This is a genomic window from Pontibacter ummariensis, from assembly GCF_900188175.1.
Taxonomy (GTDB): domain Bacteria; phylum Bacteroidota; class Bacteroidia; order Cytophagales; family Hymenobacteraceae; genus Pontibacter; species Pontibacter ummariensis.
In genome coordinates, this window is the sequence record NZ_FZOQ01000002.1 from 1 (window position 1) to 57,671 (window position 57,671).

53 protein-coding genes, 3 tRNA genes and 1 pseudogene (1 of these 57 running past the window's edge) are annotated in these 57,671 nt (G+C 41.4%); 50 read left to right on the forward strand and 7 right to left on the reverse strand.

Annotation, left to right across the window (positions count from 1 at the left end; all coding sequences use genetic code 11):
* Positions 1-670 precede the first annotated feature (670 nt).
* The 42 genes and pseudogenes from CHB92_RS02005 (at position 671) to CHB92_RS02195 (ending at position 44,098) form a co-directional block, all read left to right on the forward strand.
* Positions 671-1,504, forward strand: coding sequence for a DUF481 domain-containing protein (locus CHB92_RS02005; RefSeq protein ID WP_089317504.1), 834 nt, complete (start codon positions 671-673; stop codon positions 1,502-1,504).
* Positions 1,505-1,561: 57 nt separating this feature from the next.
* Complete coding sequence (locus tag CHB92_RS26280) at positions 1,562-1,684, forward strand: hypothetical protein (RefSeq protein ID WP_262502911.1); 123 nt, start codon at positions 1,562-1,564, stop codon at positions 1,682-1,684.
* Positions 1,685-1,939: 255 nt separating this feature from the next.
* Positions 1,940-2,728: a polysaccharide biosynthesis/export family protein gene (locus tag CHB92_RS02010; protein WP_089317505.1), complete on the forward strand. Its 789-nt coding sequence runs from the start codon at positions 1,940-1,942 to the stop codon at positions 2,726-2,728.
* Positions 2,729-2,750: 22 nt separating this feature from the next.
* On the forward strand, positions 2,751-5,129 hold the full coding sequence (locus tag CHB92_RS02015; RefSeq protein ID WP_089317506.1) for a GumC family protein: 2,379 nt from the start codon (positions 2,751-2,753) through the stop codon (positions 5,127-5,129).
* 241 nt (positions 5,130-5,370) lie between these two features.
* Positions 5,371-6,483, forward strand: coding sequence for a GDP-mannose 4,6-dehydratase (gene gmd / locus CHB92_RS02020; protein ID WP_089317507.1), 1,113 nt, complete (start codon positions 5,371-5,373; stop codon positions 6,481-6,483).
* A gap of 16 nt (positions 6,484-6,499) precedes the next feature.
* Complete coding sequence (locus CHB92_RS02025) at positions 6,500-7,402, forward strand: ABC transporter permease (RefSeq protein WP_089317508.1); 903 nt, start codon at positions 6,500-6,502, stop codon at positions 7,400-7,402.
* A 53-nt stretch (positions 7,403-7,455) separates the two neighbouring features.
* A complete protein-coding gene (locus CHB92_RS02030; protein ID WP_089317509.1) occupies positions 7,456-8,748 on the forward strand; it encodes an ABC transporter ATP-binding protein in 1,293 nt (430 codons plus the stop codon).
* On the forward strand, positions 8,727-9,506 hold the full coding sequence (locus CHB92_RS02035; protein WP_089317510.1) for an FkbM family methyltransferase: 780 nt from the start codon (positions 8,727-8,729) through the stop codon (positions 9,504-9,506). The genes CHB92_RS02030 and CHB92_RS02035 overlap by 22 nt, the downstream gene beginning before the upstream one ends.
* Positions 9,507-9,579: 73 nt before the next feature.
* A complete protein-coding gene (locus tag CHB92_RS02040) occupies positions 9,580-10,560 on the forward strand; it encodes a hypothetical protein (RefSeq protein ID WP_089317511.1) in 981 nt (326 codons plus the stop codon).
* Positions 10,514-11,422: a class I SAM-dependent methyltransferase gene (locus CHB92_RS02045; protein WP_089317512.1), complete on the forward strand. Its 909-nt coding sequence runs from the start codon at positions 10,514-10,516 to the stop codon at positions 11,420-11,422. Before CHB92_RS02040 ends, CHB92_RS02045 begins: the two co-directional genes overlap by 47 nt.
* Complete coding sequence (locus CHB92_RS02050) at positions 11,419-12,681, forward strand: glycosyltransferase (RefSeq protein WP_089317513.1); 1,263 nt, start codon at positions 11,419-11,421, stop codon at positions 12,679-12,681. Before CHB92_RS02045 ends, CHB92_RS02050 begins: the two co-directional genes overlap by 4 nt.
* Positions 12,678-13,466: a glycosyltransferase family 2 protein gene (locus CHB92_RS02055; protein WP_089317514.1), complete on the forward strand. Its 789-nt coding sequence runs from the start codon at positions 12,678-12,680 to the stop codon at positions 13,464-13,466. The genes CHB92_RS02050 and CHB92_RS02055 overlap by 4 nt, the downstream gene beginning before the upstream one ends.
* A 13-nt stretch (positions 13,467-13,479) precedes the next feature.
* The gene (locus CHB92_RS02060; RefSeq protein ID WP_089317515.1) at positions 13,480-14,313 is read left to right on the forward strand and encodes a glycosyltransferase family 2 protein; all 834 of its coding nucleotides are present in this window, start codon (positions 13,480-13,482) and stop codon (positions 14,311-14,313) included.
* Between the two features lie 206 nt (positions 14,314-14,519).
* Positions 14,520-15,656: an acyltransferase family protein gene (locus tag CHB92_RS02065; protein WP_089317516.1), complete on the forward strand. Its 1,137-nt coding sequence runs from the start codon at positions 14,520-14,522 to the stop codon at positions 15,654-15,656.
* A gap of 52 nt (positions 15,657-15,708) precedes the next feature.
* Entirely contained in the window at positions 15,709-16,716 is a 1,008-nt protein-coding gene (locus CHB92_RS02070) for a glycosyltransferase (RefSeq protein ID WP_179222932.1), read from the forward strand.
* A gap of 20 nt (positions 16,717-16,736) precedes the next feature.
* On the forward strand, positions 16,737-17,672 hold the full coding sequence (locus CHB92_RS02075; protein ID WP_089317518.1) for a hypothetical protein: 936 nt from the start codon (positions 16,737-16,739) through the stop codon (positions 17,670-17,672).
* Between the two features lie 93 nt (positions 17,673-17,765).
* Positions 17,766-18,992, forward strand: coding sequence for a glycosyltransferase (locus tag CHB92_RS02080; protein ID WP_089317519.1), 1,227 nt, complete (start codon positions 17,766-17,768; stop codon positions 18,990-18,992).
* A 258-nt stretch (positions 18,993-19,250) separates the two neighbouring features.
* On the forward strand, positions 19,251-20,213 hold the full coding sequence (locus tag CHB92_RS02085; protein ID WP_144266253.1) for a glycosyltransferase family 47 protein: 963 nt from the start codon (positions 19,251-19,253) through the stop codon (positions 20,211-20,213).
* Positions 20,214-20,639: 426 nt separating this feature from the next.
* The gene (locus CHB92_RS02090; protein ID WP_089317521.1) at positions 20,640-21,761 is read left to right on the forward strand and encodes a glycosyltransferase family 61 protein; all 1,122 of its coding nucleotides are present in this window, start codon (positions 20,640-20,642) and stop codon (positions 21,759-21,761) included.
* Positions 21,762-21,851: 90 nt separating this feature from the next.
* Complete coding sequence (locus tag CHB92_RS25445) at positions 21,852-21,983, forward strand: transposase (RefSeq protein WP_144266254.1); 132 nt, start codon at positions 21,852-21,854, stop codon at positions 21,981-21,983.
* A 12-nt stretch (positions 21,984-21,995) separates the two neighbouring features.
* Entirely contained in the window at positions 21,996-22,169 is a 174-nt protein-coding gene (locus CHB92_RS25700) for a hypothetical protein (RefSeq protein WP_179222933.1), read from the forward strand.
* Entirely contained in the window at positions 22,153-22,932 is a 780-nt protein-coding gene (locus CHB92_RS02095; RefSeq protein WP_179222934.1) for an IS3 family transposase, read from the forward strand. Before CHB92_RS25700 ends, CHB92_RS02095 begins: the two co-directional genes overlap by 17 nt.
* A 277-nt stretch (positions 22,933-23,209) precedes the next feature.
* Positions 23,210-24,262 (forward strand): glycosyltransferase family 2 protein, encoded by a 1,053-nt coding sequence (locus CHB92_RS02100; RefSeq protein WP_089317523.1) that lies wholly within the window; start codon positions 23,210-23,212, stop codon positions 24,260-24,262.
* Between the two features lie 65 nt (positions 24,263-24,327).
* On the forward strand, positions 24,328-25,689 hold the full coding sequence (locus CHB92_RS02105; protein ID WP_144266255.1) for a glycosyltransferase family 4 protein: 1,362 nt from the start codon (positions 24,328-24,330) through the stop codon (positions 25,687-25,689).
* 73 nt (positions 25,690-25,762) lie between these two features.
* A complete protein-coding gene (locus CHB92_RS02110) occupies positions 25,763-26,665 on the forward strand; it encodes an FkbM family methyltransferase (RefSeq protein WP_089317525.1) in 903 nt (300 codons plus the stop codon).
* A 110-nt stretch (positions 26,666-26,775) separates the two neighbouring features.
* Complete coding sequence (locus CHB92_RS02115) at positions 26,776-27,609, forward strand: glycosyltransferase family 2 protein (protein WP_089317526.1); 834 nt, start codon at positions 26,776-26,778, stop codon at positions 27,607-27,609.
* 113 nt (positions 27,610-27,722) lie between these two features.
* Positions 27,723-28,568, forward strand: a complete 846-nt coding sequence (locus tag CHB92_RS02120; protein WP_089317527.1) for a glycosyltransferase — start codon at positions 27,723-27,725, stop codon at positions 28,566-28,568.
* A 73-nt stretch (positions 28,569-28,641) separates the two neighbouring features.
* Positions 28,642-29,589, forward strand: coding sequence for a glycosyltransferase family 2 protein (locus tag CHB92_RS02125; protein ID WP_089317528.1), 948 nt, complete (start codon positions 28,642-28,644; stop codon positions 29,587-29,589).
* A gap of 42 nt (positions 29,590-29,631) precedes the next feature.
* Positions 29,632-30,861 (forward strand): glycosyltransferase family 4 protein, encoded by a 1,230-nt coding sequence (locus CHB92_RS02130; protein WP_179222935.1) that lies wholly within the window; start codon positions 29,632-29,634, stop codon positions 30,859-30,861.
* Between the two features lie 115 nt (positions 30,862-30,976).
* Positions 30,977-31,804, forward strand: coding sequence for a glycosyltransferase family 2 protein (locus CHB92_RS02135; protein WP_179222936.1), 828 nt, complete (start codon positions 30,977-30,979; stop codon positions 31,802-31,804).
* Positions 31,805-31,818: 14 nt separating this feature from the next.
* The gene (locus tag CHB92_RS02140) at positions 31,819-32,799 is read left to right on the forward strand and encodes a glycosyltransferase family 2 protein (protein ID WP_089317531.1); all 981 of its coding nucleotides are present in this window, start codon (positions 31,819-31,821) and stop codon (positions 32,797-32,799) included.
* Positions 32,796-34,010 (forward strand): glycosyltransferase family protein, encoded by a 1,215-nt coding sequence (locus CHB92_RS02145; RefSeq protein WP_089317532.1) that lies wholly within the window; start codon positions 32,796-32,798, stop codon positions 34,008-34,010. The genes CHB92_RS02140 and CHB92_RS02145 overlap by 4 nt, the downstream gene beginning before the upstream one ends.
* Positions 34,011-34,072: 62 nt before the next feature.
* Complete coding sequence (locus CHB92_RS02150) at positions 34,073-34,954, forward strand: class I SAM-dependent methyltransferase (protein ID WP_089317533.1); 882 nt, start codon at positions 34,073-34,075, stop codon at positions 34,952-34,954.
* 393 nt (positions 34,955-35,347) lie between these two features.
* Positions 35,348-35,513: pseudogene (locus tag CHB92_RS02155) on the forward strand (integrase core domain-containing protein); the annotation flags it as partial.
* A gap of 288 nt (positions 35,514-35,801) precedes the next feature.
* Positions 35,802-36,602, forward strand: coding sequence for a hypothetical protein (locus CHB92_RS02160; RefSeq protein WP_106219056.1), 801 nt, complete (start codon positions 35,802-35,804; stop codon positions 36,600-36,602).
* 10 nt (positions 36,603-36,612) lie between these two features.
* Positions 36,613-37,857, forward strand: coding sequence for a glycosyltransferase family protein (locus CHB92_RS02165; protein ID WP_089317536.1), 1,245 nt, complete (start codon positions 36,613-36,615; stop codon positions 37,855-37,857).
* Positions 37,854-39,017 (forward strand): glycosyltransferase family 4 protein, encoded by a 1,164-nt coding sequence (locus CHB92_RS02170; RefSeq protein ID WP_089317537.1) that lies wholly within the window; start codon positions 37,854-37,856, stop codon positions 39,015-39,017. The genes CHB92_RS02165 and CHB92_RS02170 overlap by 4 nt, the downstream gene beginning before the upstream one ends.
* Positions 39,018-39,399: 382 nt before the next feature.
* Positions 39,400-40,422, forward strand: a complete 1,023-nt coding sequence (locus CHB92_RS02175; protein ID WP_179222937.1) for a hypothetical protein — start codon at positions 39,400-39,402, stop codon at positions 40,420-40,422.
* Between the two features lie 114 nt (positions 40,423-40,536).
* Positions 40,537-41,520: a glycosyltransferase family 4 protein gene (locus tag CHB92_RS02180; protein ID WP_179222938.1), complete on the forward strand. Its 984-nt coding sequence runs from the start codon at positions 40,537-40,539 to the stop codon at positions 41,518-41,520.
* On the forward strand, positions 41,517-42,671 hold the full coding sequence (locus CHB92_RS02185; RefSeq protein WP_089317540.1) for a glycosyltransferase family 4 protein: 1,155 nt from the start codon (positions 41,517-41,519) through the stop codon (positions 42,669-42,671). The genes CHB92_RS02180 and CHB92_RS02185 overlap by 4 nt, the downstream gene beginning before the upstream one ends.
* 66 nt (positions 42,672-42,737) lie before the next feature.
* Positions 42,738-43,310 carry a WcaF family extracellular polysaccharide biosynthesis acetyltransferase gene (locus tag CHB92_RS02190; protein WP_089317869.1) on the forward strand — a complete coding sequence of 191 codons (573 nt, stop codon included), beginning with the start codon at positions 42,738-42,740 and terminating at the stop codon, positions 43,308-43,310.
* 44 nt (positions 43,311-43,354) lie between these two features.
* The gene (locus CHB92_RS02195; protein WP_089317541.1) at positions 43,355-44,098 is read left to right on the forward strand and encodes a glycosyltransferase family 2 protein; all 744 of its coding nucleotides are present in this window, start codon (positions 43,355-43,357) and stop codon (positions 44,096-44,098) included.
* 21 nt (positions 44,099-44,119) lie between these two features.
* Here the strand turns inward: CHB92_RS02195 and CHB92_RS02200 are convergent, their stop codons facing one another.
* A complete protein-coding gene (locus CHB92_RS02200; RefSeq protein ID WP_089317542.1) occupies positions 44,120-45,208 on the reverse strand; it encodes an acyltransferase family protein in 1,089 nt (362 codons plus the stop codon).
* 496 nt (positions 45,209-45,704) lie between these two features.
* Between CHB92_RS02200 and CHB92_RS02205 the strand changes: the two genes are divergently transcribed.
* On the forward strand, positions 45,705-46,217 hold the full coding sequence (locus tag CHB92_RS02205) for an IS3 family transposase (protein ID WP_144266258.1): 513 nt from the start codon (positions 45,705-45,707) through the stop codon (positions 46,215-46,217).
* Positions 46,218-46,409: 192 nt separating this feature from the next.
* The gene (locus tag CHB92_RS25705) at positions 46,410-46,562 is read left to right on the forward strand and encodes a hypothetical protein (RefSeq protein ID WP_179222939.1); all 153 of its coding nucleotides are present in this window, start codon (positions 46,410-46,412) and stop codon (positions 46,560-46,562) included.
* Positions 46,563-46,765: 203 nt separating this feature from the next.
* Here CHB92_RS25705 and CHB92_RS02210 read toward each other — a convergent pair.
* The 3 genes from CHB92_RS02210 to CHB92_RS02220 form a co-directional block, all read right to left on the reverse strand.
* A tRNA-Asp gene (locus CHB92_RS02210) sits at positions 46,766-46,839 on the reverse strand.
* Between the two features lie 55 nt (positions 46,840-46,894).
* Positions 46,895-46,968, reverse strand: a tRNA-Asp gene (locus CHB92_RS02215).
* 55 nt (positions 46,969-47,023) lie between these two features.
* A tRNA-Asp gene (locus CHB92_RS02220) sits at positions 47,024-47,097 on the reverse strand.
* 223 nt (positions 47,098-47,320) lie between these two features.
* On the opposite strand from CHB92_RS02220, the gene CHB92_RS02225 reads away from it, so the two are divergent.
* From CHB92_RS02225 to CHB92_RS02245, 5 genes are all read left to right on the forward strand, one after another.
* Positions 47,321-48,271 (forward strand): acetyl-CoA carboxylase carboxyltransferase subunit alpha, encoded by a 951-nt coding sequence (locus CHB92_RS02225; RefSeq protein WP_089317544.1) that lies wholly within the window; start codon positions 47,321-47,323, stop codon positions 48,269-48,271.
* Positions 48,272-48,673: 402 nt separating this feature from the next.
* Complete coding sequence (locus CHB92_RS02230) at positions 48,674-49,516, forward strand: MBL fold metallo-hydrolase (protein WP_089317545.1); 843 nt, start codon at positions 48,674-48,676, stop codon at positions 49,514-49,516.
* A 12-nt stretch (positions 49,517-49,528) separates the two neighbouring features.
* Positions 49,529-50,287 (forward strand): patatin-like phospholipase family protein, encoded by a 759-nt coding sequence (locus CHB92_RS02235; protein ID WP_245842250.1) that lies wholly within the window; start codon positions 49,529-49,531, stop codon positions 50,285-50,287.
* A gap of 244 nt (positions 50,288-50,531) precedes the next feature.
* Positions 50,532-51,161 (forward strand): hypothetical protein, encoded by a 630-nt coding sequence (locus CHB92_RS02240; RefSeq protein ID WP_089317547.1) that lies wholly within the window; start codon positions 50,532-50,534, stop codon positions 51,159-51,161.
* A 68-nt stretch (positions 51,162-51,229) separates the two neighbouring features.
* Positions 51,230-51,784, forward strand: a complete 555-nt coding sequence (locus tag CHB92_RS02245; RefSeq protein ID WP_089317548.1) for a 1-acyl-sn-glycerol-3-phosphate acyltransferase — start codon at positions 51,230-51,232, stop codon at positions 51,782-51,784.
* Between the two features lie 327 nt (positions 51,785-52,111).
* Here CHB92_RS02245 and smc read toward each other — a convergent pair whose 3' ends face one another.
* A complete protein-coding gene (gene smc, locus CHB92_RS02250; protein ID WP_089317549.1) occupies positions 52,112-55,648 on the reverse strand; it encodes a chromosome segregation protein SMC in 3,537 nt (1,178 codons plus the stop codon).
* Positions 55,649-55,788: 140 nt separating this feature from the next.
* Between smc and CHB92_RS02255 the strand changes: the two genes are divergently transcribed.
* Positions 55,789-56,313 (forward strand): hypothetical protein, encoded by a 525-nt coding sequence (locus tag CHB92_RS02255; RefSeq protein ID WP_089317550.1) that lies wholly within the window; start codon positions 55,789-55,791, stop codon positions 56,311-56,313.
* Positions 56,314-56,908: 595 nt separating this feature from the next.
* Here CHB92_RS02255 and CHB92_RS02260 read toward each other — a convergent pair.
* Positions 56,909-57,577: a DUF4159 domain-containing protein gene (locus CHB92_RS02260; protein WP_089317551.1), complete on the reverse strand. Its 669-nt coding sequence runs from the start codon at positions 57,575-57,577 to the stop codon at positions 56,909-56,911.
* A gap of 24 nt (positions 57,578-57,601) precedes the next feature.
* Positions 57,602-57,671, reverse strand: partial view of a 16S rRNA (uracil(1498)-N(3))-methyltransferase gene (locus CHB92_RS02265; protein ID WP_089317552.1) — the final stretch only. The gene runs 647 nt beyond the window's last position; the window shows 70 of its 717 coding nt (coding positions 648-717); the start codon falls outside the window, past its right edge; the stop codon is at positions 57,602-57,604.

Here is a 57,671-nt window from a genome sequence, read left to right on the forward strand (position 1 = left end):
TGAACGCAGCACTAAATCAGCCGAGACCATGATTCAGATTACCATGATACATATCATGCTTAAGAAATTAGATAAATGAAATCAAAACAGCCTCTAAGAGCGGGTGCCTTTTTTCTCTCAGCGTTTTGTGTCTCAAGTTGCCAGGGGGTAAGGGGTCTTATCAGCTCTGCTGTTAGATGCTTTACTTCGTTTGGCACCTCAGCATAAAAAAATAAGAGCTGTTAACAAGACGCCTCAAGGGAAAACTGAACAAGGCTTTTCCTTCGGTCAGCAGAACCTTGACCTTCTCTAGCATCACTATCTACTGTGTTATTTCGAGATTTGCGAGAAATCCATCTGGAATTCTGTTTAGATATCTCCTTAAGACCAAGATAATAGAAGGCAGGTAGTGGGGCCTCAGAAACATAATAGTGTCATTTGGTCATTCGTAAATCAACAACCTTAGCAAATCCTTTAAAATCATACCACCTGTATATGGCACAGGATTTCAAGATGAACTTGTCCGCTAAAGCCTGTAATCCTAGCCCTTGCATGGCCTATCCTGTCTATCCCACTAATCCTGTAAATCCTGATTCTGACGAAGGAGAAAGGCCCTATTCAAAAGAAAGGCTTATTTTTGCCTCTGGGCATCATGGCATGTCGGACGAAACCTGAATAAGAACCTTTCTTGATGCAACACGCTTTACGTCGTTTTCTTCTCCTAACGCTGCTAACACTTTCCATAGGCCTTTTTCAGCCCCTACAGGCGCAGATCCTGAACATCGAGCGCTTTCGGCCGCCTAAGGACTCCATCAATTACCTGACGGGCAAGGCCGGACTAAGCTTCTCGATGTTTAACCGGAACGCCGGGAAGGACAACCCCAACAACTACCTGCAGCTTACCTTTAATGGAGACCTGGCCTACATCTCAGCCAGACACAGTTACCTGCTGTTGAACTATTATAACTACCTGCTCATAAATTATGATTCGGATGAACTGCGCAATGTGGTGGCCAGTACCGGGTATTCGCACTTCCGGGTAAACTTCTTCCGCAACCGCCGTTTGTCTTATGAGGCCTTCGTGCAGGCGCAAACCGATAAGGCACGGGGCCTGGAGCTGCGAACCTTAGTAGGGGGCGGACTGCGCTATGCCTTGCGGAAAGGGAAGGAGTCTACGATCTATGTGGGCACTGGCCTGATGCACGAGCACGAGGAGTGGGAACTGCCGGATAGGGAGGAAGTGATCGTCGTTTCGGACCTGCTCAAGTCCACGAACTACTTCAGCATGAAAACGAAGTTTAACGAGCACGTCAGTACCGAGGGCATTGTATATTACCAGGTAGGCTACGACCAGGACCTGGAGGAACTGCGCAACCGGGTAAGTGGCGACATCAGCCTGGTCGTGAAGCTAACAAACAAGTTCAGCCTTGTTACCAGTTTCAGCTGCATTTACGAAGATGAGCCCATCGTGCCTGTCACCAACTTCGTGTACACGATCTCCAATGGAGTGCAGGTGTCATTTTAATGTACAGCGGGAACCGAAGGATTGACACTAAGCTGAACAATCAGTTAGATTAGCGTGATGGCATCAGCGCGCAAAGGGGTGATCCTCTATAGAAGAGTCAAAGAAGGGGTGGAGCGCATTAAAAGCTACCATCCCAGCGACACAACGAAAACAGAAGCCTGGTTCCAACAGATGAATTAGCTACTACAGGAAAATCCCCTCCTGCGAGGGGTAGGGGTGGGTAGCATTTGCCCCAGCGCTTAAACCTTAAAGTGCTTTTAGCTGCTATAAGTTGTTAGTACCTAGTATTCTATTATCCTATGAAAGGAGTGTAAATGAAATATCTCATAAATTTTTGTTTGAATCGAAGGGAGGCTTGAAAATAATTTTAGTATATTCCCAACTTAGAATAAATGGATAGCTCTGATAGAGCTGAGTGTTAGGTTAGATTTATACATGCGAAACATAATGCGCCACACCCTTTCCGCATTGTGGGTTATGCTGGGAGTCCTGTTTTTCTCCTCCTGTGTGTCCCAAAAGAAAATCGTGCTCTTGCAGCAAGAACCGGCTTTGGGAAAGCATGCCAGTGCAGACGAGTTACTAAAGACCTATGAACTCAAGCAGCCTGTGTACCTCTTAAAGCCAGGCGATGTGCTTTCTTTAAAAGTGCAAAGCACGACCCCCTCCGAGTATGACTTCCTGAGCAAGGGAGGAGCTGGTAGTTCAGGCCCCATGCTGGATGGTTACACCCTGGACAGCGAGGGAAACATGCTGCTCCCTGTGGTGGGTAAAATTAGCCTGCATGGCCTTAGCCTGCCACAGGCCCGGTCTAAAGTAACCACCGCCTTACAGCCCTATTTAACGGAACCAACTGTAAATCTGCGCCTGCTCACCTTTCGCTTTACCATTTTAGGTGAAGTAGGCGGGCAGGGGCAATACACCACTTACCAGGATAACTTAAATGTACTGGAAGCCATCGCTATGGCGGGGGGCTTTAGTCCTTACTCAGATCGCGGACGCATCCGGCTTATCCGTTCTGAGAACGGGCAGGCCAAACTGTACACCATCAGTTTGTTGGAAGACAAGACGATGGCCACCCAGAACTTTTACCTGCAACCAAATGACATGCTGGTAGTGGATCCCCTGCCGGCTAAATTTGTGCGGGAGAACGTGATCGGGAATGTGGGCCTCACTGTAGGGCTAGTGTCCTCGGTCTTTTTCCTGATCAGCAGACTTACACAGTAACAACGAATTTACGCTTTCCCCTTTGGAGACACAGAAGAACATACAACAGGAGAATGGGCTGGACGTGCTGAAGCTGGCCAGGAAAGTTTTAAGCTACTGGTACCTGCTGGCTCTTTCTGTAGTTATTGCCCTTGCCCTTGCCTTCCTGGTTAACCGCTATACGGTGCCTTTGTATACCATGCAGTCTGCCGTAATGATCACCGAACCGGTCGAAGAGGGTGCTTCTGCCGCTGCTATCTTGTATGGGGCGGAGGTGTTCCAGGGAGCGAAAGGTCTGACCAATGAGACCATTGTCCTGAAAATGCCAGCCCTGGCGTTACAGACCTTGCAAAAGTTGGACTTCGGGGTGTCTTATTTCCAGGAGGGGAATATCAAACTGACCGAAGTGTACGGTGGTTTGTCTCCCTTTGTAGTAGAAGTAGATTCTGCGTCTGCGCATATCCCGTATGGGGTTCTGTTCAAGGTGAAATTCTCGGATCCGTTACACTACACCCTGGCATCTGAAAACCAGGGCTGGCAGCCCTTATTGACCAAGCGGCGCTTTAAAGCAGGGGAAGTGGCTGAGGTCAATGGTTTTGTCTTTACACTTCGCACGACTTCTTCAGAGCCCCAGGATGTGCCGAACGAACTGCTCTTCCAGGTGAACGACCTGAAGGCCTTAGCAAACCATTACGCTTGGGCTTTAGAAGTATCTCCTTATGGGGCCGGTGCCTCGGCCCTGACCTTAAAGCTAACCGGGCCTACCCCGCAAAAGGAGATGGACTTTCTCAATGCCCATATGGAGACTTACCGGCATAACAACCTGGCCATCAAAAATACGAATGCCGTTAACACGCTACGCTTTATTGACGAGCAGTTACAGCAGATCAGCGATTCCCTCTATTTTATTGAATCCCGGCTGGAGGAATTCAAAGAGCGGAATGCCTCCCTGGACCTCAGTGGAGAAGGAGGCAAAATCGCCGGGGAGATACAGGGCCTGGAACAGCAGAAGGCAGGTTTACTGGTGAATGAGAAGTACTACCAGTACCTGCGGAATTATTTAAAAAGGGGGAAAGAGGAAGAAGAGATCGTGGCGCCGGCCCATTTAGGCATCTCAGATCCAATCCTGAACGGGTTAACAGGCCAATTAGTGGAGTTGCAGGCAGCCATTTCCAAGTTGTCTAAAAGTCCAAACAAAGCCAACCCTTTGGTAAGGGAGGAACTTGCTGCAAAAAAACAACAGCTGAGCGAGTTAAAGGCCGTCATGCTGGAAAATTTAGCCAGTATCGAAAGCGCCAATAACATTGCCCTCCGCGACTTAAATGACCGCATTAACAGGGCATCTGTCTCCCTACGGAAGCTTCCGGCTGCTGAACGACAATTGATCAACATCCAGCGGCTTTATGGCCTGAGCGAGGGGCTGTATGTTTTTTTAATGGAGAAGCGTGCGGAAGCGGGTATTGCGAAGGCGGCGAACACATCTGACGTCACCATTTTGCATGAAGCTTATGTAGGAGGGCAGATCGCCCCGACCTCTTCTAAAAATTATTTCGTAGCCCTGCTCTTAGGCTTAGGTATCCCGGTAGGAGTCATTTTGCTCAGAGACCTTTTGAACAACAGGGTCAGCACCGCAGAGGATCTCAAAAAGTCTACGACCTTACCTTTACTGGGATTGGTCGGCCACAATTCCCGCAGCAACTCTTACCTGGGTGATCTAAGTCCTCGCTCTGCCCTGGCCGAAGCTTTCCGGACGGTGCGTTCTAATCTGCGCTTTATGACCAGTACAGGCACCGGAAGAGGGAAGATCTTTGTGATCACTTCTTCTATCAGTGGCGAAGGCAAAACCTTTTGTGCCAAAAACCTGGCCTACATCTTTGCCATCTCCGGGGAACGAACCCTGCTGGTTAATGCCGACATGCGCAAGCCCAACAACAATACCTCCTTTGGGATAAACAGCAATATTGGGCTAAGCAACTATTTAGCCGGGCATGCTGCCATGGAAGAAATTATTCACCCTTCCATACAGGAGCACTTGCACATTCTCCCAGCCGGCGAAATCCCCCCCAATCCTTCTGAGTTGCTATTGAGCAAACGACTGGATTACCTTATCGGGGAACTGAAACAGCGTTACGATTACGTCATTCTGGATACGCCCCCTATTGGTATTCTATCCGACGGATTGGAACTCATGCAGTTAGCAGACGCCAATATCTTTATGGTACGGGAGAATTATTCTTTAAAAAACTTCCTTGACAACATACAGCAGCAATACGTGGCCGGTAAGATCAAGAATATTGCGATCCTGTTCAATGATGTGAATCCGAAAGAATTGAACAAAGGCTATGGCTACGGCTATGGCTACGGCTACTATGCCGACGACCTCGAGCCCAAGCCCTGGTGGCGCAAGCTAACAGAGGTCTAAACGCTGCGCGCGATCAAGGACTTCTGGATAGTTAGACAAAGGATAAAAGAAGAAAGACAAAGGACAAAAAACATAGAGAGGGGCTAGGGAGGAGCTTACTCTCCTCCTTGGACTTAAAGAGGGCCCCTACCCCCAGGAGGGGTTAGGGGTGGTTTGATACATAAAGCTTCTGAAGTTTAAAAGAACAGGTTGTTTGAAAACCATTCAAAACTCATAATTAGAAGCACACATTAAACAATATATGAAGACAGCGCTGATAACAGGTATCACGGGCCAGGACGGGGCCTACCTGGCCGAGCTTTTGTTGGGCAAAGGCTACAAGGTGCACGGGGTGAAGCGGAGGAGCTCGATGTTCAACACCGACAGGGTGGACCACTTGTACCAAGACCCCCACGAGCAGAACGTCAACTTCAAGATGCACTTCGGGGATTTAACAGATTCTACTAACCTGATCCGTATCATCCAGGAGACCCAGCCCGACGAGATTTACAACCTGGCGGCCATGAGCCACGTGAAGGTGAGCTTCGACACGCCCGAGTACACGGCTAACGCCGATGGTCTTGGCACGCTTCGTATTCTGGAGGCGATCCGGATACTGGGCCTGACCGAGAAGACAAGGGTCTACCAGGCCTCTACCTCTGAGTTGTACGGCTTAGTACAGGCAGTGCCTCAGTCAGAGACCACTCCTTTCTACCCCCGCTCCCCTTACGCGGTGGCCAAGCTCTACGCTTACTGGATCACGGTCAACTACCGGGAGGCCTACGGCATGTTCGCCTGCAACGGCATCCTCTTCAACCACGAGTCCCCGCTCAGGGGCGAGACCTTCGTGACCAGGAAGATCACCAGGGCCGCTGCCCGTATCGCCATGGGCCTGCAGGAGTGCCTGTACTTGGGTAACCTGGAGGCAAGAAGGGATTGGGGGCACGCCAAGGACTACGTGGAGGCCATGTGGCGGATCCTGCAGCAGGACGAGCCGGAGGACTTCGTCATCGCCACTGGCGTTACCACTACTGTCCGAGACTTTGTGAAGATGTCTTTTGCTGAGGTGGGCATCGAGATAGAGTTCTGGGGAGAGGGCGTGGACGAGAAGGGCTATGTGGCTGCCTGCAACAACCCCGAATACCAGGTAGAGATAGGAAAAGGAGTGGTGTGCGTGGACCCGAGCTACTTCCGCCCGACAGAAGTGGAACTGCTGATAGGAGATGCCACCAAGTCCAAAACCAAGCTGGGATGGGAGCCTAAGTACGACCTGCCGGCACTGGTGAAAGACATGATGCAGGCAGACGTGAAGCTTTTCAAGCGCGACACTTACCTGCTCGATGGAGGGCACAGAATCCTTAACTACCACGAGTAAAACATAAAATTTAGTGATGCAATCTGTTTTATTAGAAGAGGAAAAGAAGGTTGAACTGATCGTTGAGCCCGAAGCAGAAGAAAAGTGGGATCTGGTAATTGAGCCCAAAAGCGGCCTTTTTGATCTTAGGCTTAAGGAGGTTTGGAATTATCGGGACCTATTGGTTCTTTTTGTGAAGCGGGACTTTAAGGCGCAGTATAAGCAAACAATCTTAGGCCCCCTTTGGCATTTTATTCAGCCTATTTTTACTACTGTTGTTTTCTTGGTTGTATTCAGTAATATTGCCAATATCCCGACAGATGGTATACCGCCCATACTTTTTTATTTAAGTGGTATAACTATCTGGAACTACTTTGCCAGCTGCCTGAACGGTACTTCGAATACTTTCGTAGCGAATGCTGGTATATTCGGGAAGGTTTACTTCCCCAGAATGATTTTACCCTTAGCCACTGTGCTTTCAAACCTGGTAAAGTTTAGTATCCAGTTTCTATTGTTATTAAGCCTTCTCATTTACTTCTCAATTCAGGGAGTTTCGATTAATATTGGTTGGAGTCTACTAGTATTACCTCTTCTTCTGGTAGTGTTGGCTGGTCTGGGGCTTGGGCTTGGCATTATTATTTCCTCCCTCACTACAAAATACAGGGATTTTAGTGTATTGATTGGCTTTGGAGTGCAGCTTTTAATGTATGCCACACCTGTGGTTTATCCGCTATCTTTTTTAGTCGAGAAAAGTTATCGTTGGTTTATAGTATGGAACCCTCTTACCCCACTTGTAGAAGCTTTCCGCTATGCTTTGTTCGGGCAGGGAACTGTTTCGGCTTCCTCTATCTTGTATAGTTTTGGATTTATGTTGGTAATTCTTCTAGTTGGGCTAATAATTTTCCATAAGGTAGAGCGATCTTTCATGGATACTGTATAGTATCATATATTAATAAATTTAAACTCATTACTACTTTTTCTTTTTATATAGGAATGTCAGAGTCAGTCATTAAAGTAGAAAACCTGTCGAAGCAATATAGGCTTGGCGAGGTAGGCACCGGCACTCTTGCCCATGATCTGAACCGTTGGTGGCATCGCATGAGAGGCAAAGAAGACCCTTATTTGCTTGTAGGTGAAGAGAATGACCGAGAGACTGTAGGTAATAGTGAGTATGTGTGGTCTCTTCGGGACATAAATTTTGAAGTAAAGCAAGGAGAGGTTTTAGGTATTATCGGCAAGAATGGGGCTGGCAAGTCAACATTGCTTAAAATTTTAAGTCGAACCACAACACCAACAAGTGGTTCTATAAAATTAAAAGGTAGGGTTGCCAGTCTTCTTGAAGTTGGTACCGGCTTTCATCCTGAATTGAGCGGAAGAGACAATATCTTCCTGAACGGCTCTATTCTTGGAATGTCTAAGTCTGAAATTAAATCAAAGTTTGATGAGATTGTTGACTTTGCTAAAGTAGATCGATATATAGACACTCCTGTCAAAAGGTATTCATCAGGAATGTATGTAAGACTTGCTTTTGCTGTGGCTGCCCACCTGGATCCTGAAATTCTTATTGTTGATGAGGTTTTGGCTGTTGGTGATGCTGAGTTTCAGCAGAAATGTCTTGGAAAGATGAGAGATGTAAGTATCAATGAAGGCAAAACCATCCTTTTTGTTAGCCATAGTATGGCAGCTGTAAGAAATCTCTGCAACAGGGTTATACATTTGAAGAATGGATCAATACAACAGAATGGAGATACAGCCGAAGTTGTTAACAGTTATCTTACTTCAAATAACACAATAAAGACAAGTTATGACTTATCTAAATCAAAGCGTAGATCCGGTTCTGGCGTAGTTCAGTTCTTAAGCATGGAGCTACGTAATGAAGACGGGGAAGTAGTAAATACTGTATTAACAGGAGATAATGTAACTTTGGTATTCAAACTGAGAGCTTCTGTAAGCAGAGCTACTAAAATTGACTTAGGGTTTTCATTTCATAATGCCTATGATGAAGTTCTGGCTGCTCTGTATAGTTCTTACCAAGACTATTATATTGAAATCTCTGACTCCGAGTATATAAATGTCTATTGCGTAATACCAGAATTCCCATTTTCTGCAGGTCAGTTGGTGGTGCGAGGACGAATAGAAGTTGCTGGTGAAGAGTCTGATTGGCCTTCAGAGCCCTTGGGAATAATAAATATTGAGACAGGTGATTTCTTTAGGACATCAAAGATTAACAATAAAATTACCACCCCATTTTTAATGAAAGGAATATGGGATTCAAGGAGTTACTAAAGAAGCTAATTATACGCAACCTTCCTAAATCGGTCATATCAGACATCAGGAAGCCACTGTTAGAAGAATTAGAGAAAGCAAAAGAGGAGGCTATAGAAAAGGACGCTTATGTTAATCTATCTTATTCTCAGGAGGGAGAGGATCTAATTTTAAACCGCTTAATGGAGCATAGGGTTAATGGGTTTTACATAGATATAGGCGCTCATCACCCTCTTAGATTCTCTAATACTTATAAGTTCTATTTACGGGGCTGGAGAGGTGTTAATATTGATGCACTTCCCGGAAGTATGGAGATGTTTAACGAGCGAAGACCCAGAGATATTAATATAGAAACTCCTATCTTAGACACTGAAACTGACAGTCTGACTTACTATATGTTCAACGAGTCTGCTCTTAATACACTAGATAAAAAAAATGCTGATAGAGTAATAAAGGAGTGTCCTCATTATGATATAGTTAATACGATAAGTTTAATGCCCAGAAGATTGGAGTCTATTCTAACGGAACTACATCTCGAGAATAAAAAAATTGATTTTATGAATGTTGATGTGGAGGGAGTAGACCTGGAAGTGCTACAATCGAATAATTGGGAATTGTACAGGCCACAGTATGTGCTAATAGAAAGTATAGCTACTAGTTTGCTAGATGATTTTAACTCCGGTATCTATAAATTTCTTGCTGGTAAGGGTTACAAACTAATATCTAAGACCGTTAATACACTTATTTTCGAATCAGAGAATGAGGAAGCTGCAGAATGACTTAAGTAGGGCCAATATATTTAAGTTTGATTGCATAGCTTAGATACTATTAAACAATATAAAGCCTTTATTTATGTTTGAAGAAAAAGGCAGTTATTTTAATACTCCAATTTTATTTCTGATTTTTAATAGACCAGAAACAACCAAAATAGTTTTTGATCAAATTCGGGCTGCCAGACCCTCAAGGCTTTATTTAGCTGCAGATGGCCCAAGAAAAGAAAAGAAGGGAGAAAGGTCTATCTGTGAAGAAACCAGGCGCAGTGTTCTAGATAATATTGATTGGGATTGTGAGGTTCGTACTCTGTTAAGGAACGAAAATTTGGGTTGTGGTGTAGCACCATCAACTGCTATAACATGGTTTTTCGAAAACGAAGAAGCAGGCATCATTTTGGAAGATGATTGCTTGCCTTCTCTTTCCTTTTTCAGATTTGCTGAATACTGTCTGCAGAAATATTGGCATAACCCACAAGTTATGCATATCGGGGGGAACAATTTTCTTGACAGAAAGTGGGGAGATAGCTCTTACTTTTATTCAGCATATAACCATATATGGGGCTGGGCAACATGGCGCCGGGCTTGGGAGCTGTATAATTTTAACTTGCAGTCTTTTAACAACAATGAAGTCAGGCAAGCTTTGAAACAGTACTTCCCCAGGAGTATTAGTAGAGGGTGGTATGATTTATACGTTTCTTTGTTAAAGAATAAGAACATTGATCAGGAGTATAAGTGGGACTTCTGGGATTACCAATGGACCTTTTGCATCTGGATGAATAAAGGGCTTTGCATTTACCCAAATGTTAATTTAGTTTCTAATATAGGCTTCGGGCCGAGTGCAACGCATACTTTCGATGTTACGCATAAATTCAATAACCTTCCTCATCATGAATTGGAAAGCATATCTTCCCCGCGAACTTTTAAGAGGAATAAAAAAGCCGATATCACATCATCAGAAAATGTGTTTGCTTTAAAGGCTAAGTCACATGTAAGTCTTAAGGTAAAAGAAATCTATGGTAAATTCTCCGCTTTCTGGAAAGGCATCAAGGCTAATAGGTAAAGTAGACCGGGAATGGCTTGTAAAGGCATATTCGGGGTCTTTTGGGATTGATGTTCTTCCATTATTACCGAATAATATTGACTTGGCTCTATATGAAGATATAGAATATAAGTACAGATTCTTTCATCCATTTCATGTTACGGGAGATGATAAGTTTTATCAAGGCCTGGAAAAGTTTGATTGGTACTATATGCCATGGAAGTGGGAACATGAGGTGTCTCTAAATTATATAAAAAATAACTTAAAAGTTCTGGAGGTAGGTTGTGGTTCCGGAGGATTCCTAAAAAAAGTTAGTAGTAAGGTAGGGAAGGATAATGTTGTTGGCCTTGAACTGAACTCTGATGCTGTTAGCAGGCTACAAGCAGAAGATTATCTGGTATATGATTCAGACATAACTAAATTTTCTAGTACTAACAAAGATGTGTTTGACCTGGTATGTTCTTTCCAGGTATTGGAACACATTGCAGATGTTAGAGGCTTTATAAATGCTAAAATTGATTGTTTAAAAAGAGGAGGGAAGCTAATTATTTCAGTACCAAATAACGATAGTACTCTCTTCCATATTAATTATGGAGGAGCTTTGAATTATCCGCCGCATCATCTGGGGATGTGGAACAAAGCGTCCCTAAAGGCACTTCAAGATTTATTCCCAATTAAATTAAAGAAGTTTTACTTTGAGCCGCTTCAGGAATATCATTGGGATTGGTATCTCTCTATCATTGATTACAAAGTAGATAATTCTTCTTTTAGTCGTTTCTTAAAAAAATATCCCCGTCTAAAAAGTAATCTCCACAGTCTATTGAGACTACTTAAACCAAGTATCAAAGGGCATAGTATAGTAGCTGTTTACGAAAAGCAATGAAGGTCTTGCACATATCAACTTATAAAACTGGCGGGGCCGGGATTGCTGCTTTCAGGCTTCATAAAGGCTTACAGGCTCTGGGAGTTGAATCAGAGTTTTTGTACCTGAACTCTGAGGCTGGTGAGATCATGAGAAAGGCAGCCCCAGCTCCACCACCGCCATTACCTCTTTATAGAAGAGTATGGTCAAAATATTTGAATAAGGTTTTGAGACCTTCCAATCAGAGTAAAGAAAGCTCAAAGAAGGAAGAGGTTATTGATGGCAACTTTGAGGCTTTCACTTCTCCTGTTTCTATTTATGATATAACCTTGCATCCTGCTTACCAGAGTGCGGACATCGTTAATTTACATTGGGTGTCTGATTTTTTAGATTACCCCACTTTTTTTGAAAGGAATAATAAGCCCCTTATTTGGACATTGCATGACATGAATCCTTTCCAGGGAGGGTTTCACTATCAAGGCGATGCACTATCAAATTCACATTTAGCAGATATGGATCTAAAGTATCTTGAAATCAAACAAGCAGCTCTATCTTCAGCTAAGAATATTCATATAGTTGCTTTATCTAAATGGATTCTTGAGATATCATCAAAGAGTACAGTATTTAGGAGCTTTTCGCATTCTTTGATTCCAAACGGTATCGACCCATATCTTTTCAAACCTCTGGACAAGGCCTTTTCGAGGCAAGTGCTGGGGCTGCCGAAGGACAAAAAGATAGTTTTATTTATTAGTGAAAAATTAAGCGTCTATAGAAAAGGGTTTGACCTTTTACTGAAGATGGTGGATAGTTTCAAGGGGCACAAGAATCTGGTGTTTTGTGCTGTAGGCACATATAATTCTGAACAGCAAAATAATGTTGTGTACCTGAATGCCATTCAGGATGAACGCTTGATACCTATTGTTTACTCAGCGTGCGATGTTTTTGTAGTACCTAGCCGGGAAGACAATTTACCCAATGTAATGCTAGAAGCATTAGCCTGTGGAACTCCCGTAGTGGCAACTCCTGTTGGCGGTATTCCTGATGCAATCATTCAGGACTACAATGGTATTCTTGCAAAAGATACCTCTCCGGAGTCGTTATCCGAAGCACTTCAATTGTTCTTTGATAGGCAGGGCTCATGGTCTGAAGAAAAGATAAGGGAGGATTTTTTAAGCAAGTATGCTGCAGATAAACAGGCTTTAGCTTACTTGGATTTGTATCAAGAGAGTTTAACTTCCGCAAAGGATTTACCGGCAAAACATAAAAGCGCCTTGGTTTGAAATTAAGCATCCTAACTATCTGCTATAATTCAGAAGCCTACATTGAGAGGGCCATAGAATCTGTGCTACAGCAAAATTACTCGGACTGGGAGCATATAGTTGTTGATGGTGGAAGTACTGATGGGACTGTAGAAATACTGAAGAAGTACAGTCACGTGAAATGGATTTCTGAGCCCGACCAGGGGCAGTCTGATGCTATGAATAAGGCTTTTGCTTTGGCCACCGGTGATATAATTGGCTACCTTAATTCAGACGATTTTTATAGCATAAATGCGTTTAGTGAAGTAATTAAATTATTCTCTTGCCTTGAGTCACCTGATGTAGTATGTGGGAAGCTTAGAATTCTTTTAGGTGACAGGGAAGCATTCAGGGAGCCAATAGATGATTATAAGTCTGTTTCTCATTTCTGGCTGCATAAATTCCCTGCTAACCCCGTCAGCTACTTCTATAAAAGAAAGCTCCAATTAAAAGCCGGAGAGTTTCCCATTGATAATCACCAGACCATGGATTATTGGTTCTTGTTAAGAGCCTTTAGGGGTGCCAAACTTATGAAGACCGAGACTGAGCTTGGTGTGTTTGACCTGCATGCTGATACAAAGACATATAAGAGAATGGCTCAGGAAAGCTTAAATGATGACCTCCTCCGGGAATACCTGAACTTTTCCAGGGAGCTACCTCTACCTGACAGGTTAGCTTACCTTTATCCATGGTATCGGCTAAAGTTTGACATTAACTTTAGAGACTATTTTCAGAAGTATAAATCAAGAGCTGGAAGGCTGATTTAAGATAAGATCCTCCATGTCAGTTAAAGCTACCATATCAGTTATAATCCCTTGTTATAATTCAGGTGAATTTTTACCTGATGCAGTAAAAAGCGTGCACCAGCAAAATAGCGCTTACCCTTATGATATAATTATAGTGGATGATGGCTCTACTGATATTGATACAAAAGACCTTTTAGAGCAATACAAGGCACAGAATATCACTGTTATTCACCAGGAAAATAAAGGTCCTGCAGCAGCAAGAAACACAGGCGTAAGAGCATCTCAGACTGAATTCCTCTTGTTTCTTGATTGTGATAACAAAATACGACCTGACTATATTAGTAAGGCACTAATGGTTATGAAGTATAATAGAGAAGTTGGAGTGGTGTATGGAGCACCAAGCTTCTTTGGCGATTCTACGGAAGCACGCTTTACCCCTGGAGACTTTAATCTATTTACCATACACAAAGGCAATAACATCGATATGTGTGCTGTGGTGAGAAGAGCTGCCTGGGATAGTGTAGGTGGTTTTGATGAAAACAGGTTACTAATAGGCCACGAGGACTGGGACTTCTGGATAATGCTAGGAGCAAAAGGCTGGAAATTTCATTTTATAGAGGAGGTATTATATGATTATAGAATCAGGCAAAATTCTGTAATTGTTAACGCAAACGAAGGAAATAAAGTGGAAAGAGTATTAGATTATTTCCATATTAAACACAGGGAACTACTCCTTAGGAATTATGATTTGCTTTACAACAAAAAGCTTTTTTACGAGAAGGAGCATAAGAATCCTTTCCGTCTTTTCGTGAAGTATTGTTATCATAAGTACTTGGTTAAACTACTTAGGTTTAATATTGGGAGGTAATTTCAAAAGAATCTAATTGACCCCTTTTAGACTGTCTATTTTAAAGTCTTTTAGGTATATTAAAAGCTACTGCTGACTTATATTTGAGTTTGTAGAAAAAGGTAAGGTGTCATGAGAAAGGCTATTGTAACTGTTCCATTAACAGCATAAACCATAGTTCCATTACAATAGGTTAACTTGTTGATTATTGAATTTATTCTTATTATATGGTAAGTACTCACTATAATAACTTTGGTTTTTTAAGACTTTTGTTTGCTTTATTTGTAATTATAACCCACTCTTATACGTTAACAGGAGTTTTCTACAATGATGGTTTATACCAATTCACAGGAAGCCAAATTACATTTTCAAGGGTTGGGCTATGTGGTTTTTTTACTATAAGTGGCTACTTGATTTTTGAAAGTCTAAATAGAAGTATTAGTATTTTTGATTATTTCAGGAAAAGAATATTAAGAATTTATCCAGCCCTGATTGTTGTATTAATCTTAACAGCTATAGGCTTTTCTTTGCTTTCAAAAAAATATAGTGTTATCGGTTATTTTACTCTAACATCTGAACCTTATACTTATATATTAAAGAATCTAATGCCTTGTACCCCATTTCAAGGTTCAATTTTAGATACGATAAAAGGAAATCCATACCCTCATTATATAAATGGATCAATTTGGACTATAAGATATGAGTTTCTGTTTTACATTGCGCTCAGTTCACTCTTCTTCATCAAGAAGAGAATAGTACTCATACAGGCTATTTTAATCTCTATTTTTTTACTTCTTTATTTTCTGAAGTGGCATGTAAGTGAATATTTTCAAAATAATATACTTAGCTTTTTCGGCATTGAACCTTTTATTATAAAGCTTGCGAGCCAACAGAGCGATTATGGACAGACAGGTTTTAGACCAGCTGCTCTTATCGATTTTGGGTTATTCTTTACTGCCGGAGCTTTGTTGTCAGCTTTTAACTTAAATACCTTAAGATTTAAGGGTATAATAGGATGGATAGCATTTATAATAGCAATTACATTCATCATCTTCAAAAGCTATTCGCTTATTGAGGCCTTAGTATTTCCGGTTGTTATTTTAACTGCAGGTTTAGGTAACACGAAATGGATAGGTGGGCTCAACTATAAAATTGGAGATCTTTCTTATGGAGTTTATATCTATGGATTTGTTATACAGCAAGTCCTTTTGCGGTACTTTGAACTAAATCATCTAACTCTAACTTGGGTTACGATGCCCCTAGCATTATTTGCAGGCTTTTTATCTTGGAATCTTATAGAGAAACGTGCTATGAAACTAAAAGTAAGAAGACAGAATTCAACTAGTATTCCACTACCTGCATAGTAGATAATTACTTATTTTATCATTCTCATAACTTCATCTCCTTATATTACCTGTGTCTACAAGCATCGCTTTTACTATTTGTTCTATTAATTACCTTTCCCAAGCTATTACTCTGGGTAATTCTTTAAAAAGCTCTAATCCGGAGGTAGCATTTAGAATATACTTGGTAGATAAGCTACAAGGAAGAGAGGATGTTAAGAAAAGGGTTCCTTTCACGACGGTAGAAATAGAAAACGTTCCTGTTACTGATTTCAGTGGCATGATTTTTCGCTACAACATAGTAGAATTAAACACAGCTGTAAAGCCTTTTATAATTGATTATATATTCAAAACAGAAGAAGGTGTAAAGAATATCATCTATTTTGATCCAGACATCATGGTATTGGGAAGTTTGGAAGAATTATTTATAAACCTAGAATCTCATACAGTAGTTTTAACTCCCCATATATTGAACCCTAGTGAAGATCATCCTTATGGGCAACTTGAGAGGAGTTTTTTGATAGGAGGTACTTTTAATTTAGGATTTATTGGTATTTCTAAAAAAGACGAGTCCTTTAGATTCTTAAAGTGGTGGCAAGAACGACTGGTGCATCAGTGTTATGGGAATAATGATATGCATCTTTTTTACGATCAGAAATGGTTAAACTTAGCCATCATATTTTTCCAAAAAATCTTAATTGAAATGAGCCCTGGTTATAATATGGCTGGCTGGAATTTGCATGAGAGAGTAATCACGGAAAAATCAGGTAATAAGTACATCATCAATCACAAGTATGAGTTAATTTTTTATCATTTTAGTGGTGTAAAACCGCAGTCGGATGATGTGTCTACGTACTCAAAATATTCTTTTGAGGAAAGGCCTGATCTTAAAGATATTATTGATCTTTATCGGAGAAGTTTAATTGAAAATCAAAATGATTTCTATTCTTCTTATAAATGCTATTACTCACAGTTTTATAAAGGACCCACCATATATTATCCACGCTACCATTGGATTACCCTTTATAGAAGAACACGAGTTAATTTAGGCAAGATTAAGAAGATGTTATCGAAAAGATAAAATTATTTTAAAAGGTCTTTATGCTTAACACCCCAGTACTGTTTCTAGTATTTAATCGGCCTGATCAAACTCGCAAAGTATTTAAAAAAATACGTGAAGCTAAGCCAAAGAAATTGTTTGTAGCTGCAGATGGCCCTCGTTCAGCAAAGGATGGTGAAAATGAAAAGTGTGAACTTGTTCGTAAAATTGCGACAGATGTTGATTGGGACTGTGAGCTTTATACTTTATTTAGAAAAGAGAATCTCGGATGCGGGCTAGCTGTTTCTAGTGCTATCACTTGGTTTTTCGACAATGTTGAACAAGGAATTATTCTGGAAGATGATACCATGCCTAATATTAGTTTCTTTCATTTTTGCGAGAATATGCTGCAGATGTACAAAAGTGACGATGGTATTATGCATATTAGTGGAAATAATTTTCAGTTTGGCAAAAGAGTTGGTGATGGGGCCTATTATTTTTCAAAATTTGCCCACGTTTGGGGTTGGGCTACATGGAAAAGAGCTTGGAATAAATATAATTATGATATAGCTTCTTGGTCACCCGTCAAGATCGATATTGCTTTTTTAGCTTTAAAAGAAGATCTTCAGAGAAATTATTGGAAGTCTATTTTTAGTAGTATAGAAGAAGGTATTATCGACACATGGGACTATCAATGGCAATTGTCAATCTGGTACTATAAAGGGAAATGTATTATTCCAAATAAAAACCTAATTCAAAATATTGGATTTGGGGAGGGAGCCACGCATACTGTTGCACGCAGTAAAATACTAGAATCAATGAGGCCTAAAAGATTAAGCAACTTTATTGAGCCATTGTCTATTGATATTAATGATAAAGCAGATACTGATTATTTTAATTATATCTTTTTATCAAGACCACCTTTAGATCGAAAAAGCAAAATAACTAGTATCTTAAGGAGAATTAAGGTAATTCTTTCTTTGAGAAATGGTGCATGATGAGTGTCTGCTTATCTTTTATTAAATCTTGTTGCCAAGCTTCTATTTGTTATAAAATTATTTAAAGTCGAAGCTGTCTTTGAAAAATGATTGATGATGGAAGTTTTACATATTACTACTTTTGATTCAGGTGGTGCTGGAGGGGCTGCATCAAGGCTTCATTCAAGCCTGCTTAAGTTAGGAGTAAGTTCAAAGTTGCTTTGTTTAAAACAGACTAATAATAGAGTAGAGGATGTTTATAAATTTCCTTCACAAGAAAGAATTTATCCATCTATATTTAAAAGGCTTTTAAGAAAGCTTAACATAGGATATAGCTATAATGAAAGGTTGTTACTAAACCTTAGTAAGGTTAAAGAAAGCTATGAACTTTTTACGTCTCCTCTATCTGATCATCAGATTCACTTGCATAGATTAGTTCAGCAGGCAGATGTCATACATTTACATTGGGTTGCAAACTTTGTAGATTACCCAAGCTTTTTTAAAAATATTAATAAGCCAATAATATGGACACTGCATGATTTTAATCCTGATCAAGGTGGGTTCCATTTGCAGTCTGATACATTAGGGATCGAATGCCAAATTTTGAAAAGATATGAAGATGAGTTTATAAAAATAAAAAGAGACGCTATTTTTAACAGCGATGTAACCTTTGTTTCCCCATCAAACTGGTTTCATAAGCGTTTAAAACATAATGTAATAAGCAAAGTGAAGAAGGAAGTGATTTATCACGGAGTTGATGAACAAGTATATCACTCTTATGATAAGCTTTTTTCTAGAAGAGTTTTAAACCTAGATTATGATGAAAAAGTTTTCATTTGCATTGCATCAAATCTAAACCGAAAAGCTAAAGGATTTGATCTGTTAATTTCTTCTCTTGATAATTTAGCTAAAGATTGTAAATTCAGGCTTTTGGCAGTTGGAACTGAGAGTAACATAACGAGACCATACATAACCTATTTAGGTAATATAGATAATGAAAGCTTTCTTACACTAACTTATTCGGCTGCTGATGCATTCTTGAGTTTTAGTAATGAGGAATCTTTTGGTTTATGCGCTGCTGAAGCGCTCCTGTGTGGTTTGCCTGTTGTTTCTACCCCTGTTGGTATAATGGAAGATGTTGTGATAGATGGTTTCAATGGATTTCTATCACAAAGCTTTGAGGTAGATGAATTTTATTGTACTCTTAAAAGGTTTCTACTCTCGGAACAATGTTTTTCAAATACTAAGATCAGAGAGTCAGCTATTGTACACTTTTCCCTAATGAACCAAACAAGAAAATACCTTAATTTATATAAAAGTGTTCTTAAAAGTGCAATTTGATTGTATAGCTTAATTAGGCTATAGCTGATGATTCAGAAAATGATAAACTTTTACCAATTGGAGCTCTAAGATTAGCTCATAAAGACAATTTATAGTTTTGTAGCTCTCCTGTTAAACTATTTATGAGACTCAGCCTAGAACAAGGCCACTTGTGTAACTATTTAAGTTTAATCTTTAATCTATATAAATAAAAGCTAGGATGTTATAATCAAAGTCTGAATATGTTTTCATTTTCTATCCTACTATGAAGGCTCTTATATGAACAAAATTTTAAATTTTTCGAATGTATATATGGATAGTAATTCAACTTACATATTCGAAAATTTAAATGAAAAAGAGTATTTAAAAAATACTCTAAGATTATGTCAAAAAAGAATGGGAGATAATTTCAATGAATTTGATTTCTACATTTTTTCAAACCATAATAATTCTGTTCCTGCTTCAGCTTCAATCCAAAACAAGAAAAGGAAAATTTTGATTTATATATCAGATGAGGCTGCTCACTCCCCAGCTTTCTTATCTGAGAAGTACTTTGCGATATTTAAAAGCTATATAGGCTCGAAATATTCCAAGCACAACTCAAACATATTCCCTTTTCCTTTGGGGTATGTAAATTGTTTCAAAGCAAATTCTGAGATTAAGTTGGAAGACAGGCAATACGATGTATTCTTCTCTGGAAATCTAAATTATAGTAGGTGGAGATTTTATAAAGAGTGTTCTTATCTATCTCTTGTTCCAGACTTTTTATATTATAGATTAATGCTTCGTCCTACTTGGCGCAAACAATTAGTTAAACTTGTTGGCACAGATTTTACATCGACTTCTAAAAGGTGGTATGTCAAGTTCAACAAAGGTTTTAAAACAGGTCTTGATATTGAGACTTATTCATCTATTCTCTCAAGAAGTAAAATTGTGTTAAGTCCAAAAGGTTTTGAAAGTACTGAAACATTTAGACTAACAGAAGCATTAAGCTGTGGTTGTATAGTGGTCTCTGAGGGCTTACCAAATGTTCCTTTTTATCAGAAATCTCCAATAATACAGGTAGAGAACTGGAGAGAGGGTCTTGCAGTAGCTAAGGCACTTTTGAAGCAGCCTGCAAGACTAGTCCAACTACAGCAGGAATCAATAAAATGGTGGAATGATAATTTATCAGATAGTGGAGTATCAAGGTATATTGTAATGTCAATTAAGCAACTTTCTGAAAAGAATAAATTGGTTTAACTATACTTTATTAATAATTATTCGGCTTATTAGGATACTTGGCATAAATTCCGTTTATGTTGTTATAGCTTTGACTTGTTATAGTATGCTCTTTAACTCATATAAGTTTCTGTCTTTTTTCCTGTTGTTGTATTCCTTTATTTCCTGTTTCCATATAGGTTTAGGTGGTTATTACTTCTTGTTACCAGTTATACCTTTTATATGTTTTGGCGTGTAGTATTATATTTCCCAGATTTAGGGCCACTATTTAATTTGAAGTATAACGATTAACCTAGTGGAAGAATGAAAGGGAAAAGAAGGAAATTCAGCGCGGCATTCCAAACAGCAAGCTGCCTGAATGGGGCAGTTTACAAGTAGAGAATCAAATTAGAAACAACACCCTGTGGTCCTACAGAAAGTGAGTACTATAAAAAATGAAGATTAAGGATGAGAAACATTAAGGATGTAATTAAAAAAACCTTAAGGATATTTCATATAAAAAAAATAATTGGAATTAGTGTATATACAAATAGTAAGGACATAAAAATAGTCCCATTCTCGAAAAGTGAGATATTTAATATGCCAGAATATCGAGATATTTTTGGTAATACTCATGAAGGATTTAACTCATACAAAGCAAAAATACCTGACTATTATGTTTTAAAAGTAAATCTAGGGAAATGCGTTATTGGTTATGAAGAAGTATACACCAGAGATAACAAAGTATTATTAGAGCTAACTTCTCAAAAAATCAATCCATTTTTAAATTCAAGTATAAAAAGATTAAGCAATGTAGTATCAATTAATGGAAGCGTAGTTAATCTATCATTGTCGGGACTTGAAAATAATTATTATCATTTCTTAGTTGAGTTTTCTGCAAGGTTGTTTATGCTCAAAAAACTCGATATTAAACCTGACTATTACATTTACCCAATGAATACTGCCTTTCAGAAAGATTTTCTAATGTATTTTGGTATTAATAGTGACAAAGTTATTATTCTCAATGAAGGAACGACTATACAAGCAGAAACCTTGATTGCACCAGCTTTAATTAATAATTGGGAGCTCGTAAAGTTTCGGAATGTTATTCATTATCAAAAACAATATTTACCTTATTGGATTAGTAATATTTATAATGATTTAATTCTACCAAAAAAAGGGAATAAGTATATTTATATATCACGTAAGCAAGCAAAATACAGGAAAGTAATAAACGAAGAAATTGTCATTGATTATCTCAAGAGTAAAAATTTTGAAATTCACTATCTTGAAAATTATTCAGTAAATCAACAAATAGAATTATTTAATCAATGTTCGGTTTTAGTTGCACCGCATGGAGCTGGTTTGATAAATATGTGCTATTGCGCTCCAGGGATAAAAATATTAGAGTTATTCCCAAAATACTATCATGATCATGGTTTGCTTTTGCAAGCATTAATGCTTAAACATAAATATAATTATCTTATAAGTGATACTGTAATTACAGATGGAATTCCACCTCAACAAGAAGATATCATAATTGATATTAATTTATTTGCTCAGGCAGTGGAATTATTATTATCCCAATAATAAAGCCCAACAACTGCTTCAACCTATAATATTCCCCAGCTTTAGGGCCACTATTTTAATTTGAAGTATAACATTTAACTTAGTGGAAGAATGAAAGGGAAAAGAAGGAAATTCAGCGCGGCTTTTAAGGCCAAGGTAACCCTGGAGGCTTTGAAAGAGCGGGAGAGCCTCGCGGAGCTGGCCAAGCGCTTTGAGGTGCACCCGGACATGATCAGCAAGTGAAAGCAGGAGTTTTTGGAGAACTCCTCCCTTGTCTACGAGAAGGAGAAGGGGGCCTCACAAGAGCCTGACACCGAGGAGCTGTACGCCAAGATAAACAAACTGGAATTGGAGAAGGAGTTTCTAAAAAAAGCTTGGGGAGGCTCGGACTCTGACAGAGCTGAGAGGGCTGGTGGAACCGACAAGTAAGCTCAGCATACGCTATCAGTTTGATCAGTGTGGCTTGCTTGGTATTCACCGCAGCGGCCTCTACTACGCGCCCGCTCAGGAGAGCGAGGAGAACCTGGCTAACATGCCCCTGCTGGAAGAGCACTACTTGGCAAGGCCTACGCGTGGGGTGCTGCAGATGCTGGACTACCTGCGGGACGAGGGGTATCGGGTGAATCACAAGCGGGGCAGAAGGCTTCTGAGGCACATGGGCCTGGAAGCCCATCTACTCCAAAAGGAACCTGAGCCGGCTGGGCCAAGCTGTGTATACACACGCTTATCTGCTAGGGGCCTGGAGATAGGGCGCTGCAACCAGGTATGGGAAACAGACATCACCTATATCGCCATAGGGAAAGGGTTTATGTACCTGACGGCCGTCATTGATGTGTATAGCCGCTTTATTGTTGGCTGGAGCCTTTCCAACAACCGGGAGGCCGAGGTAAGCCTTGCTGTGCTGCGGGAGGCGATTGCCCGCCACGGGAAGCCGGAGATAGTGAACTCCGACCAGGGCAGCCAGTTCACTTGCAAAGAGTGGGTGGGTTACCTGAAGGGGGAAAGAATAGCGATCAGCATGGACGGCAAGGGCAGAGCGCTGGTCAATATTTACATCGAGCGACTGTGGCGGACGCTGAAGCAGGACTATGTTTACATGAACCCGGCAAAGGACGGATGGGAACTGTACCAGGAGGTGAAGAGCTTCTTTGAGTTCTACAACCATAGGGAATCGGAAGGTGTATTTCGGTAGAGGTGTACAAGCAGCAGGCTGCCTTAGTGGGGCAGTTTACAAGTAGAGAATCAGCTTAATGACTGCACAGAGTGGTCCTACAGAAAGGGAGTACTTATAATGGCCCCAATTAGGACCGAGTAGTAAAATTATTAACTTAATACCGGATATGAGCAAGAAAAACTACTTGAAATCACAATCCTTTCTGCTACATGTTTATTGCAGACAAACATAACAATATTTATTATTAAGAATAAAATATTGACTAACATCTCGAATCAAAAAGTTCCCAAAAAAAATGATTGATCTTCCCGAACCCGCAGTTACTTCTGATGTGTGGCCGTGGTCTACCGATACAGATGTGCCTACTTTTTCAGCTAATTCTGATTGGCCTAAGATCAGCATAATTACCCCATCTTACAACCAAGGGAAATACATCGAAGAAACCATCAGATCGGTATTAGCACAAAACTATCCGAATTTGGAGTACATTATTATTGATGGTGGTAGTACAGATGAGACTTTAGAGATCATAAAGAAGTATGAGCCATGGATATCTTATTGGGTAAGTGAGCCAGATAATGGTCAAAGCCATGCCATTAATAAAGGGTTAAAGAAATGCACAGGTGAGATATTCAACTGGCTGAATAGTGATGACTTTTATACCCCAGGCGCTCTATTTGAGGTTGCATCAAAATTTAAAGACAACTCTTCGCTTCATGTTGTATCGGGCTACGAAAGATATTTGAGAAATGGAAGTGGTGAAGAAGAAATATTTGCAGGTACACTTGTAGTTAAAGATATTGTAAAGACAATAGAACTAAGTCAGATTGGTCAGCCATCTACTTTTTTTAAAACGAATAAGTTTAAAGAATTAGGTCCGATACCAGAGAACCTACATTATGTGATGGATGGTGAAATGTGGGTGCGGTATCTGCTTTTAAACGGACAAGGTAAATTTTCTAAAATAGAGAAAACATTAGTGAACTTTAGGTTGCATAATGATTCTAAAACTGTAAATAATATCCATAGTTTTCACTACGAAAGGAATTGTATAATATGCGATGTACAAAGGTTTGCAAAGGTACCCCAAGCAATCATAGATCACTGGGTAACAATAACGGCTAATAAAACACCTGTTTATACCCTGAACAGGCCTTGGGAAATTAATGAGAAGTATATAACAAAGAAGCAGTTACGGACTTATTTTATAAAAAAGTATATTAACTTCCAGTTTCAGCACAACAACCTGAGAAATGTGTTTTTTGGAATAAAGCAGCTAATAAAAGACAAACAATTTAATGCTTTTATGTTAAGGAGTCTAATTAAGCTGGTAATAAAGGCAGGTTAAGAGTTATTATGATTGATTTCCTTAGACAAAACTGCTACAGTATCAATAGTTTTTAATTTCAGGTATTGAAAAAGCCTAAAGTAGTTTTTGTTGCATCAGATCCACCTATGCCCCCAACCGGCGGAGGAAACAGAACTTTCCATTTTGCCCGGGCAGTGGCAGAAGTCTCTTGCTGCCATTTATTCGTTCTGTTCCCAATAGATAAAGTAAAACTACCCGCTGTTTTATTAGATAGTTGTACTGCTGTAGTTACATCAACCAAAAGATTTACATCATCTGCCCAAAATAAGTTAGCTATACTACTTTACTACATAAGATTACTATTTTTCCCCTGGAGCTTTAGTAAAAGGCAAATTATACTTACTGCAGACTATTATGTTACAACCACAATAGCCAGCAAAAGTCCACTAAATAAGTTCTTCTACAAAATAGTAAAGCACACTTTAGCTGAATATGCCTTATTCCTTTACCGTTTAGGATATAATTTCCCTGTAAAGACATTGGAACGGTATGATCAAATTCAGGAAATAATGCCTGATATACTACGAGAATTGAAAAAGGCCGATAAATTATGGATTGATTTCAGCAGTTTATTCCCTTATTTCACTAGCATTAGGTATTTATTACCCGGAATAAGAGTAGTTTGTAATGCTCATAACATAGAATACAAGTACCTGGAAAGATTAAATGCCACTGCTAAAACTCAACTTGAGAAGCGTTGGTATCAAATGCAGGCATTGGCAATGAAGCGGATAGAGCTAGAAGGTTTTGAAAAATGCGATCTGGTAATTACCTGCTCAGAGACAGATAAGAAAGAAGTACTTCAACATTTACCTAATGTGAATGTTGAAGTACTTCCTAACGGAGTAGATGTGGAATACTTTACTCCTGCCTCCTGTCTTACACATACTCCATCTTTGCTCTTTACAGGGACAATGAGCTATAAAGCGAATAAAGATGCAGTGGCCTATTTTATAGACAGCATTTTTCCCTTGATATTAAAGCAGTTTCCTGAATGTACTTTTAAAATTGCAGGAGCAGGAGCTAAACAGGCTCTTAAAGATTTTGTAGGTATGAAAGGGGTAGAGATTATTTCTGATCCGGAAGATATGCGCCCGCTGTACAATGAAGCATGGATAGTGGTAGTGCCCTTACGCTCTGGGAGTGGAACCCGCTTAAAAATTCTGGAAGCAATGGCAATGGAGAAGCCAGTAGTGAGTACTGAAGTAGGGGCAGAAGGGCTTTTGCTTACAAACGGGTTAGAGCTGCTAATTGCGCCCAATGATATGACTTTTGCTAATGATGTAGTCACCCTAATACAGGATTATGAGTTAGCAATAAGAATTTCTAAATTAGGAAAAGAGCGAGCATCTGAAGATTATAGTTGGGAGAGGATCAGAGGTAAGTTAAAGAAAACAATTTTTTAACTTACCTCTATTAGCTTTTCAATTAATGATAACTTACAGTTGATAGGAAAAGATGTAACTAAAATTTATTTAAATGGAGTTATTCAGTAAAGAATTAATAAGAGCATTACGTTTTAGAGAAATTCTTATTTTGACATTAGGAGCTGCTCTGCAAATGTTTTTGAATAGGTTAAATCTTAGTCAAAAATATCTACCAATAAAAAATGATCTTTCTAATCTAATTCTTAAAGGTTATAAAATAGAAAGATTCAAGGAATTATATTCTATCAGCGGGGGACGAGCAAAAGGAGACTTTAAATTCTTATTAAGGCCCCTAACTAGTGATTTAAGTGTATTCTTGCAGGTAATTGAAGAAGAAGAGTATCATCCATTAATTGAGTTGGTAAAAGAGGTTAACCAAAATAACAAAGTAAATTTTATAATAGATGCAGGTTCTAATATTGGACATACATCTTTGTTCTTCATGTATTATTTTCCTGAAGCAAAAATTATATCCATTGAGCCTGATTTAGAAAATTATTTGCACCAAAAAGAGAACATTAAACAAAATCATCTATCAGAAAAGATTGAGTTAATCAATAAGGCTTTATGGAGTAACAATACAGATATACTGAATATTTCAAATGAGTTTAGAGATGGTCAGAGCTGGGCTAAAAGTGTTAAAATCGGTGAAGATATTAAAAACCGAGTATCTACTATTACTTTAAAGCAAATAATCGAAGAATTTAAGATTGGTGATTTTATTGATGTATTAAAAATTGATGTTGAAGGCTCAGAGGTTGAATTGTTTAACTGTGATGATTTTTTAGAATGTTTAAAGAAATATGTTAGATTTTTGAGTATTGAGATACATGATGAATTTGAATGTAGAGAACAGATTGACAGTGTATTAATTCGCAATGGGTTTTCTATAAATAGAGTAGGGGAAACGACGTTTTGTTACAACAAATCAATACGCTTAATAAGTAACTCATAAATGAGAGAAAGTAACGTCGGAAGGCTTTCTAGTCTAGAAATAGATGAGAGCCATAGCGAATTCTTAGCATACAAATATTTGTTAATTGATCTTAAGGAGACTTATCTTGAATGGACATTTCTGTTATTATCCCTTGTTTCAATCACGGACACTTTATTCAGGAAGCTATAGATAGTGTCGAGTTGTTAAGTGGTGTAGAATATGAAATTATCATAATTGATGATGGCTCTACTGATTCTTATACAATTCAAAAAATTGCGGAACTAAAGCAACTTAATTATAATATTATTTCTCATCCTAATAGAGGTTTAGCTTATTCAAGAAATATCGGCATTAAGAATGCAAAGGGGAAATATATACTGCCCCTTGATGCTGATAATAAGATTGATCCTGCCTATGTTTATAAATCTTTAGGGATTTTAAAAGATGGTAAAGCGGATATTGTTTATGCAAAGCCCATTTTTTTTGGTGATCTAAATAAGGCTAGACTATTTGAAGCTAGGGCGTTTTGTGGAGCAGATCTGTTTCTCGGCAATTATATAGATGCTTGTGCCATTTTTGATAAAAGAGTGTGGAGCAGTACAGGTGGGTATGATGAAAACATGCCTGTACCAGGGCACGAAGATTGGGAACTATGGCTTCATGCGCACATAAAAGAATTTAAATTTCAATTTTTAGAAGAATTTTTATACTTTTATCGTATCGTGAACGGTTCAATGATAGAATCAACAATTAATCTTTACCATAAGAACTTTGAATACATTATTAAGAAGCACGCTTCATCTTATATAGGTTGGTTTGATCATTATAAACTTATTAACGATCAATTAAAAGCCCTTGAATATGTGTTCCAAATAAATAAAACAGATAGGGATAGACCTCTGAGAGCAATAATAAAGTATTCTCGTTTATTTTTGAAAGATGTTTTCTATAAAAATAGATAATTGCAATCTTTACTGATGCTTTTCATTTCTTTGATCATAGATACTCCAAAAGTATTCACTTCTAACGTGATATATTATTAATTAGCAATACCTAACCAAGAATTATTTTACTTATGATTTCCATTATTATATGTTCAAAAGATGATTCCCTATTTGACGCATTGTGTTTGAATATTAAAGAAAAAATTGGGGTCCAACATGAAGTCATAAAAATTAGTAATTCTGCGGGAGCCTTTAGTATAAGTGAGGCGTATAATCAAGGACTTGCAAGAGCAAAGTATGAATTCTTAGTTTTTGTCCACGAAGATGTTGCTTTTCATACTCAAGATTGGGGCCAAATTTTAGTTAACACTTTTAGTACAAACTCTGATGTAGGATGTATTGGAATAGCAGGTGCACTATATAAGACAAAAGCACCTTCTGGTTGGTGGGGGGTTGAAAAGGGAGACGCGGTTATTAATTTGATTCAACACGGAAATGGGGAAAAGAGAATTGAAAGTGCAGGCTGGGGAGCGGGTGAAAGAATAAAGGAAGTAGCTGTAGTAGATGGTGTGTTTATGGCTACAAAGAAGAGCCTGGGTATTTGTTTCGACACATCTATTCCGGGCTTTCATTGTTACGATTTGAATTTATCTATTGAGGTTAAGTTGAAAGGGTTTAAAGTTATTGTGACCAAAGAAATCTTTATTGAGCATTTTTCTCCTGGTTCGTTGAATAAAGGTTGGGTAGTTGCTTCATCGGTGTTGCACAATAAATATACTAATGCCCTTCCCATTTCCGTGCTTCCAGGCTCTGATACAAGCGCAAAAATGGAATTCTTAAACCTTTATAGTTTTATTAGACTTGCAATAACCCATAAGCTAAAGCTGTTAACTTTATCATATTGGTTTAAGCTTTTCAAGAGTAAACCCTTTGCTTTTGGAACCCATTATAGCTTATTAAGAGCAATTTTCAAATAAATGCTGTATCCTTTAAGGGGCACTTCCTAGAAGATAGTCATAAATAATAAATAGTTAAAGGCTTCCAAATACAGTGTATAGAGTTTCAGTTGTTCTTCCAAACTACAATCATGCGAAGTTCCTCAGGCAACGGATTGATAGTGTACTCAACCAGTCCTTCCAGGATTTTGAATTAATCATTCTGGATGATTGCTCCTCAGACAATAGCAAAGAAATTATTGAATTATATAGAGAGCACCCTAAAGTTAGCAGTATAATTTATAATAATGAGAACAGCGGAAGCACGTTTAAGCAATGGGAGAAAGGCATAAAGGCGGCACAAGGCAAATATGTGTGGTTTGCAGAAAGCGACGATTATGCAGATCCGCAGTTCCTGGAAAAGATGGTGCCACTGCTAGAAGATAATGAGCATGTAGGGTTGGCATTTTGTAATTCTCACGTGATAGATGGAGCAGGTTATATTACTTCCAACACCAATACCTGGATTGGAGCCTATGAAATAAAACAAGAGGCCGACAAAACCACTACATTTAATGGTTTCCAATTCTGCCTAAAATATTTATTTTATACATGCAGAATCCCGAATGCCAGCGCTGCTCTTTTTAGAAGAGAACCAGTTATAAATAATATTCACTGGATAGACACATCACTAAGAAACTCTGGTGATTGGAAACTGTGGATAAACATCTGTTTGACAAGTGATATTGTCTGGCTTAATCAGGATCTCAATTTTTTCAGAATTCATGGTTCAAATGTTACCAACTCAATCGAGCTTCTGAACAAAGAAGCACATCTTATTCTGAAAGATTTAATTAAAAGGAACCATTCTCAAAAGATCTATGAGAGTTTGGTTATATGGTCTTTTAAATCAGCACCTTGGGTTAATGGATTTACAATAAATGTAGCTAATATAAAACGTTACTTTGAAAATAACAGGAGTTTGAAAAGTGGGTTTTACCTTATAACCTACTTAAACAAGCAGTTTATTATTTCGATGAAAAAAAGGATGAGTAGCTATTAAAAGCACATCTAAAACTGTTAAGGATTTTTAACTATTACTTCTGTGGCTACTATACTTACCATTATACCATACCCTTTCTACCCGCCAATTAGTGGTGGAGCCTTGCGATGTTTCCATATATTAAAAGAAATGTCGCGGCAGCATATGGTGTATGTTTTAACTTGCCAGCCTCCGGAAGAATTTAAAGCTCCTGATGGCACAAGTTTATCCCCGAAAATCAAATTTATAAATTTCGAGGAGAGAGGGCATTATAAGTCAATTTTTAACTTACTTCCATTAAAATTAGCTGATGCTATAAATCATCGAATTATTGTCAGATCATTTTCATCCACTGCCAATCAAACATTACTAAGATCATATCTTACTCTAAACAACCTTCTCAGACAGGTAAAGTTTGATATTATTTATTATGAAGGCTTGGAGGCGCTAGGTTTGTTCAGGGATATCATTCACCGCAGTTTACCTTCTGCTATACATTTATATGATGCCCATAATGTAGATTCAGTTTTGTGGATGCAGCAGGCAAAAACTCAAAGATGTCAGAAGTTAGCAGGTTACGCACAGGCAGCGCTTTCGCTGGAAAAAACACTTCATAAAAAGGTGAATGCCTACTTCTGCTGCAGTGAAGAAGACAATATACTGCTGTCAGAGCTAAATGGTAACAACTTAACAGGCACAGTTATTCCTAATGGAGTAGATATCCAGGAGAGACCTTTTGATGATAGCAAAGACAAGCATTTGAACAGAGAGCTCCTGTTTTGCGGGAGCCTGGACTATCTTCCGAACAGGGAAGGATTGCTATGGTTCTACAGAGAAGTACTGCCTCTGGTGAAAGATGCAATGCCTACAATAAAATTGAATGTTATTGGTAACCTACTGGAGACTAGTGCTTACCAGAATTTAATCGAAGATCCGGCGGTTAACTTTTTAGGGAGAGTAGAGAGCGTAGTTCCTTTTTACCAAACCGCTGGCGTTTCTATTGCGCCACTGTTAAGCGGAAGTGGTACCAGACTAAAAATTTTAGAGGCTATGAGTATGGGCAATCCGGTTGTGTCAACTACAGTTGGTGCAGAAGGTATAGCCTGTACTCATGGAGAGAATTTATTAATAGGCGACACTCCGGAAAAATTTGCAGAAAATATATTAAGCTTGTTAAGAGAGGAAATCCAATTTAATTTTATCAGGACCCAAGCCTATAACCTTGTTAAAGGCAAGTATGATTGGCAGAGGATTGGGTTTGCTTTAAGAGATACTATAAAGAATTTAACTTAACAGTTTTCTCCATAAAATTTGATGACCAACTTAAAACAACTACAAATCTGCTAATTTATAGTTGTATTTTGTTCTTTATTATTATATGAAAGACAGGCCTCTCATCAGTGTTCTAATGACAGCCTTTAACAGGGAAAAATTCATTGCTGAGGCAATTGAAAGTGTGCTGGCTTCAAATTATACGAATTGGGAATTAATAATTACAGATGACTGCTCGTCTGATAGTACCTTCAATATAGCACAGAAATATGCAAAGAAAGATAAAAGAATCCAGGTTTACAAAAATGATTCCAATTTAGGTGATTATCCAAATAGAAACAAAGCTGCAAGCTATGCAAAAGGTTTGTTGTTAATCTATGTTGATTCAGATGATCTTCTGCATTCTGATACAATAGATAAGTGTGTTGCTTTGTTCAATCAATACCCCAACGTATCCTATGGCATATTATGTCCTTATATAAAGACTAATGAAGTTCTGAATCCCAAACAAGCCATAAAGTGGCACTTCTTTCATAAGCCTCTGTTTCTAATAGGTCCGGGTGGTACAGTTATTAAGAATAGTTATTTTAGGAAGATAGGAGGATTTCCGACAAAGTATGGACCAGCTAATGACGGATACTATAATCTTAAGGCTGCATCTGGAACAGATACGGTCATCTTTCCATTTCCGCCTGTTGATTACAGGATTCATGACGGCCAGGAAATCAACAACAAGTATTCTTACCTTTATAATAGTTACCGATACCTGAGGGATGCTTTAACTGAGTTAGATCTTCCTTTAAGTGAGAGAGAAATAGTATTTTTATTAAATAAAAATAGGAGGCGGTTCCTTACTAATATTTTAAAGTTCTTTTGGAAAACTAAAGATTTGAGAATGACTAGTACAGCAGTGCGCTTGGCCCAGTTTAATATGAAAGATGCTTTATTAGCAGTTTTCCATTAGTGTGATACTATTTTATGCAGCAACCATTAGTATCCATAATTATTCCTGTCTATAACAGTGCAAAGTTTCTTGCTGCTGCTGTTTCTGCAGTTCAAAGGCAGACTTATGACAATACAGAAATAATTATTATTGATGACGCCTCTACTGATAATACCTATGAACTGGCGAAGACATATGAGTCTGAGACCTGCATTGTTCTAAGGCAAAATAAAGCTGGTGCTGCAACAGCAAGAAACTTAGGATTAAAGAATGCAACAGGTAAGTACGTTCAGTTTCTTGATGTCGATGATTTCTTATCAGAAGAAAAAATTGAGCAACAGGTTAAAGCTTTAGATAATCAAGAAAGTAAAGTAGCTGTATGTTACTACATAGAGTTTTTTAATGAGGAAGAGTTATGCTTAGGTAATACGTCAGTTGATCAATCGGACTTTATTTATTCCTCTGACTCCCCCGCTGATTTTTTAATAAATCTTTATGGAGGAAATGGAAAGCCAAATTTTATTCAGACTAACTCATGGCTTGTACCAAAAGCTTTAATTGAAAAAGTTGGCGGCTGGCGTAATTATATTTGGCTAGATGATGATGGTGAATTTTTTGCCAGGGTAGTCTTAGCTAGTTCAGGTGTTGTGTATGTACCGGGAGTATATAATTATTATCGAAGATCGACCAGTGAATCCAATCTGAGTAACAGCACCAATAAAAAGTATATTCAAAATGCATTACTATCTATTGATTTAAAATATGAGTACCTGAAGCAGAGTACCTGTGGTGGTAATATGAATAAAGCTATAGCTACTCAATATTTGCATTTTGCAGTTTATACTTATCCTAAGTATAAATTAATCTCTAGAATGGCTTATAGAAGGTATAAGTCAATTGGTGCTACGGTTGCCCCTCCAAAATTGGGGGGTAAGTGTGTTGAGTTTACTAAATATGCCTTTGGCTGGAAAATTGCCCGATTAATCAGGTACTATCTGAGAGAAAGGAGCACATGAAAAGTATACTGTTCCTTACATCCAACAACCTGGCTACAAACCCACGCTTAGTTAAAGAACTGGAGCTTGCAAGACAAAGCTATAAATGTACAGTATTCTATTTTAACCTCTCAAACTGGAGTGATGCCATAGATGCAGAGATTCGTACTTCTATGCCTGACGTTGTATTTAAAATACTACCTACTGGTAAGGAAGCCTTATTTACCTGGCTATTCAGCTCTTTGATCGAGAGATTGGCTCGACTCTTTTATCCTCCATATAAAGGCAGTTTAAGGCTGAATGCATTCGCCCACTCTAAAAGAAGCTTGCTGTTATGGCTTGCTATAAGGTGGCACCCCTATAAATATGATCTGATTATAGCTCATAACCTGGCAGCACTCTACCCCGCTTATAGTTTTTCTAAATTACATAACACGCCTTTCGCATTTGATCTTGAAGATTACCATCCAGGAGAGACGATAGGAGTAGATAGTGAAGATGAAATTAATAGAAGAAAGTACCTGATGAAAGACCTGCTCCCTGCTGCAGCCTATGTCAGTTATGCCAGCCCATTAATTGGCAAAGCTTTTCAGGATCTTCTAAAAGATAAAATAAAGCCAAAACACTTCCTGATTAATAATTCTTTTTCATCTAAGGATTTTAAAGTTACACAAGAAATTGTTTCTGAAAAGCTTTCGCTTGTGTGGTTTTCGCAGAATATTTCGTTTGGCAGAGGGCTTGAGTTAGTTGTGCCTGTACTTTATAAATACAGAGAACAAATTAGCTTAACCTTGATTGGTAGTTTAAATAATGCATTTTATAATAACTTTCTTAAAGTGTATGATAAAGTTCTTATTTATGTATTACCAATGAGACAAAAGGAACTTCACGCCATACTGCCAAGCTTTGATATAGGCTTAGCTATTGAACTTAGTGCAGCTGATTCTAACAGGGAGAAGTGCCTTACCAATAAAATATTTGCATATAGCCAGGCGGGATTGTATATTTTAGCAACGGATACAGAAGCTCAAAAACTTTTTATAGCCCAGAACCCGAAGGTCGGGGAAATAGTGGAACAAACTTCAGAAGATTTTGAGGTAGCAATTCAAGCAGCTTTAACTAATGCAGAAGAGATAAAGAAGGGTAAGATGTGTCGCCAAGAAAAGGCCCGGGAACTGGCATGGGAACAGGAGTCAGGGAAAATATTAGAAGTATGGCAGCACTTTGTCTAAGTTATTATATCTATATCTGAACAATTTTCATCTGATTCAGCATAAGAATTACCCTAACAACAATGATCACAAGAATTAAGCAAAGAGCCCAAAGATTTATTAGTGATGCTTTCTCCAGGGTACAGCAAGTTCAAAATACACAGGTGGAACAAGCAATGATTGCTAATCAATACCTCCTGATGAAAAAGTTGCTAACTCCTGAGGAAATGCCTGCATTTAAAGATGTAGGTTTTAGAGTACATTCTGAATTCGAAGAAGATGGTATATTATTGTATATATTCTCAATAATAGGAACCACGAATAAGCGTGTTGTAGAAATATGTGCTGGTGACGGTACGCAGTGTATGGCTGCAAATTTAATTATTAACCATGGGTGGGAAGGATTACTCTTCGATGGCGATAAGGGCTCAGTAGATCGGGGTGTAAATTTTTATGCCTCACATCAGTCAACATTCCTTCAGCCTCCAATATTTATCCATGCCTGGCTTACAAGGGATAATATTAACACCTTAATCTCAGAAAGTGGCTTTATAGGTGAGATTGACCTGCTTAGTTTAGACATTGACGGTAACGACTATCATATTATGGAAGTCATAAACGTAATAAAGCCACGTGTGATAGTTTGTGAAACACACAATGTTATACCTAGCGATCTAGCATTAACAATTCCATATAATGAAAGCTTTTACTATAGAGATGGAAATCAACATGAAGAATTCAGGTCTGTTTCATTATTAGCTATGAAAAATCTTTTAGCAGGTAAAGGTTATAGGCTTATTGGAGGACATAAGTATGGTTTTAATGCTTTTTTTATGCTAAACGATATAGGAGCAGAATATTTTCCTGAAGTTAGCGTAGAAGAGGTGCACAATAATTCATTCACCAGATTTCGCAGAGCAACTGCCTGGAAGGAAGTTAAAGATTTAGGGTGGCTTAGAGTCTGACAATTATATATTGATAAGTGCCTCCCTCCAGAAAAGCCGGGCCATAATAAATTAGAGGAACCGGTAAATTTGTTGCACTAAAAAGTAAATGAATTGCCCAGAAAAGATCAAAGTTCACAGAGACGCAGTTTATATTATCCCTCAAGCAGTTAGACAGGTGTTTCTGTAGTGAAGGTTGATGGACTTTGTAGCCAATCAGCTCTACAACCCTTAACTATATCGATAGTTATAAGCCGCCAATGCCCAAGCATCCTGGTTGGGGCCAGTCACTAAAGAGATAAGACGTGGTAGCAGCTTTGGAACACTTCAGGCAGGATGTCAAAAGGCTCCTCTAGTGTATGTGTACAGGGGGACAACGGTAGTAGTTTATCCCCTAAGGCGCTGGAAAAATGAGCTTATGATAACAAGTTGATGCTATACTTCTCCAGGTTCGGAAAACCCACCGATAACGCCTTTAAAGAGTCCTTCAACGGTAGCTTCCGAGATGAGTGCCTAAACGTGAACTGGTTCCAGTCACTAGACTCTTAAGGATAAACAGGAAAAGATTAAGGCCTGGAGGTAGGAGTATAACCACCTAAGGCGCCATAGTTCGTTGGATGACAGGACATCCGAGGAGTGAATGCAAAATAATGTACTAAAACCAAAACTATCTACTTTTGACCGGTCCAGAAGATAGGAGGGCTTCAGAAGAACAGCAGACAATTAAGCATGATGCTTAAAAGCGAATTACTAAAAACAAGAAGTTATCTTAGCAAAATCTAAGCCTTAGTAAATTGAACTGATGAAGCTAATTCTAATTACAATAAAACAAAAGAGCTAATCCTTTATGTTATGCTTTATAATTCCTTTGCGCTCAAAAGAAAGTTCTAAAAATTGGGAGCTAGAAGAGCAGTTGTTAGAAAGAACAATTAAGTCTCTTTTAAACCAAGAGAATCAAACCTTTAAAATAATTCTTGTTTATGCAGATAAACCAAATTTAAGCATCTCTAGTGATAAGTTACTCATGTTTGAGTTTCCTTATCCTTTTCTAGAATATAAGGATATAAATTATGATTTACCCGTAAGTAAGGAAAAACTAGATATTAAATGGGTAGTAGGTGAGATGGATAAAGGGAGGAAAATTATGTATGGCTGTAAAGAGGCAAAAAAACTAGGTTGTAACTATATTATGCAAGTTGATTCAGATGACCTAGTTCATAGAAATTTATCAAGTTTTGTGGACTCTAACGGCAATGCTAACAAACCTGGTTGGTTTATAGATAAAGGTTACATATATATTGAAGGCAAAAACTATCTTATAAAGCAAGCTTCTAAAATGAATTTAATAAATGGTTCTACCCATATTATTAGAGATAGGTTAATCATAATTCCTGACTTTTTAAGCACTAAAGCGTCTGATTTCTTTCTTTTTTGTAATCATGGGTATCTGAGAAACAAAATATTTCATGATAATAATGAGGAGTTAGAACCATTGCCTTTTTATGGTAACATCTATATTGCTAGCGGAAATAATCAATCAAACATATATGAACTGTCTCAAGCAAATAATTTAAAGAATTTTTTTAAATTAATTTTAAGGAGCAAAATTATAACAAAAAGCTTGAAGAAGACCTTCGGCTTAAACAAAATTAAGCTGTATTTCTTTTAGTAGACCCTTTTTGAAGAATTTAATCATTATATATCCTCACTGGCCTCCATCTAACTTAGCAGGAGTACATCGACCTAGGTTAATTGCAAACTATCTTCATGAGTTTGATTGGAAACCTATTGTGCTAACTGTTTTTCCTGAATTTTATGAGGAAGACCCTGACCCTGAAATTAGCAGAATAGTAGGAAAAGGAATAGAGGTTATTTTTGTAAAGGCTTATCATGTACCCAGACCAAGGTTAATTGGTGATATTGGCCTGAGAGCTTTTCCATTTCTGTACAAAGCGGCTTTGCAATTGATTAGGAGCCGAAAGATTGATTTTATATGGATACCAGTTCCTTCTTTCTACACATCACTATTAGGCAGAATTATTAATAAACAAACTTCTGTACCTTACGGAATAGATTACATAGATCCATGGGTTAGAGACATTCATAACCGTAGAGACTGGCGCTCTAAGTTAAGTTTACAAGTTGCAAAGTTATTAGAGCCGATTGCCGTCAAGAGAGCCCGTCTAGTGTCTGGTGTTTCAGAAGCTTATTATCGTCCAGTCATAGAACGAAATTTCAAGGGTAAAGAAATAGCCCATGTTGGAATGCCGTACGGTTATGATCCACGCGACTATGAGGTTGTCCTTGAAAATTTAGTGTTGCCTTGGGCTGATATTAAAGGATGTCAACCTTTGGTCTATGCTGGTGCTTTTTTGCCAAATGCTCACCTGTTTATTAAAACACTTTTTAAAGTTATTAGTCAAAAAGTAAATCAGCAGCAATGGGATGAAAGTAAGCACTTATACTTTCTTGGTACAGGGCCTTATGCAGGAATTTCCATCCAAGATTATGCAAAACAGTTTGGTATAGAAAACATTGTTCATGAGCATAGGGAGCGGTACCCTTACTTACATGTAATTAATTTTTTATCTTCAGCCTATGCTGTGATGGCTATTGGTAGTACAGAGCCACATTATACCGCTTCTAAAATATTCCAAGCTCTACTAAGTAAAAGGCCTGTACTAGCTATGTTTCATCATGAAAGCAGCGCTGTTACTGTTCTAGAAGAGTGTAAGGCGAATACTTTTACGGTGGAGTATGTTCCATCTGTTAAGAACCTTAGTCTTGAGAAGAATTTATCTGCAAAGCTAGATCTGCTCTTTACCGGTGATGCTGAATGGAAACCTGATTTCAGGAACCTATTGAAGTATTCTGCTAGAGCATCCGCTCATGCGCTGGTTCAAAAGCTGAATGAATTAGTATGAAGCGTTTAGCAATCATCACTACACACCCAATTCAGTATAATGCCCCTGTATTTAGAATGCTTGCTTCAGACCCTGCGCTTTTAATAAGAGTGTTCTATACTTTGGGCAAGACTTCTGTTGACATTATAGACAAAGGCTTCGGTAAAAAGATAGACTGGGGCATTCCACTTCTGGAGGGCTATGATTTTCGGTTCGTGCCAAACACATCGAAAGATCCCGGCACCTCCTATTTTAAAGGAGTAGTTAATCCAACTCTTATTCGGGAGTTAGAAGCCTTTCAGCCCACCAACCTGTTAGTGTTCGGGTGGAATTTTAAAAGCCACTTAAAGGTTCTGAGGCACTTTAAAAATAAAGTGCCAATCTACTTCAGGGGGGATTCCACCTTACTGGATGAGGAAAAGGGGGGGCGGCTATTCATGAGAAGACTTGCTTTAACCTGGACCTACCACTATATAGATAAAGCTTTTTTTGTAGGAACTAATAACAAGCAATACTTTTTAAAGCATGGCGTAAAAGAGAAGAACCTTGTGTTCGCACCACATGCTGTAGATAATGAACGTTTTGGAAATGACCTGCTTTATCAGGAGGAGGGTGAAAAGATTAGAAACCAACTAGGCATTCCTAAAGAACATACTGTTTTTATGTTTACCGGGAAGTTTGAGAAAAAGAAGAATCCCTTGCTTTTGATACAGGCTTTCCAGAAATTAAATAAAAAAGAATCCTCCCTTTTGTTAGTGGGCAACGGGGCTCTAGAGGGAGAACTTAAGAAGAAGGCGGAAGGTGAACCAAATATTTATTTTCTCCCTTTCCAAAATCAGAACAAAATGCCTGCGATCTACAGGGCTGGAGACGTACTGGTGTTGCCTTCAAGTGGCCCTGGTGAGACTTGGGGCTTGTGTATGAATGAGGCCATGGCAAGCGGACTCCCAGTTATAGCTAGCACCAAAGTAGGAGGGGCTGTTGACTTAGTGCAGGAAAGTAAAAATGGGTTTATCTTTGAGTCTTGCAACATAAACTGCTTGGAAGAGTCCTTACAGCAGTGTTTAAATAAAACAAAAGAAGAACTGGCTGCAATGGGAAAGGTATCCAAGACAATTATTGCTAACTGGAGTTTCCAACACATTTGTGAAGCAATTTTGACCGAAGTGCAAGGCAAGTAAGCAAGAGGAGCGGTATGTAGGATAAAAAATGGGAACAGAAAGTCAAACTTATAACAGGTTTATTTTTCAACTGGCTGGTCTCTTCTTGCTGGGCGTACTCCTGTTGTCTTTTTCATCTTTGTCTTTTCTAGCTACCACGGGAGCTTTATTTACGCTCTATATCCTAAACAGCCTACTTTTAAGTTTTGGAGAAGGCATCCCCATTAACCTTGTGATTATTTTTCTTGCATGTCTGCAATGGATTGTAGGCCCGATATTAAGTTATTATACTGGCATTAATCACCCTTTTTATGGAATGCAGGTTCAGGAAGAAGCTTATCTGAGCTTTGCTATACCAGGTGTAATTCTCTTTCACTTGGGCCTGTTAATACCAATTGTCGGAGTGAGGCATATTCCTAAAATGGTGATTAATGACCTCAGTGAAAATGTAAGGCATAAGGTAAGGGAAGCTTATTACCTGATAGGTATCGGGTTCTTTGCTTCCTTTATAACGCCGTTTGCTCCTTACTCTCTTTTCTTCTTTCTGTACTTACTCTCCCAGCTTAAGTTCATTGGGTGTTTCTACCTATACCTGAATGAATCGAGAAACAATACGCTTCTTTACCTTGTTTTTGCCACCTTGGTGCTGGATGCCTTAGCCCATGCCTTGTTTCATGACCTGCTACTTTGGACTTTTTTCTTTTTGTTTGTTTACTGTATTAAGAATAAGGTAAGCCTCACCAGGAAAGTTATGGCCGTCGTGGTTGGTTTCTTTCTGGTGTTTGTACTGCAGTCCGTTAAGTACCAGTACAGGAATATTGCCTGGACGAATACCTCTCTGAGTACCATTGGTCAATCTGAGCTCTTCTTTGGAATGATAGCCGAAAGGTTATGGTCTCCTGAAAAACTGTTGGAAACTAAGTCAAATGAGTTAGCAATTACCAGGTTGAACCAAGGCTGGATTATTACGCGGGTAATGAACTACGTCCCTTACGTCCGACCATTTGCAGAAGGCGAGACAGTTGAAGCAGCCTTTAGTTCTACCTTACTACCTCGTTTTATAGTTCCTGATAAAGCTATTGTGGCAGGTGGTGCTGCAAAGATGGAGAGGTTCACAGGGATTGTTTTGCAACCGGGCACCAGCATGAATATCAGTTTGTTGGGCGAAGGCTACGGTAATTATGGAAAGAATGGGGGCATTCTTTTTATGTTCCTGATTGGTATTGTGTTTAGCCTGGCATTCCGATTTTTGTTGGTGAAAAGCCTTCAGAATCCTACCTATATTTTCTGGATACCATTCCTGTACCTGCAGGTAGTAAAAGCAGAGACAGATTTAGCCACTACCCTTAATTATCTTGTTAAGGCTAGCATCGTCATGTTTTTGATTTTATACATGTTCAGAAAGGTGCTAAAGGTGGAGATATAGCTTTAAAGACACAAGACGTTAGACAAAGGACAGAAGAAAATGTCTTAAAATGTAATTATCTTACCTCATGCAAGGGGTAAGGTTTATATGTCAGTTTATAAATCATTACCTCCTTTGAGCAAGATAAAGCTTTTTTTAAGGCCGCAGCGTCGTGGTGCTTATAGTGTGGAGAACCTGTTCCAAACGCTGTATCCCTACATGAAGGAGGAGGCGGAACTGTACACCCTTCAAGGAGAGAGCAAGGGCTGGCTAGGCCGTATGAAAATGCTACAGGAGGTGCGATGCAATAAAAGTCTTAACGTAAATCATATCACAGGGGAAGTGAATTTTATTGCCTTAGCCCTTCCTAAAAACAACACGGTTCTAACCATACACGATGTAGAGTCTTTGCACCGAAGTAATTTTTGGGCAACCTATCTCCTAAGGTTACTCTGGCTAAAGCTTCCGGTGCAGCGCGTGAAGTTCATTACGGTTGTTTCTGAGCAAACAAAGCAAAGGCTGCTGGAACAGGTTGCAGTAGATCCCTTTAAGATAGAGGTTATCCCGAACCCAGTATCAGAGGCCTACACATACTCCCCGAAGCCTTTCAACACGATCCAACCAAACATACTGCAAATTGGAACAAAGAAGAATAAAAACCTGGCAAATATCATAAAAGCAGTAGCCGGGCTTCCGTGTAAACTCACTATTATTGGGGAATTATCCGAAAGCCAAAGGAACTTGCTGCAGAAGTATCATGTCCCCTTCGAGAACAAGGCGGCATTAACTAAGGAGCAATTGGTGGAGGAGTACAGAAGAGCTGATATAGTGAGTTTTGTGTCTACCTTTGAGGGCTTTGGGATGCCCATCGTGGAGGCAAATGCTGTAGGCAGAGTCGTGTTAACGAGTAACATTAGCTCCATGCCGGAGGTAGCTGGTGATGCGGCGTTCCTTGTTGACCCCTATGATGTGAAGGACATCCGCAGGGGCTTTGAAAGGCTCTTGCAGGATGAACAGCTTCGAAGCCGACTCATACAGAATGGCTTGGAGAATGTGAAACGTTACCGCCCGCAGGAGATTGCTGGAAAGTATCTTCAGCTTTATAGGAGAATTGAATGAGTAGTAGTCGTAAAAAGATACTGATAACCATCGACTGGTACTTGCCTGGATACAAGGCGGGCGGACCGATACAGTCCTGTGCTAACCTGGTGGCGCATCTAAAAGAAGAATGCGACTTCTATGTACTAACCCGCGATAGAGATTACTGTGAGTCTAAACCTCATGCAGGTGTTACGTCCAATGCCTGGAATCGCCTGGAAGAGCATGTCTGGGTTTACTATTTTTCTGATACAGAGCTTGGCTATCAAAACCTGAAGAGAGTCATTCAGGAATTGAAACCGGACCTGTCTTTTATCAATGGGGTTTACTCTTTTTACTTTTCGATACTACCCCTCTTAATTTTAAAGCAGTTAAAGCAGCAGGACATTATCGTTTCAGCACGGGGCATGTTGGCCCCTAGTGCCATACAGGTGAAAGGAGGGAAGAAAAAGCCTTTCCTGTTCCTAATGAAGAAACTAGGATTTTACAAGAATGTACGGTTTCATGCTACAAATGAGAAAGAGCGCCAGGATGTTTATCACACAATAGGGGCTTCGTCAACTGTAATAGTAGCGCCTAATTTACCCAGACGACATAATGTTCCACCGCTTGTAATCCGGGAGAAGCGTGAGGGAGAACTCAAACTAGTAAGTATTGCCCGCATTTCACCGGAGAAGAACACGAAATATGCCCTGGAGGTGCTTCAAGGCTTTCAGGGAGTAGGGCGTATAACTTTTGACCTTTACGGACCTGTGTATGATGCCGCTTATTGGGAGGAGTGTCAGGAGGTGATAGCCAGTCTTCCTGATAATGTGAAAGTCCAGTATAAGGGAAGCCTGGAGAGTGCCTTGGTCGCTAAGGCACTGACAGATCATCATGTTTTACTGATGCCGACACGAGGTGAAAACTTCGGACATGTGATATTCGAAAGCTTTTCTTATGGTTGTCCTGTCATTATCAGTGATCAGACACCCTGGCAGCAACTGGAGCGGCTTTCAGTTGGTTTTGATCTGCCTTTATATCATATGGATCGTTTTGTAGGTGCTGTTCAGTTTTTTCTGGAAATGAATCAACAAAAGTATGATAGGTGGTCTGAACAGGCTTATCTTTATGGACAGCAGCACCTACAAAACAAGCAGGCCCTGGCGTTAAACCAAAAGATGTTTCAGTAAGGAAAGCCCAGTGCAGTGGCTTATGATAACCTGCAAGGGCATGATGAGGTTTCTACTATTAAACAGATGTTATCTTACGTTGACAAGCAAAAGCAAGTAGATCTTTCTACTTATGACAATAGCTGGTTTAATTCAGGGGGAGGCCACTTTAAACGCACTCTCTGGTATTTTGTGAACGTGCTGTTTTTTCTGAATCCCCTCAATCCAGTTAATTCACTGAAAGTTTGGTTGCTCCGGCTTTTCGGAGCACAGATTGGAAGAGGAGTGGTTATCAAACCAGGAGCAAACATCAAATATCCCTGGCTGCTACGGGTCGGGAATCATGTCTGGCTAGGGGAGAAGGTTTGGATAGATAATCTGACAGAGGTTAACATAAGCGACAACGTAACACTTTCGCAGGGAGCCATGCTGCTGACGGGCAGCCATGATTATAAAAGTCCTGCCTTCGATTTAGTTGTAGGAAAGATAAAGCTGCAGGAGGGCACCTGGATAGGAGCAAAAGCCATCATTTGTCCGGGTGTAACGTGCGGTTCCCATAGTGTGCTGGCAGCGGGTTCTGTAGCAACACAAGACTTAGATGCTTATACGATTTACCAGGGTAATCCTGCCGAAGCAAAGCGGAAAAGGATAGTTGATTAGATAGTGCCCAGTGTTTTCCTAAGCCTACAGGACTTCTAGTAAAGATGAAAGTTACCATTATCACCATCGTATTCAATAACCGGGAAACTATTGCTGATACCATCGAATCGGTGCTTGGTCAGACTTATCCGGATATAGAATATATTGTGGTGGATGGTTTGTCTACCGATGGTACGGTGCAGACTATCAAGGGCTATGGTAACCGTATTGCGAAATTTATTTCAGAAGAAGATGGTGGTTTGTATGATGCCCTTAACAAAGGGATCAGAATGGCTACCGGTGATGTGATAGGTTTCCTGCATTCCGATGACATCTTCTATTCTAAGGAGGCCATAACAGCCGTAGCAGAGGCTTTTAAAGCGGCAAGCAGTGACTGTGTCTATGCTGATCTTGTATATGTAGACCGGGAGAAGCCCGATAAGATTGTCCGCAACTGGAAATCCGGGATTTACAAACGGAAAAGCTTTGTTTATGGCTGGATGCCACCGCACCCTACCTTCTATGTGAAGCGGGAGGTATATGAGCGCCTGGGTCTATATGATACTGCCTTCAAAAGCGCAGCTGATTATGAGCTTATGTTGCGTTACCTCTACAGGCATGGCATTAGCACGGCATACTTGCCGGCGTACCTTGTGCGGATGCGCGTTGGCGGAAAGAGCAATAGTACCCTAAAAAACAGGATCAGAGCAAATAACGAGGACTATAACGCCTGGCTAGTAAATGGTTTGCGCCCTCGCTTCTATACTCGGTATTTAAAGCCTCTGCGAAAGTTGACGCAGTTCTTCTAGAAACCAAAACAGTGTTAAATATTAGGTGGGTACCAAAACCTTGTTTTGAGTATAAGGGAAGTGTTTTTTATAAACATTAAACTTGCTTTCAAAGAAGTGCCATGAAAGGCTGCTTAAAAGTAGTAGCACTAATGAATTTAAAGCAAAAAAAACATAAGGACCTAATGTTTCCATAGGTGGTGCACCTATAATATTAAGCCATGTAGTGTTTATGAATGGAACAAAGTTATGTAGAAGGTATAATCCGTAACTTATTTTTCCAAGATAAAGCATAAGAGGAGAGGCTAAGACGTTACCTATCGTACCTTTAAAACCTTTTGATGCAGCATAAACTAAACCAACCAAACAGAGGGTAAGGGCAAAGTCATCGACAATACCAAACCAAAGGTTTGAACTGGCCGAAAAAAATAAGGCTAGTAATGTTATTAAGCCTGTTATAGAAGCCATTGCGATTGTCCTCTGCATATTTCTGAAGTTACTTCTATCTATGAAGGTTAGTAGGGCACCAGTTCCCAAAGAATGAAAAGAACTTATAGGAAGGACTTTAACCATCATTTCTCCTTCATAAATTCCATAAAGCACCTTGAAAAGAGGAGATGCTAACACAAATGAAATGACAGTAATCAACAGGAACCTGCGAGGTGTGAGCAATATCACAAGCGGCCATATAAGATAAAACTGTTCTTCTACTGCTAATGACCATAGATGAGATGCTTCACCTATCCAACCATTTTCCGCTATTTTAATATTAGTAAAGAAAATTGCGTGCCATGGAAGATGTTCTAAGATATTTGGTGCACCAATAGCAAGCATCAACAGTAATACTAAGTAATATAGAGGAAATATGCGCAAAAATCTTCTAGCATAAAAACTCTTTATAGTCATTCCCATTCCTGATCCTATAGATTCAGCCTTGGCTCTAGCATCAATTAAAATCGCTGTGATAAGATAACCACTTAGAACAAAGAACAACTGAACACCAATATGGGCCCCTCGTCCAAAGATGCTCATGTTAGGTGCCCAATGCGACATAATAACCATTGCAACAGCCAATGTTCTAAGCCCATCTAATTGAGGCTTGTATTTGTAGTTAGGCTTGTTTAAACTCATTAGCTTGATAAGAGTAGAGTAATATGTAAGATATTAAAATTGTTTAAAAGAGTCATATCAATATTCTTAGCCCCCTAAAATGCTGGATCAAAGATTCTAAAAGTTTTAAATGATAACTTGTACGAGCAATGAAAAGAAGACACTGGTCAACAGACGAGAAACTCAAGATCCTTTTAGAGGCAGAAAAGGAAGAAATAACAGCCACTATCCGTAAGCACGGCATCTACACGGGCACCTTCTAGCAGTGGAAGGAAAAGTACGATACGGGCGGCAAGGATTCTTTAACCAGTAAGCATTATAAGCTGGACCCGAGAGTAAAACGCCTCCAGGAGGAGAACCAGCAGCTCAAGGAATTGCTGGCAGAGAAAGAGCTGGCGCTGCACATCAAGGAAGAGCTTTTAAAGAAAAGCACTGTCAGAAGGCAGACCGGATTATGATCGCCAAGGAGTCTATCCGGCAGTGATACCCGCTTTATAAGGTGCTGCTCCTGTGCAGCTTGAGCAAAAGCACCTATTACTACCTTCCCTCTTGTGGAAAGAGGGGCCGTAAAGCCAGCACCAGCACAAAGAGCAAGCAAGGCATCCGCTACAGCAACGAATATATGCTGGACCGGATAAGTTGGCTGCTCCTACAAGAGTTCGACGACTACGGCTACGAAAAGGTGAGAGGATGGCTAAACAACAGCGAGGGCCTGATCATCAACGGCAAGAAAGTGTATCGGCTGATGCAAGAGACCCGGCTACTCAACAGCCGTATCAGAAGGGAGAGAAGGGCAAAGAGGATTGCAAAGTACCTGTTACAAAACCCTTCTCAGCCCTGTGAGTGCATGCAGACCGTCACCAAGTACATCTATGTCCACGGGGAGCACAGGAACGCCTTGCTAATAACGGTGCTGGATATGTTCAGCCGCGGTATTTTGGGTTACAGGTGGGAATGGAGTATCAACAAGTACCAGGTGATAGACCTGATGAGAGATTTTTGTACCATTACAGCATGCCACAGAAGGTAAGCCTTAGAACCGACAACGGCAGCCAGTTTGAGGCAGGTTTGTTTCGGGAGTACCTGGAAGAAATGAGCATCGACCATGAGTTCACGACGTGGCCAACCCACAAGAGAACTGCTACATCGAGTCCTACCACTCCATCGTGGAGAGCGCTGTCTGTTCTAAGTATTAATTTGAAACCTCCAGGAGGCGAAAGAGGTGTTCAACCACATCATCAACTACCACAACCATGGCAGGTTTCACGTGAGCTTAGGTATGTTGTCTCCGAACAAGTACCTGCAGGTACGGCAGCCAGCTCAAGGTCTGAGAATGATCCCGCTGAAAGAAGAGATGACTGTTATTGAAAACTAAATGAATAGTAGAATTCGGGTCCTATGAATAGGGGCTTAGGGCAAAGAGGTTACTTAAGCTTAAGGAGAAGGTTTAAGAAACAGGAAGACTTAGACAGAGCAGATATAATTATTCTCTTAGGAGTATATAATATTTTCAGTTCCTGATAGAACGCTAATCAGCCTAAAAACAAAAAAGCCTGAGATTTTCATCTCAGGCTTTCGCGGTCTGGACGGGACTCGAACCCGCGACCTCCGCCGTGACAGGGCGGCATTCTAACCAACTGAACTACCAGACCAATACTTTTTAACTTAGCACTCTTTGTGCCTTTTGCGTTACCGCAGTTTTACCTGCGGTCTGGACGGGACTCGAACCCGCGACCTCCGCCGTGACAGGGCGGCATTCTAACCAACTGAACTACCAGACCAATACTTTTTAACTTAGCACTCTTTGTGCCTTTTGCGTTACCGCAGTTTTACCTGCGGTCTGGACGGGACTCGAACCCGCGACCTCCGCCGTGACAGGGCGGCATTCTAACCAACTGAACTACCAGACCGTGTTTCTTTTCCTTAACGCTGTTCGTTAAAGTGATGCAAATGTATAGCCTTCGTTTTGATTGTGCAAGCCCCGAGCATCTTTTTAGGCCTATATTTTTTAACGATCTACTTAATTCCCTCATTTCCAAGGCGACTTTTTTTGATTTGGCGCATAAATAGCTGGCGGGACTACGTGCATTGGCATAAACTCTTAAATTTGTATCTTAAACTAGCGATGAACTTATGCTTTTAGATTTCGAACAGCCCATTGCCTCGCTGGAGGGCAAGCTACAGGAGATGAAAAAACTGGCCGATGAAAGCCAGGTGGACGTTACGGAGGCAGTAAAGGCCCTGGAAGAGAAAATTAAGATCTTAAGAAAGGAAACCTATGCCAACCTGACGCGCTGGCAGCGGGTGCAGTTGTCCCGTCACCCTGAGCGCCCTTATACCCTGGACTATATACAGGGCATCACGGATAAGTTCGTAGAGCTGCATGGCGACAGAACGGTTAGCGATGATAAAGCCATGGTTGGGGGCTTCGGTGAGGTGGATGGCCGTAGCGTGATGTTTATCGGGCAGCAGAAAGGCCGTAACACGAAGCAGCGCCAGTTGCGCAATTTCGGCATGGCAAACCCCGAGGGCTACCGCAAAGCGCTGCGCCTGATGAAAATGGCTGAGAAATTCGGAAAACCGATTGTTACCCTGATTGATACCCCGGGTGCTTTCCCTGGCTTGGAAGCAGAAGAGCGCGGACAAGGCGAGGCCATTGCCCGCAACCTGAAAGAGATGTTCATGCTGAAGGTGCCGGTGATCTGTATCATCATAGGAGAGGGGGCCTCGGGTGGTGCGCTTGGCATTGCCATTGGTGACCGGGTGATGATGCTGGAGAATACCTGGTACTCCGTTATATCCCCTGAGTCCTGCTCTTCCATCCTTTGGAGAAGCTGGAACTACAAGGAACAAGCGGCTGAGGCCCTGAAGCTCACAGCAACCGATATGCTGGAGAACAAGTTGATTGATGGCATCATCAAAGAACCGCTCGGTGGGGCCCACCTGAACCCGGAGAAGATGATGCGTACGCTGAAGAAGGCTATTATAAAACTCTTAGACGAGTTAGAGGGTATAGATGCCGAAGAACGCATCATGCAGCGCATCGAGAAGTTCTCGAACATGGGCGTGGTGCTGGAAGACTAGCGTTCCTTAGCCAGGAGGCAAGGTTTCTTATAGGGCTTACAGATTACCCACCCCTAACCCCTCCGAGGAGGGGAATTTCTTCTTCTAACTGATTAGGGAATCCCCTCTTGGGAGGGGTTAGGGGTGGGTTAACAGATAAGAGTAGGTTTAAAAGTAGGGGAAGCGAAAGCTTTTCTCCCTGTCATCCTGCAATGATCTTGGTGGCCGCCCGCAAGTAATTTGCAGACTCCGTACAGGATAACAAATAAGAGAGCCTTGCTTCCTTGCATGGGTGTGAGGCTTATGGGGGTACTCGTGCTATTTAAAGCGTGTGCTAGCAGAGAGGGGGGGCACTTCCAACTGCTGAGTAAGAGAAGTCTTCCGTCCTGAACCATAACACAAATTCTAACCGCAACAGAGCAAATGAAGCTACACGTAATTGACACAGGTTTTTTCAAGTTAGATGGTGGGGCCATGTTTGGCGTGGTGCCGAAGACGCTGTGGCAGCGGACGAACCCGGCGGATGAAAATAACCTGTGCACCTGGGCGATGCGCTGCCTGCTGCTAGAGGATGGGGACCGGCTTATTTTAATTGATAATGGCATCGGGGAGAAGCAGGATGCGAAGTTCTTCAGCCATTATTACCTACACGGCGATGCGTCTCTTCACAAGTCCTTACGGGCAGCTGGTTTTGCACCGGAGGAGGTCACGGATGTGTTTCTGACACACCTGCACTTCGACCACTGCGGCGGGGGCGTACAATATAAGAACAGTGACGGCGCTTTGGAACTCGTGTTCCCGAATGCTACGTATTGGTCTAACGCCGACCACTGGGACTGGGCCACGCAACCCAATGCCCGGGAAAAGGCCTCCTTTTTAAAGGAAAATATCCTGCCGATGCAGGAGAGTGGGCACCTGCAGTTTGTAGATCCAACGGCTCCTTCACCTTTTCCGCAATTTGATATCTTTTATGCCAATGGGCATACTGATAAAATGATGGTGCCTATCATTCCTTATAAAGGACAGAAACTGGCTTTTATGGCCGATCTGCTTCCTTCTGTCGGGCACCTGCCACTGCCTTACGTGATGGGCTATGACACCCGTCCCTTGCTGACATTGGAAGAAAAGGCTTCTTTCCTGAAGCAGGCGGCGGATGAAAAGTACGTCTTGTTCTTTGAGCACGACCCGGTGAACGAGTGCTGTACCGTGCAACACACCGAGAAGGGCGTGCGCCTGGAAAGAACCTTTAGCTTAAGCGAAGTTTAAGTGCGGGTAGGTTTGGCTTTATCTGGCGGAGGTGCCAGGGGAATTGCCCATCTGGGTGTTCTGAAAGCGTTAGACGAGTTGGGTGTTTCCGTTTGTATGATCTCCGGTGTGAGCTCTGGTGCTATTGCCGGTGTTCTGTACGCCTACGGTTTCCCCCCGGCTGAGATCCTGCAACTCATAAAAGAGCTAAGTATTTTTCAGATTGTGCGGCCTGCTTTCGGGAAAATTGGCTTGCTGCACCTGGATGAAGTGGATAAGCTTTACCGCAAGCACTTAGGCGATGCGCCGCGCTTTGAAGACCTGAAGATACCCGTGGTCATTAGCGCGACGGAAATGAACGAAGGGGTAACGGCTTACTTCTCCTCCGGCGTGCTCATCAAGCCCCTCATTGCTTCCTCGGCTGTTCCGATCCTGTACCACCCTATTCAATACGAGGGGAAACTGCTGAATGACGGTGGACTGCTGAACAATCTGCCCGTAGAGCCCCTGCTGAATAATTGCGATGTAAAAATCGGGGTGCACGTAAATCCTATCAACCACCAGGCACACGTCTCTTCGCTGCGGGGGATGATTGAGCGGACCGTGCTCCTGGCCATTAACAACAATGTGAAACTGCGCTTGCCGCTGCTGGATTTGCTGCTGGAGCCGCAGGATTTGCGCTACTACCGGCTGTCCAGCTTTCGGAAAGCCGATGAGATATTTGAGATCGGGTACCGGCACACGATGCAGATGAAGAGGCACCTGTTGCACCTATTGGAAAAGAGCGTTTAACGCTTCCTTTATTTGCGATAAAAGGTTGTCCAGGAACGTGCTTCTCTTTTTGCCACGCAAGCGGAAGTAGGTGGTTTAACAACACGTTTCCTTGCCATCCATCTTCTCTTATATAAGGAAAATTATATATTATAGCAGCCATCCCATGGCAAAGATTTATTCATTTATATTTTTCTGCTTTTCTTAAGTTTATCGCTATCTTTAATTTTAATATACGTGTTTTGCTCTATAGTAAAGAAACCATATGCGTAAACTACTTTTCTCTGCCCTTGTGCTTCTGTCTTTTTCTTCCCTGGCCCAAGAAAACCATCATAGCTTTTTGATCAAAGCGAAAGTGAAGCAGGCGTCGATCATGCTTGGAGGAAACATTAACGCATCTGCCTATAAGACCAGCCAGGAGCTGGACTACCCGAGTGCCACGAAGGAAGGACGAAACACCACGGCCAATTTGCAGAGTAAGAGCGCTTATTTTGTGATGCACGACTGGGCTGTTGGCCTGGACGTGACACTGAATCATGTGGGGCATGCTGTCACCACAGAACAGGGAGAGGAGAAATACAGGCGTACCATGTTGCTGGCCGGTCCGTTTACGCGTTACTACCTGGACAACGGTGTTTTTGGAGAACTTGGCCTGCAGATGGGCCTTTTTAACTTCTCGACCGGCGAAAAGATAGACTTATACCAGGGAACGATTGGGGTCGGCTACTCCCACTTTATCAATGAAAAGATAGCCCTCGAACCCCTTATCAGCTTTCGTTACTACAGAGAAACAGCAGACGATTTATCGAATGTTACGATCGGCCCCATGTTTGGCTTTGGTGTGCAGGCCTATCTGCTTCGTAAGCGGGCACATGTTATTAAGGAAACGCTATAATGCTTATATTTGTGTATAGGTATTATTTAGCTTTTGGCCCGGCTACGCGTTCGTAGTCGTTTAACAACATGTTTGCAAAACTTCTTTCTAAAGCCATTTTTAAAATTGCTGGCTGGAAACTGAACGGGAATCTCACACCGGAGAATCGCCGTTCCGTCATGATCGCCGCCCCCCACACGAGCAACTGGGATTTTATTTATGCCCGTGCTGCTTTCTACCTGATGGATGCGCCCATCCGTTTCACCATAAAAAAGGAATTTACCGAGTTCCCCCTTGTCGGTCCCTTGCTCATGTCGATGGGCGCGCTGCCCGTGGACCGCTCCAAGAACACGAAACTGGTAGATGCGATGATCAAGATCATCAAAGAGACGCCCGGCGACATGTGCGTAATGGTTACGCCAGAGGGTACCCGCAAGTACCAGCCGCGCTGGCGGAAAGGTTTCTACCATGTGGCCGTAGGAGCAGGGGTACCGATTGTGTTAGGTTATTTAGACTATGCCAAAAAAGAAGCTGGCATTGGCCCCACCTTTTACCCCACCGGGGATATAGACGCAGACATAGAAAAGATCATGGCCTTTTACCGTACCAAGCAAGGCAAGTTCCCCGAGCAAGGCGTGCTGTAAAAGGATTAAAGTAGAAAGCGGGTTAAGGTTTATCTACCCCAGTTTACTTAGGGCACGTGTTTCTTCATAAATCTCCAGATTTCTCCTTTCGTCGAAATTACGGAGTAGCTTTATGATCGAAGAAAAAAACATTCCCAGTTTTTCCGGGAGGCCCCTACCCCAAACGTGGAGCGCACATAACTAGAAATAAAAAAGGCCGCTTGTGATTCTACAGGATAAACAGTCCCTGCGCAAGCATAAACAAGCAACTAAATCATTAGCAATCATAAAAGGAGAGGGGCCGCTACGAATAGCGGCCCTCTCTCTTTTTTATGATTCATGTTTTGATTAAGCTATCTGTCGCAAATCCACAGGGATGACCCTGGAAATCCCCGCTTCAATCATGGTGATGCCGTACATCACATCCGTAGAGGCCATGGTGCGCTTGTTATGCGTGACCACGATGAATTGAGAATCGTGAGAGAACTTGCGGATAATGTTGTTGAACTTATCGATGTTCGCATCGTCCAGTGGGGCGTCTACCTCATCGAAGATACAGAACGGAGCCGGCTTCAGCAGGTAGATGGAGAACAGCAGGGAGATCGCTGTCAGGGTCTTTTCTCCACCAGAAAGCTGATTGATTGTCAATGGTCGCTTGCCTTTCGGCTGGGCCATGATCTCGATCTTCGACTCGATCGGGTTCTTCGGGTCCAGGAGCACCAGGTCGCAGTTATCTTCCTCGGTAAACAGGCTGCGGAACACCAGCTTAAAGTTATCCTTTATCTGGTTAAAGGCATCCATAAACTTGTCCTTGGCAACGGTGTCGATTTCGTTGATGGTTTCGATCAGGGCATTCTTTGCGTTGAAAAGGTCGTTGCGCTGCTCGGTGATAAACCTGTTCCTTTCTTCGATCTCTTCGTAGGCCTCGGCAGCCATGGCATTCACCGGCCCCATTTTATCCAGTTGCCCTTTTACGGTGGCAATGTGCTGGCTCAGCTCTTCGGTAGACAAAGGAATGAGTAGTTCCTCTTCCGGAACAGGAGAGGAGAAATCATCGTCGGAGATGCTGAACTCGGCTGCCAAGCGCTCTTTGATCGCGACGAGTTTTAATTGTGTGTCTGTTTTGGCCTGCTGCATGCGCATCAGGAGCTCGTCGGCATGCTGCCGCTTGCGCTGCAAGTCCCGAATGCTTTTGTCCTTTTCATCCAGCTCACCGCGCAGGCTGAAGTATTCTTTCTCGATGTCCTCCAACTCACGGGCAAATTCCCGCCTTGCCTCGGTCATTCCCTCTACCACCGCTTCATTCTCCTCAATAAAGGTATCGGCCGTGCTAATTTCTTCCTCGGCTTTAACCAGCTCTGCTTTCAGGTGTTCGATACGCTCCTGGTTTGTCTCCACCGTTTTCTGCTTGTAGCTGATCTCCTGTTGCAGGGAGGCGAAACGGTTCTTAAGCTGGTGGAACTGGATGTTTTCCTGGTTATAGCGGCCTGAGATGACAGCGATCTGCTCCTGTTGCCTTTCTATTTGCAAGGTAAACTCCGCCAGCTCAGCCTCCAGGCGCTGCAGTTCTTTCTGATCGGCCGCTGCCTGCGGGGATACTTCCTGGCTTTGCTCCCGCAGTTCAACCAGGCGCTCCTGCAATTCGTCTTTCTTTTGGTCGAAGTTACGGAGGTTCTGCTGGTGCTGCTCATGCTTAATGCGCACCGTCAGCAGGTCCTGCTGGTGCTTTGCCACCTCTTTCTCCAGCTGCTTGATGGCATCCTTTTGCGACTCTGCCTTGTAGTTTTGTAGAATGCGGTTTTGCGTTGTAATGCGGCTCTGCTGCAGGTCCACTTGCTTCGTGAGTTCCTCCACCTCTTCCGCCAGTTTTTCAAGGTTCTGCTTCCGGCCCAGCCTATTGCCATCGAAAAGGCCGACAGAGCCACCAGACAAACTCAGCGGTTTCCGGATCGCGCTACCGTCTTTCAGGATGATGGTCTTGTAATCGCTTCCGTATAATTCATCTTCACTATCATCGCTGATGTACACGTTCCGCAGCATGTACTTCATGAGGCTGCTGTATTTCTTATCAGCCGACACCACCTCGTAGGCAGCTTTCAGTTCACCCTCGCTATAGGTAGCCGTTGGCTCCATTTCCTCTATTTCGGAGAGGATGATGAAGTTCGCACGCCCTTTATTCTCACGCTTCAAAAGCCCAATGGCTTCCACGGCGTCCTGTAGTTCCTCTACTACGAAGAAGTTCATGTAAGGCTCGAGGTAACTCTCGATAAGGCCCTTGTACTCAGCCTCGCAAACGAGAATGTCGGACAGGAGAGGAGCCGGTTTAGACCAGGTGTCGGACTTGCTGAGGTACTTGATGGCCTCGGGGAAACCCTCCATGTTCTCTACCAGCGACTTGGTCAGGTTGTACTGGTTTTGCTTTGCATCCAGCGTACGGTTCAGTTCCACCAGCTGCACTTTCAGCTCCTCTATGGCAGCCTCTGTCTGTTCTATGTTTGCCTGAAGTGTTTCCTCCTTTGCCTGCAGGCGAACTAACTCTCCTGTATTTTCTTCCAGCACGGCCTGTGCTTCCTGCAGCTGTTCCTGTAATACGCGGCCGTCTTCGTCAGCTGTTTGCTGCTGCAAGTGCAGGCGCTCCAGTTCCTGGTTGATGTTCTGTATCTGTACCTGGCTGATCTCAAGAGATTTGTTCAGTTGGTAGACTTCGTTTTGCTTTGCCTTTTGCTGGCGTGTCAGCTCCTGGAAGGTATCCTGCAGGCTTTCTTTCTGCTCATTTGCCTCCTGTAGCTGCTCTTTCAGTTCGCTGACGTGATCTTCGGCCTCTGCAAAGGTTTCCTGTACCGTCATCAACTCATCGCGTAGCTCCAGAATGCTTTCCTGGGTATGCTCCACGTTGGCCGTATCCTGGCTGATCTGCTGGCGCAATTGCAGCATGCGCTCTTTCAGGTAGGCGCTGCGTTCTGCTTTTAGCTTGATGTCGTTTTCCAGCTGGCGCAGCTTGGCGGTCTGCACCTGCATGGTTTTCTGCATCTCGGCCAGCTTTTCCTGCGTCTGGTTCAGTTCTTCTTTCTGGTCGGCAATGGCATCCTCTGCCTCGGTAGCAGCGGTCACGTACTGCTCTTTCAAGGCATTTTCCTGCTTCACATCCTGCTCCAGGCGCTCCAGGGTTTGCTGGTACTGCGCTATGTTGCGGCGGGCGTATTCCAAGCTGTGTTTCTTATAGTCCTCCTTTAGCTGGAAGTACTTAATGGCCTGTTTGGCTTGCCGCTCCAGGGTTTTCATGTTTTTGCCGATCTCGTGCAGCACGTCCTCCACACGCTCCAGGTCGGCATCTGTTTCTTCCAGCTTTTTAAGCGTTTGCTTCTTACGTACCTTAAACTTGGAGATACCGGCCGCTTCCTCAAACAAAAGGCGACGGGAGTTCTCTTTGTCGTTGAGGATCTCGTCCACCATCTTCAGTTCGATGATGGCGTAGCTGTCAGAACCGATACCGGTGTCCAGGAAGAGCTCGTTGATATCCTTCAGGCGGCAAGGCACCCCGTTCAGCATGTATTCGCTGTCCCCGTTCCGGTAGTACTTTCGGGTTACCGTAACTTGCGAATACTCCGTAGGCAGAATTCCCTTGTTATTATCGAAGGTGATGGATACCTCCGCCAATTGCACCGGTTTCCGGGTTTTGGAGCCATTGAAGATCACGTTCTCCATTTTGTCGGAGCGGAGGTTGCGTGTCTTCTGCTCTCCCAGTACCCAGCGGATGGCGTCCACGATGTTGGACTTACCACAACCGTTTGGCCCTACGATCCCCGTAATTCCGTTGTCGAAGTTGATGACGACCCGGTCGCCAAAGCTCTTAAAGCCTTTGATCTCTAGTTTTGATACTTGCATTCGCGTGTGCGGAAACTGTGTAAGCTAAGCTCAAAAATAAAATGATTTTTGATACAAATGCACCTTGCACTTGTATAATTAAAGGTTAAAGAAGCGTCTTTTTAGCGTGATTTTGCTATATTTGATTAGAAGAGATTTTTATGGAGGTAATACTGGTCATCTTACTCATATTAGCCGGAGTCGCTTTCTTTTTGATAAGGGAGTGGTTTAAAGCCTTTAACACGCCGGACGTGCCAAGCAGAAAAGAGGCGGACAGGCAGGGAAGAACACCGCAGGCACCCCCAAGGCCTGCGACTTCTTTTGAGGACATTCTGCGGGAACTGCAGCCGAAGGCAGAGCGCATGGGAGAAAAGGGCCAGAAACCTGTAGCCCCAGCTCCGGAAAAGCCCAGGGAAGTAGCTAGACCTTTGGTGCCCGTAGCCGAAGAAAAGCCGAAGTACAAAAGCTATGAGAAGCCGATACCTGCAGCCGTTTCACTGGAGGAGAAAACAATACCAGGAAGAAAGCAGGTGGTTGTGCTGCAGCAAGAGACACCACCAAGAAGGTTTGATCCGTACGCCAGAGGCACTGAAAGGACATCCGACCGGATGGCAAGAATGCTTCGTAACCCAACTACCGCACGAGATGCCATTATTCTAAGCGAGATCTTTAACAGGAAGTATTAGTGGTTTTAGCTAGCGAACAGTCCGACTGGTATGTGGGCCCGAAACGAGTGAGGTTATCAGAACTTGTCTTACTGCTATCTCTTGTACCGGTTCCAACCACCCCCAACCCCTCCTTGTCTAAGGCGGGGAGCCTGTTACTACTGTTGTCGAAGCATGAGCTCTGTAGTAAGACCAACAGCAGTTATTATTCTTCACCAAGTACAAGCCTATTCCCCTCTTGTGAGGGTAAGGGTGGCTTTTAGAAATATGTAAGACAGAACATGCTCTTGTGATGGTATAAGACTAAGATAACCCTGTTACTGGATACTGCGAAAAGGACTACTTAGACAAGCTTTACTCAAGTATATAAAACACTCAGGCAATTCTGCTGCCTGCAGGTAACTTTTTAGTTAAACCCTACAGATAAAACGCACTAAGAGGGTTGCTATAACACTTAGCATCCAAAAGTATAAAAAGCAGGCTCCTCGCCTTAGATAAGGAGGGGGAAGGGGGTGGTTGGAACCGGTACTGCTAACTTATCAGGGTGTTTTCTTTTGACTTTTTGGCTGCCTTATAAGGGTGACTTGTACTGCTAAACACGAACAAGCTCATTTTTCTACAAGTTCTGCGTAACAGCATAGGTTACCAGGTTTGCCCCCATGCGCAAGGCCTGCTGGCGGATCGGCTCCGGATCGTTGTAAATCTCCTGGTCTTCCCAGCCATTCCCCAGATCTGACTCAAAGGAGTAGAAGCACACCAACCGGCCCTCGTGTATAATCCCGAAGCCCTGGGGTGGCTTGTTATCGTGTTCGTGTACTTTCGGGAGGCCATGCGTGAACTCAAACTTTTGCCGGTAAATAGGGTGGTCGAAGGGAAGTTCGACGAACTCATACTCCGGGAACACCTTTTTCATCTCTTTTCGGATATACTTGTCCAGGCCGTAGTTATCATCTACATGCAGAAAGCCTCCGCTCAGGAGGTAGTTGCGTAGGTTCTGTGCCTCGGCATCTGAGAAAATCACGTTGCCATGCCCTGTCATATGCACGAAGGGATAGCTGAAAAGCTCCGGGCTTCCGACTTCCACAATAGCGGGTTCAGCGGCGATGTTCATGTTCAGGTTGCGGTTGCAAAACTGAATCAGGTTGGGCAGCGATGTTTTGTTTGCGTACCAGTCGCCACCGCCATTATACTTTAACTTCGCTATTTTAAAGCTATAGTTCTGAGCGAATAAGGAAGGACTGGCTACTGCCAGGAGCAGGAATAAAACTAGAAGGTGCTTTAGCATAAGTTCGGGCGTTGGCTGTTATTCTTATAACGGCGCATAGATGTCGTGTAGTACATTTAACGTGTGGCAGGCTACCAAGGCCGCTGTTTCGGTA

What these genes read in the sequence shown, in the direction of transcription:
- CHB92_RS02025 (WP_089317508.1), top strand. Translation starts at nt 6,500, where the DNA reads ATGCAATCTGTTTTATTAGAAGAGGAAAAGAAGGTTGAACTGATCGTT.
- CHB92_RS02065 (WP_089317516.1), top strand. Translation starts at nt 14,520, where the DNA reads ATGGTAAGTACTCACTATAATAACTTTGGTTTTTTAAGACTTTTGTTT.
- CHB92_RS02185 (WP_089317540.1), top strand. Translation starts at nt 41,517, where the DNA reads ATGAGTAGTAGTCGTAAAAAGATACTGATAACCATCGACTGGTACTTG.
- CHB92_RS02190 (WP_089317869.1), top strand. Translation starts at nt 42,738, where the DNA reads ATGTTATCTTACGTTGACAAGCAAAAGCAAGTAGATCTTTCTACTTAT.
- CHB92_RS02120 (WP_089317527.1), top strand. Translation starts at nt 27,723, where the DNA reads ATGATTTCCATTATTATATGTTCAAAAGATGATTCCCTATTTGACGCA.
- smc (WP_089317549.1), bottom strand. Translation starts at nt 55,648, where the DNA reads ATGCAAGTATCAAAACTAGAGATCAAAGGCTTTAAGAGCTTTGGCGAC.
- CHB92_RS02225 (WP_089317544.1), top strand. Translation starts at nt 47,321, where the DNA reads ATGCTTTTAGATTTCGAACAGCCCATTGCCTCGCTGGAGGGCAAGCTA.
- CHB92_RS25445 (WP_144266254.1), top strand. Translation starts at nt 21,852, where the DNA reads ATGAAAGGGAAAAGAAGGAAATTCAGCGCGGCTTTTAAGGCCAAGGTA.
- CHB92_RS02135 (WP_179222936.1), top strand. Translation starts at nt 30,977, where the DNA reads ATGACAGCCTTTAACAGGGAAAAATTCATTGCTGAGGCAATTGAAAGT.
- CHB92_RS02060 (WP_089317515.1), top strand. Translation starts at nt 13,480, where the DNA reads ATGTCAGTTAAAGCTACCATATCAGTTATAATCCCTTGTTATAATTCA.
- CHB92_RS02085 (WP_144266253.1), top strand. Translation starts at nt 19,251, where the DNA reads ATGAACAAAATTTTAAATTTTTCGAATGTATATATGGATAGTAATTCA.
- CHB92_RS02080 (WP_089317519.1), top strand. Translation starts at nt 17,766, where the DNA reads ATGATGGAAGTTTTACATATTACTACTTTTGATTCAGGTGGTGCTGGA.
- CHB92_RS02240 (WP_089317547.1), top strand. Translation starts at nt 50,532, where the DNA reads ATGCGTAAACTACTTTTCTCTGCCCTTGTGCTTCTGTCTTTTTCTTCC.
- CHB92_RS02115 (WP_089317526.1), top strand. Translation starts at nt 26,776, where the DNA reads ATGGACATTTCTGTTATTATCCCTTGTTTCAATCACGGACACTTTATT.
- CHB92_RS02195 (WP_089317541.1), top strand. Translation starts at nt 43,355, where the DNA reads ATGAAAGTTACCATTATCACCATCGTATTCAATAACCGGGAAACTATT.
- gmd (WP_089317507.1), top strand. Translation starts at nt 5,371, where the DNA reads ATGAAGACAGCGCTGATAACAGGTATCACGGGCCAGGACGGGGCCTAC.
- CHB92_RS02040 (WP_089317511.1), top strand. Translation starts at nt 9,580, where the DNA reads ATGTTTGAAGAAAAAGGCAGTTATTTTAATACTCCAATTTTATTTCTG.
- CHB92_RS02090 (WP_089317521.1), top strand. Translation starts at nt 20,640, where the DNA reads ATGAGAAACATTAAGGATGTAATTAAAAAAACCTTAAGGATATTTCAT.
- CHB92_RS02245 (WP_089317548.1), top strand. Translation starts at nt 51,230, where the DNA reads ATGTTTGCAAAACTTCTTTCTAAAGCCATTTTTAAAATTGCTGGCTGG.
- CHB92_RS02230 (WP_089317545.1), top strand. Translation starts at nt 48,674, where the DNA reads ATGAAGCTACACGTAATTGACACAGGTTTTTTCAAGTTAGATGGTGGG.
- CHB92_RS02035 (WP_089317510.1), top strand. Translation starts at nt 8,727, where the DNA reads ATGGGATTCAAGGAGTTACTAAAGAAGCTAATTATACGCAACCTTCCT.
- CHB92_RS02200 (WP_089317542.1), bottom strand. Translation starts at nt 45,208, where the DNA reads ATGAGTTTAAACAAGCCTAACTACAAATACAAGCCTCAATTAGATGGG.
- CHB92_RS02110 (WP_089317525.1), top strand. Translation starts at nt 25,763, where the DNA reads ATGGAGTTATTCAGTAAAGAATTAATAAGAGCATTACGTTTTAGAGAA.
- CHB92_RS02005 (WP_089317504.1), top strand. Translation starts at nt 671, where the DNA reads ATGCAACACGCTTTACGTCGTTTTCTTCTCCTAACGCTGCTAACACTT.
- CHB92_RS02170 (WP_089317537.1), top strand. Translation starts at nt 37,854, where the DNA reads ATGAAGCGTTTAGCAATCATCACTACACACCCAATTCAGTATAATGCC.
- CHB92_RS02140 (WP_089317531.1), top strand. Translation starts at nt 31,819, where the DNA reads ATGCAGCAACCATTAGTATCCATAATTATTCCTGTCTATAACAGTGCA.
- CHB92_RS02100 (WP_089317523.1), top strand. Translation starts at nt 23,210, where the DNA reads ATGATTGATCTTCCCGAACCCGCAGTTACTTCTGATGTGTGGCCGTGG.
- CHB92_RS02030 (WP_089317509.1), top strand. Translation starts at nt 7,456, where the DNA reads ATGTCAGAGTCAGTCATTAAAGTAGAAAACCTGTCGAAGCAATATAGG.
- CHB92_RS26280 (WP_262502911.1), top strand. Translation starts at nt 1,562, where the DNA reads ATGGCATCAGCGCGCAAAGGGGTGATCCTCTATAGAAGAGTCAAAGAA.
- CHB92_RS02145 (WP_089317532.1), top strand. Translation starts at nt 32,796, where the DNA reads ATGAAAAGTATACTGTTCCTTACATCCAACAACCTGGCTACAAACCCA.
- CHB92_RS02045 (WP_089317512.1), top strand. Translation starts at nt 10,514, where the DNA reads ATGGTAAATTCTCCGCTTTCTGGAAAGGCATCAAGGCTAATAGGTAAA.
- CHB92_RS02050 (WP_089317513.1), top strand. Translation starts at nt 11,419, where the DNA reads ATGAAGGTCTTGCACATATCAACTTATAAAACTGGCGGGGCCGGGATT.
- CHB92_RS02075 (WP_089317518.1), top strand. Translation starts at nt 16,737, where the DNA reads ATGCTTAACACCCCAGTACTGTTTCTAGTATTTAATCGGCCTGATCAA.
- CHB92_RS02255 (WP_089317550.1), top strand. Translation starts at nt 55,789, where the DNA reads ATGGAGGTAATACTGGTCATCTTACTCATATTAGCCGGAGTCGCTTTC.
- CHB92_RS02010 (WP_089317505.1), top strand. Translation starts at nt 1,940, where the DNA reads ATGCGAAACATAATGCGCCACACCCTTTCCGCATTGTGGGTTATGCTG.
- CHB92_RS02150 (WP_089317533.1), top strand. Translation starts at nt 34,073, where the DNA reads ATGATCACAAGAATTAAGCAAAGAGCCCAAAGATTTATTAGTGATGCT.
- CHB92_RS02260 (WP_089317551.1), bottom strand. Translation starts at nt 57,577, where the DNA reads ATGCTAAAGCACCTTCTAGTTTTATTCCTGCTCCTGGCAGTAGCCAGT.